This window comes from Streptomyces sp. NPDC002092, from assembly GCF_053593775.1.
The window spans coordinates 57,190-113,010 of sequence record NZ_JBSFDG010000007.1 but is presented as its reverse complement, the minus strand read 5'-3'; the positions used below and the strand labels follow the sequence as shown (position 1 = coordinate 113,010).

The following is a 55,821-nucleotide window of genomic DNA, read 5'->3' as shown; positions in this document are numbered from 1 at the left end:
GGATGGGCCTCGACTACGTCGACATCTTCTACTCGCACCGCCCCGACCCGGAGACTCCCCTGGAGGAGACGATGGGCGCCCTGCACTCGGCGGTCCAGCAGGGCAAGGCGCTCTACGTCGGCATCTCCAACTACTCGGCTGAGCAGACCCGCGAGGCTGCCCGCATCCTCGGTGAGCTGGGCACTCCGCTGCTGATCCACCAGCCGCGCTACTCGATGCTGGACCGCCGGCCCGAGGAGGAGGGCCTCCTGGACGCCCTCGACGAGCTCCAGGTCGGCTCCATCGTCTTCTCCCCGCTGGAGCAGGGCCTGCTCTCCTCCCGCTACCTCGACGGCATCCCGGAGGACTCGCGGGCGGCGAGCGACAGCCCCTTCCTCAACTCGGACGCGGTCACCTCGGACCTGGTCGGCAGGCTTCGCGCCCTCGACGAGATCGCCAAGGGCCGCGGCCAGACCCTCGCCCAGCTGGCCCTGGCCTGGGTGCTGCGCGGCGGCCGGGTGACCTCCGCGCTGGTCGGTGCCAGCAGCGCACAGCAGATGGAGGACAGCGTCGCGGCCACCCGCAATCTGGACTTCGACGGCGAAGAACTGGCCCGCATCGACGCGATCATCCAGTCCTAGGACCCTCGCCGTAGGACGCGGCCGACGTGCTGTCCGCCACGGCTCCGGCAGCGCGTCGGCTGCTCGCCCCGGCGCTGTGCGCCTCGTGCACGGCGACCGGGGCGGCCTGACGCACCCGCTGCGCCGGCGCATGCGGCTGGCAGCCCGCGCCGGCGCCTTCAACAATGCCTTCTTCAGGAGCTGAGCCGCTCCCCAGGCGCACGGTCACCCGGTCGCCGTCGCCCGATGCAGCTCACGCCCCGGCGGGAACCCGGTCCAGGAAACCGAGCACCGAGCGGATACGGCCGTCCTCGTCCAGCGTGATCACGTCGAAGCCGGCCACCGGTGCCGAGCCGTCGGCCTCGCTGACCAGCTCCCAGGAGAAACGCGCCGTGTTGTGGTGGCCGTCCACAGCGCCGGTCAGCCGGAAGGCGAAGCCCGGGAACTGCCCGTGCGCCGCGGTGATCAGGGCCGCGATCTCCTCGTGGCCGCTGACGGCGGCTGGGGGTCCCCCCTCTGGGGGAGGGTCGGTGTAGCTGCCGTCCGTCGCCCAGGCAGCGGCGACCGCCTTCGCCATTGCCTCCGGTTCGCCCGCGTTCCAGGCCTCGAAGCAGCGGGCGACGGCGTTCTCGTGACGGTCGGTGTTCGCGAACATGGGAAATCAGCCCCCATCGAGGTTGTAGCTGCTGGTCGGGACCCGGATTCGCGTTGCGGCGACCCGGTACGACCACCATGCCCGGCCCACGCGGGACCGTCGATTACCCCACGGGTAATGGAGCATTCGCAGGGTTTCGGCCAACTACCCCTGTGAATATGCCAGGAGACTGGCCGGAAAGTCGTGGTGACAGTGGTTCAGTAGTGAACATACTCGACAGTCAAGGGACTTCACGGCGAGCGAAGACGCCATCACGGACAGCACATGAGCCGCACCGAAAGCGAGGCCGGCCGACAGGCGAGCGAGCAGCGGGGGAGCGAACGTGCACGACGAGTTCTTATGCCATGTCACCGCTTACGGGACCTGCGGAGGCGAGCGTATCGGTGTGCCTTTAGGCACGTACCGGGCTCCCACGCTGGCCCTCGCCCTGTGGTGGCTGCGCGACCGGGCCAACTGGATCGCCGACCGTCTCGATCCCCGGCCGGAGGCGGAGCACTTCCCGCCGAGCTCGCTCGTCCCCGTCGCCGACACCGTGCCCGACGTACCGGCCGTACTGCGCTCATGGTGCGCCAATATCGCCCAACAGGAGCTGGTCGCCGACGAGTTGGCCGCGGGGCACCTGGTGCGGATCGCGACCAGTGACGAGACCACCGAGTACGAGTTGCTGGCCGAGTCCGTCGACGCCCTGCGGATGCAGCGAACCATTCCGGCGCTCGTCCTGCCCGTCGGCTGAGCGCCTGCGGTACCTGGCACGCCGGGCGCAGATGTGAACGAATCGGTAGAATTCTCGTCATGGCAGAGCGGCCGATGGCGCCGACTGCGCCCGAACTCGTCCTGGAGACCGAGGCGGGCTCCACGGTGATGAGCCCGGGCCGCGACTACCACGTCGGACGCGACCCGTTGAGCGACATCGTCATCGACGACGCACGGGTCTCCTGGCACCACGCGGTGCTGCGCCCCGACGCCGACCACTGGACGATCGAGGACGAGAACAGCACCAACGGCACCTTCGCCGACGGCCGCCGCATCCACGAGCGGGGCGTGGGCCCCGGCAGCGTCATCCGCTTCGGCAACCCCTCCGACGGCCCGTGCGCCGTTCTCGTCAGCCCCCCGACACCGGTCCCCGAGCGCCCCTCCGCGGTGTCGATGCCCGGCCTGACCGGCACCTTCCGCCGGCCCACCACCGTACGGCCGCTGCCCGCCCGCACTGTTCGCATCGGCCGCGCCGCCGACAACGACCTGGTCGTCGACGACCTCGTGATCTCCCGGCACCACGCCGAACTGCGTGCCCTGCCCGACGGCAGCTACGAGATCGCCGACCTCGGCAGCCACAACGGCACCTTCCTCAACGGCTCGCCCGTGACCACCGCCACCATCGGTCCCGGCGACATCGTCGGCATCGGCCACTCCGCGTTCTGCCTCGTCGGCGACCAACTGCAGGAGTACGTCGACACCGGCGAGATCTCCCTCGACGTGCAGAACCTCACCGTCGCCGTCGACCGCGGCCGCAAGACCCTGCTCGACCATGTGTCGTTCCCGGTGGGGGAGAAGTGCCTGCTCGCGGTCGTCGGCCCGAGCGGCGCCGGCAAGTCCACACTGCTCAACGCCCTCACCGGGCAGCGGCCCGCCGACCACGGCACCGTGCTCTACGACGGGCGCGATCTCTACCGCGACTACGCCGAGCTGCGCCAGCGCATCGGCCTGGTCCCGCAGGACGACATCCTGCACGCGCAGCTCACCGTCCGCAGCGCCCTGTCCTACGCCGCCGAGCTGCGCTTCCCGCAGGACACCGCGAAGGCCGAGCGCCGGGCCCGGGTCGACGAGGTCATCCGCGAACTGGGCCTCGAGCAGCGCGCCGACCAGCCGGTGCACAGCCTCTCGGGCGGGCAGCGCAAGCGGGTCAGCGTGGCCCTGGAGCTGCTGACCAAGCCGTCACTGCTCTTTCTCGACGAACCGACCTCCGGCCTGGACCCCGGAATGGACCGCTCGGTGATGCACATGCTGCGCGGCCTCGCCGACGACGGCCGTACCGTCATCGTCGTCACCCACAGCGTGCTCAGCCTCGACGTGTGCGACCGGCTCCTGGTGCTCGCCCCCGGCGGCAGGATCGCCTACTACGGCCAGCCGGAGGACGCCCTCGCCTTCTTCGGCTTCGAGCAGTGGCCGGAGGCCTTCGAGGCCTTCGAACACGACGACCGTGACTGGGCCGGCGACTACCGCTTCTCGCCCTTCCACCGGCACTACATCACCGAAGCCACCGCCCAGCCCCGAGTACCCCGCTCGGGCCCCGTCGTGATCACCCCGCCCGCCCGGCCCCGCAGCCGCGGCGCCCAGCTCGGCACGCTGGTGCGCCGCTACACCGCCGCGCTCGGCGCCGACCGCACCTTCCTCGCCATCATGATCGCCCTGCCCTTCGTGATGGGCGCCATGGCCCGCGCCCTGGCCGGCAGCAGGCTCACCCAGGCGACCGCGATGAACGCGCTGCTCATCCTGTGTGTCGGCGGAGTCCTCACCGGCGCGGCCAACGCGGTTCGCGAACTCGTCAAAGAACGCACCATCTACCGGCGCGAGCGGGCCGTGGGCCTGTCCAGATCGGCGTACCTGATGTCGAAGGTCGTCGTCCTGGGCACGATCACCGTCCTGCAGGCCGTGGTGCTCACCCTCGTGGCCCTCCTGGGCGTCGACCTCAACGCGCCCGGCGGCGAAGGCGTGTTGATGCCGCCCCTTGTCGAAATCACCATCGCCGTCGCCCTGCTGGCGTTCACGGCGATGACGCTCGGCCTGCTGGTGTCGGCGCTGGTGCGCAAGGAGGAGGTGACGATGCCGCTGCTGGTGCTGCTCGCCATCGTCCAGGTCGTCTTCTGCGGCGCCCTCCTGAAGCTCCATGGAGTGCCGGGCCTGGAGCAGCTGTCCTGGCTGGTCCCCTCCCGGTGGGCGCTCGGCGCGATGGCGGGCACCGTAGGCCTGGCGCGGATCGTGCCCGGCGATCTGACCGGCGACCCGCTGTTCAAGCACTCGGCCGGCGTGTGGCTGCTGAACATCGCCATGCTGGTGGTGCTCTCCGCGGTGTTCTGCTTCGCCGTCTCCCGGCTGCTGCGCCGCCACGAACCCGCCGTGATGCGGAAGTCGTGATGGCGACCCCCGGCTTCCGGCCCACGCACGTCGTCCCCCAGCACGGCATGCCCGCCTGGGAGAACCCCGACCCGGCCCGCCCCACCGTGCCCCTCGACCCGCTGCTGCCGGTCCAGCTCGTCGAGCGGCGCGGCGACTGGGGGCATGTGCTGTGCGCCAACGGCTGGTCCGCCTGGGTCGACGGCCGCTGCCTGGTCGCCGTACCCCAGGACCCGCCCGCCGCCGACGGCCCCCAGGCCCGCACCGCCGACCCGCGCCCGCTGCTCGCCCGTGCCGAACAGAACCTGGCGCGCTACCGCAGCGCGGTCGAGGAACTGGCCCGCGGCGGCCTCGACGGCGAGGCCTTCCGCGGTCGTACGCAGGGGCTGCGCATCGGGATCGTCGTCGACGGCGAGTCCGTGTGGCTGTACGACACCGAGCAGGGGCGGTGGGTGTACGGCGACGGGAAGCACCTGAGCACGTACGCCACCGACGACGGACCCCGCGCCGCCCCGGCCGGCCCCGGCCACGCCCCCACGCAGGTCGTGACCCCCGATGGCCCGTGACACGAGCCTGTTCTCGGGCCGGCCCTCCGAACTGATCGGCCGGCAGGTCGCCGGCTACCGCATCGAGCGCGAGATCGGCCGCGGCGGCATGGCCGTCGTCTACCGCGCCCGCGACCTGCGCCTGGACCGCACGGTCGCCCTCAAACTGCTCGCCCCCGAACTCGCCCGCAACGACACCTTCCGGCTGCGCTTCACCCACGAGTCCCGGGCGGCCGCCGCGATCGACCACCCGCACATCGTGCCGGTCTACGAGGCCGGCGAGACGGACGGCCTCCTGTACATCGCCATGCGCTACGTCGAAGGCAGCGACCTGCGTCATCTCCTCGACCGGCGGGGCCCGCTCGCGCCCGTGCCCGCGCTGCGCATCGCCGCGCAGGTCGCCTCCGCGCTGGATGCCGCCCACGACTACGGTCTTGTGCACCGGGACGTGAAACCCGGGAACATCCTGGTCGCCCGCGGCACCGACAGCGACCACCCCGAGCACGCCTACCTCACCGACTTCGGCCTGACGAAGAAGTCGCTGTCCCTGACCGGTTTCACGACCGTCGGCCAGTTCGTGGGCACCCTCGACTACGTGGCCCCCGAACAGATCTCCGGCCGGCCGGTCGACGGGCGCTGCGACGTCTACGGGTTCGCCTGCGTCGTGTTCGAGTGCCTGGCGGGACGGCCGCCCTTCCGGCGCGAGGACGACATGGCCCTGCTGTGGGCCCACCAGTACGACCAGCCGCCGCCGCTGACGGAGTTCCGCCCCGACCTCACCCCGGCCGTCGACACCGTCTTCGCTACGGCCCTCGCCAAGAGCCCGGACGACCGCCAGGACTCCTGCCTCGCGTTCGTCGCCTCCCTGCGCGGTGCGGTGACCGACACCGCGCGGGGTGCCGGCCATCCGCCGACGGAGGTGGACCTGCGGGTCGTCCGCGCGGAGCATGACGGCCCCGAGCCCCCACCGCGCTGGGCCGAGCCGGTCTTCCGCGGCCGGAGCTAGCCGCTCTGCGAGACGTGCCGCGATTGGCCGTCGATCGCCTGCGGGCCGGTTGTGGCTGGTCGCGCCCACGCGGCGGAGCCGCACATCAATACAGCCCCGCGCCCCTTCGGGGCACGTCGTCAGTTCCCCTGGCCGAGCCCGCCGAGCGGTACACGGCGTGCCACGACCTTGCGCCGGCTGATGCGCCAGCCCGCCTCCACGCGCACCACGACGTCCTCGTACGTCACGGACCCGCACGAGCCGTCCGTCATGATCCCCAGCCCCTTGGAGCGGGCACGGAGCCGGCCGTCGGCCGCCTCCTCGATCACCACGTTGGTCACGTGATGGGCCACCGGGTTCTTCGCGCCCAGCGCCAGCGCGGCCTCCTTGAAGGCAGTGAGGCCTGTGACCTCGCCCTGGCCGAAGTCCGACAGGTCGTAGACGACGTCCGAGGTGAACACCTCGTCACAGCGGTCCAGTTCCCCGCCGTCGACCAGATGGCCGTGCAGGGCGATCAACTCGGTGACGGCCAGACGGTCTTCGAGAGCCAACGCCATGGCGTTCCCTCCCTCTCGGCACCTCGACTGACCGGACACTGCCACGGACGGCATCATGTCTCCCACTCCTTTTCGGCCTTCCCACGCCGTCGCACCGGCCGCGCCAGCAGCGCGCCGAGGAAACCGGTCACCAGCCCCCACAGCACGGCCAGGCCCAGCGCGGTCCACACCTTCGGCTTCAGGAACAGATCCCCGGACAGACCCCCGCCCAGGTCACCGACGCCGAGCAGAGACAGCCCGTAGTGCGCGTCGATCCGGCCCACCAGACAGATCATGAGTACCGTCAGCGCGAGGGCCACGGCCATGTGCAGGGCGTGCTGCCAGGCCCGCATCCGGGCCGGGGAGCGTGCCGCCAGCACGAACGCGGCGGCCAGCAGCAGCACCGCGTCGACGGCCACCAGCCACCACACCCGCCCGTCGTGATCGGCGAGCGTACGGAGGTTGAGCGTGGAGACCTCCTTGGTGCGCAGGACCTCGTCGAGCACATGCGGCATGGGCAGCCCGAACGGCCCCTGCACCCGCCCCGTCCAGGTGGCACCGAGACCGAGCGTGAGCGCCAGCCAGACCAGGTTCGGCAGACCCAGCAGGATCACCGCCAGGCTCTCCGCCCAGTGGCCGCGGGTCACCGCGACGACCAGCGTGACGACGACGCCCAGGACGACATACGCCAGCAGCAGCACGACCATGGCGTACGCGGCCGGGCGCACCGACTCCTGGAAGCGCAGCAACCGCCCCGGCAGCGGCGCGCCGCGCGAGACCAGCAGCGCCAGCACCAGCACACCCGCCAGCCACAGCACACCGAAGAGCAGGGTCAGCGGCACATCCGTCCTGAAGCCCACCTTCGGTGCGAGGCCGAACAGGTCGCCGATGTCGCCGAGGGTCCCGTTGCCGAGGTCGACCGCGAAGGTCTGGCGGGCGCCCAGGGCCAGGCCCAGCAGGGCCAGCAGCCACACCACGGCAATCCGCGCGGCCCACCCCGCCAGCTCCGGGGCGCCGGCGACCGCCCGGTGCCGCAGTGGGCGCAGGAAACCCGCCGCGAGGACGAGCGCCCCGGCCAGCGTCACCGACAGCGGGATCACCGTCAGGCCGGCCGCGGACCGGGCCAGCGCGCCGGCGTTCCCCGACAGTTCGATCGTGCCGCCGACAGCCGTCACCACCGTCGCCGCGACCACCCGGGGGAACGCGCCGTCCGGGAGATCCGCCGCCCCGGCCGCCCACAACCCCAGGCCGGCCACGATGCCCATGACGATCAGCGCGGCCAGCACCCCGGCCACGGCCTGCACCCAGCCATGGCGGGCGACGGCCAGGTCGGAGGGGGTTCGCGGGCTCACCCTCGCCACGCTAAGCAGCGCCCGCCCGCCCCGCCCGCCGGGAGGGCCGTCCGCGTCGGCTTGCGAGCGCCACAGCACCGGAGCACACAATGGAAGCGGCAGGTAAGAAAGCGGCTCAAGTCGGGGCAGGCCGCAGGAAACCGCATCGGGAAGAGGAACTCGTGAGCCTCGAACCGCCGTCCTCCGGACGCCCCACAGGCCCCCCTTCCGGCCCGCTCTCGGGCCCCTCCCAGCCGCCCTCGGGCCCACCCTCGCAGCCACCGGGCAGCGGCGGCGGCACACCTTCACCGCCGCCCCGCCGGCCCTGGTGGAGGTCCGCACCCCGTGTCGCCGTGCTGACCACCGTGGTGGTCGCCGCCGTCGTCCTCGCCGTCGTCTTCAGCCGGTCCGGCGGCGGCTCGGGCAAGGGCGGAGAGGTCTTCCTGCAGGCCGCGGGCAAGACCGGCCCCGAGCCGTTCACGCAGTCGACGGCGACGGACAGCTCCGCCCCGGCCGTCCCCGCCTCTCCGGCCACCGGATCGGCCCCGGCGAACGCGGTACGGGCCGTGGGCGGCGCGGCGCCCGGACTGTACGGCGGCACCCGCAACGTCTCCAGCTGCGACGTGGAGCGCCAGATCAAGGCCCTCCAGGCGGCCCCGCCGAAGAACACCGCGTTCGCCTCGGTCGCCGGCGTCACCCCCTCCCGGGTCCCCGCCTACCTCCGTGCGCTCACGCCCGTACAGCTGCGCATGGACACCCGCGTCACCAACCACGGCTACCGCGACGGCGCCGCCACCAGCTACCAGGCCGTCCTGCAGGCGGGCACGGCCGTCCTCGTCGACGGCCACGGCGTGCCGCGCGTGCGCTGCGCCTGCGGCAACCCGCTGACGCCGCCCGTCGCCCAGCAGACCACCCCGAAGCAGACCGGTGACAGCTGGCCGTCGTACCGCCCCTCGAACGTCGTCGTGGTCACCCCCGCACCGCAGATCATCGACATCTTCGTCATCTACGACCCCGACCACGGTGAATGGATCTCCCGGCACCGGGGCGACACCGGCCACCACGACCACCGGACCCAGCCACCGGCCAAGCCCACCCCGTCGGTGAGCGCGTCCACGCCGACGGCACCCTCGTCGCCGCCGTCCACGTGCGTCTCCATGCCCGGCAAGCCGAGCCCCTGCCCGTCGACGTCGACCTCACCTTCTGTCCCGTCGCCGAGCTCCGAATCACCCTCCACCGAGCCCGGGACCACCGAACCGCCGTCACCTGGGGACACCGGCACGTACAGTGCTCCAGGGCCGAGCACCACATGACCGGCGTTCCACGTGTCAGGGGACACATCAGCCCGGACGGGGACTGCGGGGCGCGGCTCGGGGTAGCAGGACTGATGCAGCAGCGTCCGGCCAGGCCGGCTTCCGAGAGAGACATGCATGATCGAGCACGTGGGCGGGGCAGTGATACCGACTGGTTTCGACGTGCCCGTGGAACCGCTACGGCGGGCGGCGCACTACACCGGCGAACCGGGATGCATCGCTGAGGCCCGGTCCTTCGCCGCGCACTTCGTGGGCCGACTCCGCACCGAGTGGTGCGCCAAGATCGACGCCCGTGTCGAGGACGAGGTGATGCTGGTCGTGAGCGAACTGGTCACCAACGCGGACCGGCACAGCAACGGACCGTACATCCTGGAGCTCGAAGGCACCGACACCTCGATCACGGTGTGCGTCTACGACAGCAGCGCGGCCCTGCCGCGCCGCTTCCCGCGCGATCCCGAGCGCGTCGGCCGGCACGGCCTGGAGATAGTCCATGTCCTGGCGAGGCAGGTCACCGTGGAGCGGGTGCCGGTCGGCAAGCGGGTGTCGGCCGTCGTCAGCCTGACCAGCGCATGAGCCTGACCAGTGCGTGACCGCCGCGGCCGCCGATACCGGCGGCCGCGGCGGTCACGGATGCGACCGGCAGCCCCTCATGCGCAGCCGAGTTCGCCCAGCATTCCTTCGCGCAGCTGCGCGATGATCCGCTTGATCAGTCGGGACACATGCATCTGCGAGCAGCCGAGCCGTTCGCCGATCTCCGCCTGAGTGGCCTCCTCCACGAACCTCATGTGGATGATCTGCCGGTCCCGCTCGCCGAGTTCCGCCATCAGCGGGGCCAGCGACTGGAAGTCCTCGACGAGCCGCAGCCCGTCCTCCTCCACTCCGATGAAGTCGGCGAGCACCGCCTCACCGCCCTCCGGCCCGTCGCCGGTGAGCGCCGCGTCCAGGGAGGAGGAGTTGTAGCCGTTGGCCGCGATCTGCGCCTCGATCACCTCGTTCTCGGGGATGTTCATCAAGGTGGCGAGCTCGGGAACCGTCGGCTCCCGGTCCAGCCGGCTGGCGAGTTCCTCGCGTGCCTTGGCCAGCTCGACACGCAGCTCCTGCAGCCTGCGCGGCACATGCACCGCCCAGGTGGTGTCACGGAAGAAACGCTTGATCTCGCCGACGATGTACGGCAGCGCGAACGAGGTGAACTCGACCTCACGGGACAGCTCGAACCGGTCGATCGCCTTGATCAGGCCGATCATCCCGGTCTGGACGATGTCCTCCATGTCGTCGCCGCGTCCCCGGAACCGCCCGGCTGCGAACCGCACCAGCGAGATGTTCATCTCGATGAGCGTGTTGCGTGCGTACTGGAATTCGTGCGTACCCTCCTCGAGCTCCGCGAGGCGCTGGAAGAACTGACGAGAAAGCTCCCGCGCGTCACGCGGGGCCACGGCGCGCGGCTCCGCGATCCCCGGCAGTGGTCCATCACCCGTGCTGGTCCCGGCGGTCTTCGCGACGACCTGTGCCTCCGACCCTTCCACGGCGGTGTCCATTCCCTCTCCCACGAAGTCACGGTTCGACGTCGTCTACGTCGTGCCCTTCTGGGGGGCGCGTACCCGCTCTGCGCCAGGACATGCCCGTGAGCGGGACCGAATACAGATCGTCACCGCAGACTCCCCTTGGTGATTCCACCCAGAGCGGAACGCCGGTCTCTTCCCATCGAGGCGAGGGAATCTAGTCTGAAGCCGTGAGCAGCCAAGCGCCGAACGAAGCCGATGTCATTCCGCTGCGCCGCCCGCAGGGCGAGCGGCCCGCCACCTCGCCTGCGCCGCCCAGGGAGCCGCTGTGGCGGGACCTCGTCGGCGACGTCCTGCGGCGTGAACGCCTCGCCCAGGAGCGCACCCTGAAGGACGTGGCCGATCAGGCCCGGATCTCCATGCCGTACCTCTCCGAGGTGGAGCGCGGCCGCAAGGAGGCCTCCTCCGAGGTCCTCGCGGCCGCCGCCCACGCCCTCGGACTGGGCCTCGGCGACCTGCTGTCGCGGGCGCAGGGCGAACTCGTCCGGATCGCCGGCCGGCAGCCCGACCGGAGCCGCCGGACGTCCACTTCGCCGTACAACGGACTCTGCCTGGCCGCCTGACGGACGCTTGCGGGCCGGTGCCTCAGACCGTGGCGGGGCGCCGGCTCAGCACCTCGTCGGCCAGCCCGTAGGCCACCGCGTCCTCGGCGGTGAACACCTTGTCGCGGTCCATGTCCGCGCGCAGCGTCGCGATGTCGTGCCCGGTGTGCCGGGCCAGCACCTGCTCCACCTGGGAGCGGATCCGGACCATTTCCTTGGCCTGGAGCGTGAGGTCGGAGATCATGCCCCGGCTGCCACCGGCGGCGGGCTGACCGAGCAGCACCCGCGCGTGCTCCAGCACGATCCGCCGCCCAGGGTCCCCGGCGGCCAGCAGTACGGCCGCCGTGGAAGCCGCCTGGCCGACGCATACCGTCGAGATCGGCGCCTGCACGAAGGTCATCGTGTCGTAGATCGCCATCAGCGAAGTGAACGAGCCGCCGGGCGAGTTGATGTACACCGCGATCTCGTTCTCCGGCGCCGACGACTCCAGATGGAGCAGTTGCGCGATGACGACGTTGGCCACCCCGTCGTCGATCTCGGTGCCGAGGAAGATGATCCGCTCCGACAGCAGCCGGCTGAACACGTCGGAGGAGCGCTCGCCGTGCGCCGTGCGCTCGACGACGTACGGAATCGTGTAGTTGCCCATGTCACAGCCCCATCCGTCGCTTCGAGGCGGCCGGGCGGACATCCGCGAGGGACTCCAGGACCCGGTCCACCATGCCGTACTCCCTGGCCTCCTCGGCCGTGAACCAGCGGTCCCGGTCGCCGTCCCGGGCGATGGTCTCGGCGCTCTGGCCCGTGTTCTCGGCGATGAGCCGTTCCATGGTCCGCTTGGTGTGCTCCAGGTTCTCCGCCTGGATCTCGATGTCGGCGGTGGTGCCGCCGATGCCCGCCGACCCCTGGTGCATCATGATCCGCGCGTTGGGCAGGGCGTACCGCTTGCCGGGTGTGCCGCCGCACAGCAGGAACTGGCCCATGCTGGCCGCGAAGCCCATGGCGAGCGTCGAGACGTCGTTGGGGATCAGCCGCATCGTGTCGTAGATCGCGAGGCCCGCGTGCACGGAGCCGCCCGGGCTGTTGATGTACAGGCTGATGTCGGTGCGCGGGTCCTCCGCGGACAGCAGGAGCAGCTGCGCGCAGACCCGGTTCGCGGAGACCTCGTCGACCTGGGTGCCGAGGAACACGATGCGCTGGCCGAGGAGTTGGGACGCGAGATGGTCGTCGAGCCGGCTGGGCGGGGTGTCGCCCTCCTCGGCGCGAGGCGTGAGCGTGGTGAGTGGAGTCATGGTCTTTGGTTCCTCCCGTCGAGCGGTGATGCCGTCGACTCCACTCTTGGCCCTGCCCCGGCCCCGCATGCGATTTCTCTGCCCGTGGCAGATTCGCCACGGGCAGAGCCCGCTCTCAGCCCTTCTCGCGCAGCTGCCGGAAGAACGCCCGCACGTCCTCGACCAGCAGGTCTGGTTCCTCCATCGCGGCAAAGTGGCCACCCCGGTCGAACTCCGTCCAGCGCACGATGTTCTCCGTGCGCTCCGCCTTGTGGCGCAGCGGGATCTGGAGCTCGGCGGGGAAGAGCGCGAGCGCGGTCGGTGCGGCCGACGGCTCGTCCGGCAGGGCGACACGACCCGTGGCGTGGGCGCGCTCGTAGTAGATGCGGGCGGCGGAACCGGCGGTCCCGGTCAGCCAGTACAGCATCACGTTGGTGAGCATCCGGTCCCGGTCCACGGCCTCCTCGGGCAGCAGCGCCGAGTCCGTCCACTCCCGGAACTTCTCCACGATCCAGGCGAGTTGGCCGACGGGCGAGTCGCTGAGGGCGTACGCCACGGTCTGCGGCCGGGTGGAGTGCAGGACGGCGTAGCCCGTGCCCTCGCGCGACCATTCGCTCCACCGGCGCCAGGACAGCAGCGCACGCTCCTGCTCCTCCGTACCGAGCTCGTCCAGCTCGTCCTGCGTCGGCTCGGTGGCCTGCTGAGCGCCCGGAAGCAGGTTGAGATGCACGCCGATCACCCGGTCGGGGTGTGCGCGCCCCAGCTCGCGGGAGATGGCGGCACCCCAGTCGCCGCCCTGCGCGCCGAACTGCTCGTAGCCGAGCTGTCGCATCAGCTCGGCCCACGCGTCGGCGACCCGGCCCGCCTCCCAGCCGGTGTCGGCGGCAGGCCCGGACAGCCCGAACCCGGGGATGCTCGGTACGACGACGTGGAACGCGTCGGCAGGATCGCCGCCGTGCGCGGCGGGGTCGGCGAGCGGCCCGACCACGTCCAGGAACTCGACGATCGACCCGGGCCAACCATGCGTGATGATCAGCGGTGTGGCGTCCGGCTCGGGGGAGCGGACATGGGCGAAGTGGACGGTCGATCCGTCGATCGTCGTGGTGAACTGCGGCCACTGGTTGAGCTGCGCCTCGGCGGCTCGCCAGTCGTAGGAGGTGCGCCAGTGGTGGTGGAGCTCGCGCAGGTAGTCCGCCGGCACGCCGTAGGCCCACCCGGTGCCGGGCAGCTCGTCCGGCCAGCGGGTGCGGTCCAGACGTGCGTGGAGGTCGTCGAGGTCGCTCTGCGGGATGTCGAGGCGGAAGGGACGGATGCTGTCCGCGGTCTGTGCGGGCGAAGACGTCATGGCCGCGAGCCTAGTTCCGGACACGGATGCGGCCACCCGGATTAACCGGCCGCCCGACCGATGAGTTCCGCGGCGAGGATCAGTCGGTACAGGTGACCGCGTTCCACGCCCCAGGAGGTGCTCATGACCACCGACGGATTCACCACGTGTCTCTGGTTCGACGGCCAGGCGGAGGAGGCCGCGCACTACTACGTGTCGATCTTCAAGAACTCCAGCATCGGCCGGGTCGGCCGCAACGTCGAGGGAGGCGCGGGCCCCGCCGGCTCCGTGCTGGCGGTGGAGTTCACGGCCAACGGCCAGAAGTTCGTCGCGCTCAACGGCGGCCCGCAGTTCAAGTTCAACGAGGCGGTCTCCTTCCAGATCTTCTGCAGGGACCAGGAGGAGATCGACTACTACTGGACCAAGCTCACCGAGGGCGGCGGCGAGCCCGGCCCCTGCGGCTGGCTCAAGGACAGGTACGGCCTGTCCTGGCAGGTCGTGCCCGACGGGCTCATCGACATGATCAGCGATGCCGACCAGGAGAAGGCGTCCCGCACGACCAAGGCGTTCATGGCGATGGGCAAGTTCGACATCGCGGCCCTGGAGAAGGCGTACGCGGGCGAGTGACGGCCGCTTGCGAGTGACGGCCGGCCCGCCCTCCGCGGGGTAGGGGACGGGCCGACCGCACCTGCCCCTGACCTAGGCCTGTGCCAGCGCCGCCACCTCGGTGGCGCTCAGCGTCCTGCCGCACACCCGGAAGTCGTCCACCGCGCCCTTCAGATACGGATCGGCGTACTGGGACCTGCCGACATACCCGGCGCGGATGTGGTTGCCGAAGTGGCGCGGCTCCACGGTGACGCCCGCGTTGCGGCCGGCCTCCGCGCCGTCGACGTACAGGACCGCCGTCCCGCCGCCGTACGTCACCGCCACATGCACCCACCGGCCGACGGGCAGCGGGTCGGCGTCGATGCGCTGCTCGCCGCCCGCGCCGCCGGCGGTGATCGCATAGCGCAGAGTGCCGTCGCCGCTGAGCGGGGTCAGGAACAGGTTGGCGGTGACGCCGGTGCCGACGTCGAAGATCCTGCTCCAGGCACCCGGCTGCCCGTCGAGGCGTACCCAGGTGGCGAGGGAGTAGGCCAAGGCGCCCGCCAACAGGTCCTCGGCGAGGACGACATGGCCGTCCGTGCCGTCCAGGGACACGGCCCCGCCGATCCGTCCCGAGGCCGACCATGAGGCACCGCCCGCCAGTCGGGCCGTCCGGCCGTTGCCGGTCGCGTCGGCCGCGGTCGTGCCCGAGGTCTCGTCGAAGCGGTGCCAGGCGGCGAACGCCGGGGGAGGGGGCGGGGGCGCGCCGGTGAGCCAGTACACCGAGTAGTGCTGGTGGTGGACGCGGGCGATCGGCAGCAGGGTCACCGCCTCGCCGTCGGCGCGGGCGGTGAAGCGCAGCGGGTTCGACGACGTCTGCCGCACGGAGCTCAGGTCGAGGCGGGGCAGCCAGGAGTTCGCCCGGTCGCCGTAGGCTCCCGCCAGGACCACCGGGCCGTGCAGCACCGCCTGCACATCGGGGTCGTCGGGGGTCGCCTCCACGGTCGTACGCATCGGCAGGGACACCTCGACCCGGTCTCCGGTGCGCCAGGCACGGTCCAGGGCGAGCCAGGTGCCGGGCTTCGGGCGGTCGGGCAGTGCACGGCCGTTGAGCGTGGCGCGGGCGCCGTGGGCCCAGGACGGGATGCGGATCTGCAGCCGGTGCGAGGCCTTTCCGGCGGTCACCGTCAAGGTGGTGGCGGAGCTGTCCGGGAAGCCGGTGGTCTGCCGCCAGGTGATGCCCTGCTCGCGCCACAGGACCTGTGACGGGATGAACAGGTTGACCAGCAGGTCACGGTCGCCGTGCGTGTAGATCGTGTCGGCGAACTTGGCGTGCGTCTCCATGCCGGTGCCGTGGTCGCAGGAGAAGTTGTCGTAGTCGGTGGAGTAGGCGTTCGGATCGGTGCCCATGAAGGACGGCTGGCGCTTGAACGAACCGGGCGCGAGACCGGTGTAGTAGATGTTGAAGCCGTGCTCGGAGTCCGGGTCCTGCTCGCCCAGCATCTGGTTGAACAGCGTGCGTTCGTAGTGGTCGAGCAGATCGGTGCGGCCAGGCGTGTGGAAGTGCAGCAGCCGGGTCAGCTTCAGCATGTTGTAGCTGTTGCAGTTCTCGCACGTGTTGTCGGACAACTGCCCGGCGACCACGTCCGGTTCGTGGAAGGCCTCGCCGTTGCTGTTGCCGCCGATGACGTACGAGTGGTGGCCGGTGACGATCTGCCAGAAGTTCGCGGCGATGGTGCGATAGCGGTCGGGGCGGCCCTCCTCCCACAGCCGCAGCGCGCCGACCATCTTCGGGATCTGCGTGTTGGCGTGCAGACCGGCGAGCCGGTCCTCGCCCCTGGCCAGCGGGTCGAAGACCCGGGCGTGCGTGAAGCGCTCGGCGACGTCGAGCCACTTGCCGTCCCCGGTGAGGGCGTGCAGATCGGCGAGGACGTCGTTCATCCCGCCGAACTCGGTCTCCAGCACCCGCTGCATCTGCTCGTACGACAGCTTCGCGGTGCGTGCGTCGACCCACCGCGCCTGCTGGAGCACCACGTCCAGGGCCTGGTCGTTCCCGGCCAGCCGGTACTGCTCGACCAGCCCGGCCATGATTTTGTGGATGGTGTAGTACGGCGCCCATACGCCGGTCCCGGCCTCCAGGCGGTCGAAGAAGCTCTCCGGGAAGGCGGACAGATACCCCCTGGCGAACCCGGCGGCCGGCGAAGCGGCCTGGCACTTGGCGAGCTCGGCGACCAGGGTGCGGCCCTTGTCGCGCAGGGCCGTCTCACCGGTGCCCGCGTAGGCGAGGGCGAGTCCGGAGAGCAGATGGCCGGTGGAGTGGCCGCGCAGCTCGACGCCCGGCCCCTCCCAGCCGCCGCAGGGCTGGGCACCGCTGGAGAGGCCGACGTTGGTACGGAAGGTGTGAAGCAGCCGGTCGAGGTCGACGAAGCGCAGATAGGCCGAGTTGCGGCGCTGGTTGTCCCGGAAGGGGCTGTCCAGCAGGGTCACCGCGGTGAGCGGGAAGGGCCGCACGACGGAAGCGGCGGCCCGGGCGGCTCCGTTCGCGGCGTGCGCGGTCCCTGGGCCGGTGAGGGCGAGGGCCGCCGAGGCGGTGCCGGTGGCCGCGAGGAACTGGCGTCTGCCGAGGGGTGGGGTCATCACCGTTGTCCTTTGCATGTCGGGGAGTCGGGCGGCGGTGTCCCTTCACCGCCCCACTATGGTTCGAAATACCGAATGTTGTGCGACATGCTGTGCGGTGGACACGCTAGGCGCCTGCTGTGTGATGTCAACAGCGCTCAATGGGACATGAGTTGCTGATGCGCAATCACCTGTGTGATCTCTCGGGTGATCCGCAGGATGCCGGGGGAGCGCACCGGGCACGGCTTCGGCGTGGACGTCGTCGGTGCCAGGCAGAAGTGCAGATAGTCCTGGTCGAGGTGGAGGGCGGTGCGGTCGCGGCCCGGCTGGGTGCAGTAGTCGCGGTGTTCGTGTTCGTAGGCCGTGCACGGCAGGTACTGGGACCAGCTGTAGCGGGCGCCGGCGGGGCTGACCGTCGCGCCCGCGTCGGCGACGAGGTCGCCCGAGACGGCCGCCTGCTGCTCGTACATCTGGTTCACGCGCCGCACCCGGTCGGGCGTGATCGGGTCCGGGCCCTGCAGCACCCACACGATCCGCGGACGTCTGCTGCCGCCCGCCGCGGCGATCTGCTCGGTGAGCCGGCGCAGGTCGGCCCGGTAGCGGGTGAAGTACTTCTTCTGCGAGGCGTTGTAGGTGATGCCGTCCATGCACCACGTGAAGCCCCACGCGTTGCCCCAGAACTGCATGACCACATAGTCCGGATGCTGCGCACGGACCAGTGCCGCCGCCTTCTCCGCGTCCGGCACCAGCGACTTCGCCCCGGTGCCCTCCAGGTAGTCACACAGGGTGGTGCCCGAGTACGGAGCACTTGTGTACTTCGCCCTCAGGTCCCGGCGAAGCTCCTGCCCGAGCACGTTCTGGGCCTCCATCGCGAGCGAATCCCCGAGGTAGAGCACGCGCGGCGCCACGGCAGGGGCGCCCGAGGAGGCCGGGGCCTGCTGATGGGTCGTCGATGCCGATGCTCCCGGGACGGAAGGAGAGGGCGGTGCCTCCTCAGGGCCGGACGACGGATCGCCGCACGCGCTGAGCAGCAGCACTCCGGTCAGCAGCATCCCCACGATCCACGGCTTCCGCATACGGCAACTCCAGCCCCGGCAACCGAAAACGGCTCCCCAGGCAAGCACAGGCAGGCCCAAGGCGGAAGACACCGGGGTGAGTTCAGGCGCCGTCCGGGCGTTCCAGACGCTCCAGCAGGTCCATGAGGTCGGTCAGCGGCAGCGGTTTGGCGAGGTGGGCGTCGAATCCGGCCGCCCGCGAGAGGGCACGGTCGCTGCCCTGGCTGAACCCGGACACCGCGATCAGCCGCAGCGTGCCGCCGTCCGGCCGCGCCCGCAGGGCCCGTGCGACCGCGTAGCCGTCGATGTCCGGCAGGCCCAGGTCGCACAGGACGACGTCGAAGGCGTGCGTCTCGGTGGCGGTGAGGGCGCCCTGGCCCGTGTGCACCGCCGTGACCCGGTGGCCCTGGCGTTCCAGCAGGGTGCGGTAGGTGGCGGCCAGGTCCGTGTTGTCCTCGACGATCAGGAGGGACAGCCGGCGGGGGGAGCCATGGACGGCCGGCGGCCGGGACGGGCGAAAGCTCACGGTGTCGGTCGTCGGCAGCAGCACCGTGAACATCGCGCCCTTGTCCGGCCCGTCGCTGTGCGCGGAGATGCGACCGCCGTGCAGTTCCACCACCGTCCGCGCCACCGCCAGCCCGAGCCCCAGGCCCTCGGGGGTGTCAGGGCCGGCCGGAGCGGCCCGCATGAACACCCCGAACAGCTCCTCGGCCTGGGCGGGGGAGAAGCCGATGCCGTCGTCCCGCACGATCAGCCGGGCCTGCCCGCCGGCGGCCGTCAGACCCACCTCGGTGCGGCCGCCCGGCCGGGTGTACTTCAGCGCGTTGGACAGCAGGTTCGTCAGCACCTGGGCCAGCCGCAGCCGGTCGCCGTCCACCATGACCGGCTCGGCCGGCAGCACGACCGTCAGCGTGCGGCCCTCGTGCCCGAACAGGCCTTGGATGTCGGCGCACGCGCCCTGCACGACGGACCGCACGTCGACCGGATCGCACACCAGCTCCAGCCGCCCGGTCACCGCGCGCGTGCCGTCCAGCAGGTCGTTGCTCATCCGCGCCAGCGTGCTCAGCTGCCGCTCCAGGACGGACAGCGCCGGATGGCCCTGCGGCATGTCGAGGGCCGTACTCCTTGGGGCGCAGCATCAGCTGGACACCGTCGACGGACGCCAGGCGGGCGGCGGAGTCGATGCGCAGCGCGCCGACCTGCAGCACGCTCGGCAGCTCAGGCGGCTGCGAGCGGCGCAGCACGGCGTGGATACGGGCCACCAGTTCCCGCTGGGAGAACGGCTTGACCAGGTAGTCGTCCGCCCCGATCTCCAGGCCCGCCACCCGGTCGGCCTCCGCGCCGCGCCCCGTCACGACGATGACCGGCAGCCGGCTCGTGGACCGCAGCGCCCGCAGCAGCTCCAGGCCGCTGCCGTCCGGCAGCCCCAGATCGAGAACGGCGAGATCTACACCGCCCTCGTACAGGGCGGCCTTCCCGGCACGCGCGTCCATGGCCCAGGTGACCGTGAAGCCCGCGCGCTCCAGATAGGAACGGCACATCAGTGCGAAGTCGGGGTCGTCCTCGATCAGAGCGAGGTGCGGTCGCATTCCGCATCACCCGGTCCGTCTGGCGTCCGCCCGTTGTGTCGCTGATGAGCGGGCGTTGATGCCCCGACCATGTGGCGAAGGTAGAACAGTAAATGCCCACGGTCCAGGGGGGAGCCGCTCGGGGGGTTCCGGCACGGGCTCGTGCGATGCGGGGATGCCGCATTGATCGCACCAGCCCGTGCCGGTACGTGCGCCCCGGCGCGTGTCAGCCGCTACGGCGTGACCGAGGGGCTCACACCCGGTCGGCGGCGATCAGCAGATACTGGAAACTGCCGTTCTTGTACGCGGTCAGGAACGTGTCCTCGATGCCCGTGACCAGGTGGTCCGCCTGCCGGCGCAGCTCCCAGTAAGGGATGGTGTCGGCCGTGAGGTCCTGTACGTGGACGGGCACGAGGCGGTGGCGGGCCATCGCCCGGAAGTACTCCGAGCGCGGGTGGATGTCGCAGATGTAGTGGGCGTTGATCTGGGAGACCTCGCGGGAGGCCCGGCCGTAGGTGTCGTTGTAGCAGCCGGTGATCACCACGTAGCGCCCGCCGCGGCGCAGCAGCCGGGAGTGCTCGGCGAACAGCAGTTCCAGCTCGACGTACATGGTCGACTCGTTGTTCCACGACGCCGCGTACGCGCCGGTGGCGAAGCCCGTGTCGAGCATGTTGCGGTGGTGGTAGCGCACCCGGCTGTCGATGCCCCGCTTGCGGGCCTGCTCGTTGGCGAACGCGGCCTGCTTGGCGGAGATCGTCACGCCGTCCGCGTGGCAGCCGTACCGCAGATGCGCCACGACGCTGCCGCCGCCGCGTCCGCAGCCGGCGTCGAAGACGCGGTCGGCGGCGGACAGCGGGCCGAGGTGGCCGGCCAGGAGCTCGGCCTGGGCGTGCTCCAGGCGGTGCAGTTCGGTGGTGATCCGTTCCCGCCGCAGGTCGGGGTCGGGCTCGTCGAGCACGGTCCAGTCGACGTCGCCGACGCCGTAGTGGTGGTGATAGAGATCGTCGATCTTGCCCAGTTCGAGGTTGACCGGGTTCTCCTCGGCGTTCCAGTAGTCCGCGACGCGGTTCTGGTACGTGGACTGGGTCGGCACCGGTGCCGCCTTGGTGTCGGCGTGGGGGGCGATGGTCAACTAGGACTCCTCGTGGTGCGTCTGACGGGTTGTCAGCACAGCGGGCGTTACCAGTAGTCGGGCAGGTGGTAGCGGTGGGTGTTGGTGGCGTGCCACTCGTGGTTGCCGGCCACCCAGTCGGACAGGCCCCGGGCGTAGCGCTCCACGAGGGGCGAGGTGGCGGCGAGGAGGGCGGACTCGTCCTCGAAGGCGGTCATGATCTCGTTGTGGATCTCGACGGCCTTCAGATAGGCGGCCTTCAGCCCGCACCGCTCGTTGGCGGCGAGGACCTGGGGCAGGTTGAGGTGGGTGGGGTCGCTCGCCAGCTCCTTGGTGAAGGAGTAGAGGTCGTTGACGATGGTGGTGGCGTTGCAGGCGAGTGCGGTGATGCGCTGGATCTCCGGGCGGGCGTAGACGGCCTCCGGCAGCTCGTAGCCGTCCACCGCGTCGATGATCGACAGACAGGGGCGGAAGTTGTTGAACTGCCGCATCACCAGGTACTCCCACACCTGCGGCACATACCGGATCTCCGCCCAGGCGGCCTCGGCGAGATAGCCGAGGTGCAGCCGTGCCATGTCGTGCACGAACCGGTCGGTCTGGCTGGGGGTGGCGACGGCGGCGTAGTCCTTCATCGCCCAGTGGTACGAGCGCAGCGGCCCGTCGGCCTGCACTCCGCGCGCCCACTGCTCCTGCAGCGCGGGTGTGCTGTGGAAGGGGTCGAGCGCCGACTGGGCCAGGATCAGCCGGCCGCCGAGACCGCGCCGGGCGCCGCCCCTGCCCTCGTCCTCCTCGCAGTAGCAGCTGTCGACGAGGTTCTCCGCCAGCAGGAACTTGCCGGCGGCGGTGAGGCGTTCCAGGTCGGCCGCCGCCGGATGCTGGAGCACCACGGCCCGGCCGAACTGGAAGCCCGAGAAGTCCCCGGACCAGGCCTTCGGGAACAGGTCGAGGCCGTGGGCCCAGGCCTCCAGCCTGCGGTCGACCTCCTCCACCTTCGCCGGGTCGGCGGGGGCGACCCGCCGGTACTTGAGGCCGGGGATCGCCCCGCCGCGCCGGGTGCGAACGGTGCGGGCCAGATTGGGCGGCCCCGGCAGCGAGGACGAGGCGGCGGACGTGCTCATTGCGTGCTCCACCCTCAGTCGGCCGTCCGGCCGATCTGGACGTTCTCCAGGATCCCGGCCGCATCCGGCACCAGGATGGCCAGCGAGTAGTAGGCGGTCACCAGGTAGCGGATGATCGCGGCCGTGTCGATGCCCATGAAGCGCACGTTCAGGCCCGGCTGGAACTCGTCGGGGATGCCGGTCTGGTAGAGCCCGATCACCCCCTGGTCGGACTCCCCGGTGCGCAGCGCGATGATGCTGCTGGTGTGATCGCGACTGATCGGGATCTTGTTGCAGGGGAAGATCGGAACCCCCCGCCAGGCAGGGATCTCATGCCCCTCGACGCTCGCCGTGCCCGGCACCAGACCGCGCCGGTTGCACTGCCGGAAGAAGGCCGCGATCGCCTTCGGATGGGCGAGGAACACCTTGGTCTTGCGGCGCATGGCCAGCAGCTCGTCCATGTCGTCCGGGGTCGGCGGCCCGGTGAAGGTGCTGACGCGCTGGCCGTAGTCGACGTTGTGCAGCAGCCCGAACTCCCGGTTGTTGACCAGCTCCCACTCCTGGCGCTCGCGGATCTCCTCGACCGTCAGGCGCAGCTGCTGCTCGGTCTGGTTCATCGGGTTGTTGTAGAGGTCGGCGACCCGGGTGTGGACCCGCAGGACGGTCTGGGTGAGCGACAGCTCGTACTCGCGCGGCGCGAGGTCGTAGTTCACGAAGCCGCCGTTGAGCGTCGGCTCGCCGACATGGCCGGCCTGTACGGGAACGTCCGCCTCGCCCTTGCGGTTCATCGGCAGCTTCTGCCGTGCCGCGAACGCCTCCAGATGTGCGGCGAGCGAGGGCACCCGGTCGGTGAACTCCCTCACCACGTCCCAGGGCAGCACCAGCAGTACGCCGGCCGTCTCCGCCCGCACCGAGCTCAGCCACAGCGGGTCGGACTGCCCGATGGCCTCGTCGCCCATCTGGTCGCCGTCGGCGACGACCCCGATGATCTCCTCCTCGCCGTACTTGCCCTCGGTGAACCGGGTGAACTTGCCGTGCACGACGAGATAGGCCTCCGTGACCCGCTGCCCGGCCTCGAACAGCACCTGTCCCGCCCGCACCTCCCGGACCCGGAAGCGGGTGGCGACCTCCTTGAGGACCTCGGTGTCGGAGTAGCCGCGCAGCACCGGCAGTTCGGTGAGGGTCTCGGGGATGACCTTGATGTCGTCGGCGCCGTTCTGCTCGAACTGCACCCGCCCGCGGCCGATCCGCAGTTGCAGACGCCGGTTGACCCGGTAGGTGCCGCCCTTGACGTCCACCCACGGCAGCGTCCGCAGCAGCCAGCGCGAGCTGATGGCCTGCATCTGCGGTTCGGACTTGGTCGTCGTGGCGAGCTGGCGCGCCGCCTGGGTGCTGAGACTGGTCAGCTGCCCCTCGCCGTCGGGTGCGGTGGCGGGTTCCTCGGTGGCGGGTTCGGTGGCGCTTTCGGGGGCGGACACATTCCCTCCCTGGGGACGTACCTGGCGACGTACAGGAGTGAGCGGAGTGGTCGTGGTTGAAGGCGACGCCGCGGTGGACGACAGCTCGGCGTCGCATGTACAAGGCAAACAGCCTCGCGGATGCCCCGGTACGGCGCAAAGGGGGCGGTTTCACCGCCTGGTAACGCAAACCTCGCGAACGAGGCAGCACGCCGAGGCCTCCGCGCTCCCGCGCCCCTCACTCCATCCCGTGCGCCCCCGCCGCCCGCAATGAAAGCTTCGAGGTGAGAGGTGCAGCGGGTGCCGCCGAGTGGGGTGCAGGTCAGCGATCGGTCGATGCGGATGACGTTGATCGCGGTGGCGGCGAAGACGCTGCCGAGGCGGGTCGCCGGCATGGTTGCGGTAGCGCGTGCGGCGAAGGCCGGTGACGCGCGGTCAGGAACAAGGCGGCCGTGGTGCAGCCGGCAGCAACGACATGCACGTCCGGCAGTAACTGCCGTTCCGCGAGCGCATGGTGGACCGGTTCGGTCATCTCCGTCGGCCGCCACGGCGTCGGCGGGGGCCGCGTGCGTGATCACGTGCAGCGTGTCCGAGGCTCACAGGTGTCGGTCAGATGCGCCTTGTAGCCGGTCCAGCCGGAGCCATACTGACCTGCACTCTCCAGCCACCGCCATTAGGGAACTGGCCGACCCGGCGAGCCCGAAAGACCCATCGCCAGGACGGCTGGTCAACGAACGGTGGGCTGCGAAGCCGCCGCGGCGTGCGCGACGGACTGGCTGACCGTGTCCAGCGCCGCTGCCCTTGCCGCGTCGGTCATGCGGGCCGGTCCATGGGTGACCACGGGGTCGAGGACCTGTGGCCGACGAACTCCAACATCCCGCGATGGATGTGGAACAGGAAGTCGTGCATCGAGCCGAAGGAGGGCGGCGCCGCCGGTACGGCCGAGAGATCTGAACCGGTACCGGGAATCAGGCGGCGACGAGCTCCCGCTCGCGGTCCGGCGTCTTGACCTTGGGGTTCTTGTTCGGCAGCGAGAGCCGGAAGACCTTGCGCCACGCGGAGAACACCTGCTTGGGCAGCGGCCCGGTGACGTACTCCAGCTCGTACTTCTCGAACAGCGCGCGCACCTTCACCGCGACCTCGGCGTACCGGTTGCTCGGCAGGTCCGGGAACAGATGGTGCTCGATCTGGTGCGAGAGGTTGCCGGTCATGAAGTGCATGGCCTTGCTGCCGCTGATGTTGGCCGAGCCCATCATCTGGCGCAGGTACCACTGCCCCCGCGTCTCGCCCTTGATCGACCGGCGCTCGAAGACCTGCACGCCCTCAGGGAAGTGCCCGCACATGATCACCGAGTGGGACCAGATGTTGCGGACCAGGTTCGCGGTGAACGTGGCGGCGAGCGTGGGGAGGAACGAAGGACCCGACAGCAGCGGGTGAATCACGTAGTCCTTGAGCACCTGCTTGCGGATCTTGCGGCCCACGGCCTTGGCCCGCGCGCGGAACTCCGGGTTGTTGCGGCGGCGCTTGTGCAGGTTCTTGCCGAGCTCCAGGTCGTACGCCGCGATGCCGTACTCGAAGAAGCAGGCGTTGAGGAAGTTCCACAGCGGCTGGCCGAGGTGGAACGGCTGCCACTTCTGGTCCTCGTCGACGCGCATGATGCCGTAGCCGAGGTCGTTGTCCTTGCCGATCACGTTGGTGTACGTGTGGTGCAGCTCGTTGTGCGAGTGCTTCCACTGGTCGGCCGGCGAGACGTGATCCCACTCCCAGGTGGTGGAGTGGATCTTCGGGTCGCGCATCCAGTCCCACTGGCCGTGCAGGATGTTGTGGCCGATCTCCATGTTGTCCATGATCTTCGCCACGGACAGGCCGGCGGTGCCGAGCAGCCACGCGGGCGGGAAGATCGAGAACAGCAGCACGCCCCTGCTGACCAGTTCGAGCTTGCGCTGCGCGGAGATGACCTTGCGGATGTAGGCGGCGTCGTTCTCGCCGCGGCCGGCGATCACCTCGTCGCGGATCGCGTCCAGCTCGCGGCCGAGCTCCTCGATCTGCTCCGCGGTCAGGTGGGCGGTGGGGTCGATGGCGGTCAAGGTGCTCCTACCGGTCGATGTCACAGGGGCCCGCCGCGGCGGACACACAGGTCTGGATGAGGACGCCCGGCTCGGCTTCAGTGAGCTCGCCGGTGCGCACGTCGCGGACGGCACCAGCCTTGAGCGGCGAGATGCAGCCGAAGCAGATGCCCATGCGGCACCCGGAGGGCATCAGCACGCCGGCCTCCTCGCCGACGTCCAGCAACGGCGTGGCGCCGTCCGCGTCGACGGTCTTGCCGGTGGCGCTGAACGTGACCTCGCCGCCGTCGCCGGCGACGACGATGCTGGGGCGGAAGCGTTCGGTGTGCAGGCGCTCCTGTACGCCGTGCTCGCTCCAGTGCGCTTCGATGGCGTCGAGCAGGCCCGCGGGTCCGCAGGCCCAGGTCTCGCGCTCGGCCCAGTCGGGTACGAGTTCGTCGAGACGGGTGATGTCGAGCGTGCCGTGTGTGTCGGTGTGCACCTCGGTGAGCCGCAACTTCTTGTCGGCGACCAAGTCGTGCAGTTCGTTGCGGAAGATCACATCTTGCGGCCGTGGCGCGCAGTGGACCATGACGACGTCGTCGAACTCGGTGTCGCGCAGCATGCCCATCACGGGTGTGATGCCGCTGCCGGCCGTCAGGTACAGCACCTTGGCGGGCGTGGCCTGCGGCAGCACGAAGTCACCGGTCGGCTGGTCGAGCTGGATCAGCGTGCCCGGCTTCGCCCGGCGGACCAGGTGGTTGCTGACCTTGCCGTCCGGGATCGTCTTCACGGTGATCGTGACGCGGCCGTCCGGGCGGTTTGCCGGCGAGGTGATGGAGTAGGCACGCCACAGGCGCACCCCATCGACGTCGACCCCGATCCGCACGTACTGACCGGCCCTGTGGCCGCGCCAGCCCCGTCCCGGTCTGATCACGATGGTCGCGGCGTCACCCGTCTCGGGGTGCACGGCCTCGATGCGCCCACGCAGGTCGGCGCCCGCACGCAGCGGGCTGACCAGGTCGAGGTAGTCCGACGGCAGCAGCGGCGTCGTGACCATCTCCAGCAGTTTCCACGCCCTGCCGCGGAGGGCCGCACTCATCATGACTCCAGCTTGCTGTGCCTCAAGGCGTAAAGTCCTGACCGCAGGACGTGAATCTGGTCGGTCGAATTGTTCGCAGGGAACAAAAACGTGAGCCATGCCATCCGGAGGGCCAGCGAACTGGCCCTGGACGAGACGACGGTCACCGCACTTCGGGCCGCGCTGAGGACCACCGCCGACGAGGTCGTCCAGGCGATCATCGACGAGGTCCCTTCCTACGCCAACGCCCTTTCGGGCAGCATGGGCGGCACCATCCGCCGAGCCGTGCGCACCGCCCTGGGAAACTACCTGGACCTGGCGAGCGGGAACGCCACGGGTGGTGATGCCGGCGACGCCGCCTACGAGCTGGGCCGCGGCGAGGTGCGCGACGGCCGTTCGATGGACGCCCTGCTCAGCGCCTACCGCGTCGGCGCCCGCGTGGCCTGGCGATGCCTGGCAGCGGGTGCAGTACCCGCAGGTCTGCCCGCCGCCGAGGTCGCCAAGTTCGCCGAACTGACCTTCGCCTACATCGACGAGCTCTCCGCCGCGAGCGCCGCGGGCCACGCCGACGAACTGGCCGCTCGGGGCAGGGCCCAGGAGCGCCACCTGGAACACCTGGCCCGCGACCTCCTCGCCGGCGCGAGCCCGGACGTGCTGCTGGCCTCTGTTCAGCGGGCGGGGTGGCAGCCTCCGGCCTCGCTGACCGCGGTCCTGCTGCCCGCCGACCAGGCCCGGCCTGCCTACCGCGCGCTCGACCCGAGCACCCTCGTCCTCGACGATCTGCCGGACGCCACCGGTGTGCTGCTCGTCCCCGATGCCGACCGACCACATCTCCTGCGGCAGCTGACCGACCGCACCGCCGTGGTCGGCCCGGCCCGGCCATGGACTCGTGCGTCCGCCTCGTACGCACGAGCGCTGCGCGCGCGCTCCCTCTCCGCTGATATTCGCGACACCGAGGACCACCTGCCGGAGCTGGTGCTGAGCGCCGACCTGGACGCGTTCGCAGACCTGCGTGCCCGAGCCCTCGCACCCCTGCGGACCTTGCCCGTCGCGACCGCACAGCGGCTGGAGGAGACGCTGCGCGAGTGGCTGCTGCACCAGGGCAGGCGGGACGAGGTGGCGGCGGCGCTGTTCGTCCACCCCCAGACGGTCCGGTACCGGATGTCGCAGCTGCGGGAGCTGTTTCCGGACCTCGCATCGCCACACCGGGTCCTTGAACTGACGCTGGCGGTCGGTCTTCGGGCCGGCTGACACGTACTTCGACCGGACGAGCGGTGTCGGTGATCCGGTCCGCTATGCCCTGGAAAACAGCTTTCAAATCACCGTGCAGGGCGCTGTGCGGCCCCCCGTGCCTCTCTTCCGGCAGATCAACCGGACGACCGACCGGGCCGACGCGGCACACCGCGCGAGGGATGATGGGGAGGGAATGACGGAACCTTAGGTCAGGAGCTTCCATGGCGAAGCGGGTTCACCGACCCCGTGAGGACGCCGAGTTCAAGTTCATCCTCGGGATGAGCGGAGTTCCGGTCCTCGCCTACTTCACCGGGACATGGCCCAAGGCGATCGAGCCCTGCAGGGTGATGGACCTCGTCATGAGTGGCATCGCCGACGACTACACGAGCCGGCTGACGGTCGTCCGCGCCGACATCACACGTTGTCCGGCCGCAACCGAGCGATACGGGATCACCGGAGCGCCGTCCCACGTCCTGCTGAAGGAGGGAGAGGCGGTGGCGCACGCCACGGGGCCCACGACCATCGCCGACGTACGGAAGTTCCTGGACGACCACCTCTGAGCGGCCGCTGAGGCACGTGGCCGCCACATGCGCCAGGTCTTGTCCACGTCCGAAGCAGCCCGCGGCTGCGATTCAGGGGCGGGGTGGGGTGCTCAGGAACCGGTGGAGGGAGGTCGTCATGCTGGTGACAAATGTGTTGCGGGTCGGGTCGTCGAGGTGGTCCAGGGACAGGTAGGGGTTGAGGTCTTCCAGCTCGACCAGGAGCAGGTCACCCTCCTGGGTGCGGCAGGCGTCCACGCGCTGGATGCCGTGATCGAGGGTGTTCCAAGCAATGAAGCGGCGGGCGAAGTCGAGGTCGGCTTCGGCGGGCTGGTAGGGCTCAAGAACCCAGCGCCGTTCGGGGTCGGGGGCGTGCAGGGCGTACTGGAAGGCATCGTCCACGTAGTAGAACGACACCTCGTAGCGGAAATCGATGCGAGGCTGGACCAGGATGTCGCCGTAGGCGAGGCCGGCCAGCTCCTGCTGAGGCACGAAGCTGAGGCCGATGGAGTCCGCCCCCGCCTTCGGCTTGACCACGTACTGGTCGGTCTCGGGCAGGCGGCCGAGGTCCTGGGGCCGGTCAATGGTCGGGATGACCGGGTATTCGGCTGCGGTCAGGTCCAGCAGGTATTGCTTGCCTGCCATGTCGGCCCGGCCGGACAGCGGGTTGTAGACGCGGGTGCCGCGTGCTACGGCCTGGTTCCGGAAGGCGTCGTATTCCTTCTGGTAGTGGAGCACGGGGCCGCTGTTACGGATCACGACCACGTCAAAGGCGTCCATGAGAGCGGCGGCGTCCAGCGGATGGCACAAAGCGACGTCGAAGTCGTTCCGTAGCCGGGACGACAGGAAAATGTCCTCGTCGCAGTAGCGCCGCCCCCGTGCCTCGTAGGCGAGATCGGTCACGAACAAAACGCTGGGGCGGCCGGGCACGGGGCATCTCCTGGGTCGGTGGCCACCAACCTACCCAGACCGCCGGGCACCGCCCATACCGGGCAGTGTCGACGGTCGGCCAGTCGGAGGTCTTGCGGGTGTTCCTGGTCCCGGGCATGCCCGGGACACTGACCGTCTTGATCGCGAGGTTCAGACGGCGTCTCGCCCAGGTCCCGAGCTTGCCCGCATAAGCACGGTCAGCCGAGAAAACGGTGATCTCGGGATGGGTCAGCGGCAGGCGGAAGGGGAATTCCCCCCGCCGTGGCCCGTGGGCCATGAAGCCCCGGCGGGAAAGCCCGATAGGACAGCTGGTAGCGGGCCGGCTGATGTTCGCCGGGGCAATGGGCCGCAGATGTGCGGTCAGCGGTCGAGGAAGGCGTTCACTTCGGTGCCGAACTTGACGGCGTACTGGTAGAGGAAGCCATGGCCGGCGTCCGGGTAGATGTGCAGCTGGGCGTTGGGGAGGTACTTGGCCAGCAGGTGGGAGTTCTCGGCGGGCATCAGGAGGTCGCTCTCGCCGTCGGCGACCAGGACCGGCTGGAAGAGGGACTTCAGGCGGACCATCTTGGACTTGTCGGTGATGCCCCACTCGGACCACGCGGTGAGCTGGTGGTCGCGGGTGACGAGGCTGGTGGGGGCGTCGTGGTCGGTGGTGCGCTGCCCGAGGCGTTGCAGGAACTGCGTTCCCGCGGCCTGGCTGGTGGGGGTGTGCTTGAAGAACAGGAAGAGGTAGTCCTCGGGGCCGGGGCTGTCCTTCAGGGTCCGCTGCAGGATGTGGGGGTCGGATGCGCGCTGGTCCACTCCGCCCTGGGGGCCGGTGGCGGCCAGGACGACGCGGCGGACCTGCCAGGGGCGGCGCAGGGCGACCTCCTGGGCGACCTCGCCGCCGAGGGAGAAGCCGAGCAGGTCGTAGCGGGGCAGCTTGAGGGCGTCGATGAAGTCGATGGCGTCCAGGGCCATCTGCTGGTCGGTGCTGGGGGTGGTGCCGGTGGAGCCGCCGACGCCGACGTTGTCCACGAGGATGACCTCGCGCTTGGTGGCGATGGTGTCGATGAGCTTGGGGTCCCAGGAGTCGAGGTTGCCGCGGAAGTGCTGGAGGAAGACCAGTGGCACGCTGCCCGCGCCGGGGTGGCCGAAGCGGCGGTACTGGTAGGTGACGCCGTTGGCGGCCTTGATGCGCAGGTTGGGGGCGGTGCTGGCGGTCTCGGTGTTCTGGGTCTGGGCGACCGCCTGCCGCGTGCCGCTGGAGCTGCCGCTCACGGCGTTGGCCATGGTCGGTGCCGTGGCGGTGAGGGCCGCGACGACCGACATGGCGGCCAGCGCCATCGCGGTGCGCCGGGAGATACGGGTACGTCGGTTGGTTGAGGACATGCGCATTCCTTGAGTCGGGCCGGAGGTCTTCCCCGGCGCGTTGAACTTGCCGTGCGCTCCCACGTGCGGATGTTCCGCGGGGCGCAGGGATCGTGGGGCTGTTCCTGACCCGGCGACTCCGTCGACCGGGCCCGCCGCCGTATGGATGTGAACGCCCTGATGGAGCCGGTCACCTCAAAATCGGATCCGGGCCGGAGGTCATGGCCCGCGCGAGTGTGAGGGAGCGGGGTGTGACGGCGCCGGTGAGCCGGGGGCGGAGAAGGAACCCCGCGTGATCGACATGTGCCGAAGGTTCCTGGGCAACCGGCCGTCAGGGCAGTTCCGGGTAGAGCGCGGCGACGCCTCCGGCCAGTCCGGCCTGGACCTGACGGCTGATGTCGTCCGCGACGATCTCGTACGCGTCGGCGGCGATGCCGTCGACGGCGAGTCGGGCGACCTCGGCGGGGGCGGTCTTGGGCCCGGAGGCCTCCCGGATCATGTCGGTGTCCATGGGGCCGAGGTGCAGTCCGGCCACCTGGATGCCCTGCTCGGCGAGCTGTACGCGCAGGGCGTTGGTGAGCGACCACTCCGCGGACTTGGCGGCGCAGCAGGCGCCGGACTGCGGGAAGCTGAACCAGCTCAGGACGGACAGGATGTTCAGGATGGTGCCGCCGCCGTTGGCCGCGATCTGGGGTGCGAAGCCGCGGACCACCGAGAGCGTGCCGTAGTAGTGGGTGTCCATCTCCAAGCGGACGTTGTCGAGGTCGCCCGTGAGCAGGTCGGTGCCGGTGCCTGTCCCGGCGTTGTTGATCAGGACCGTCACGTCACCCGTTGCCTTCGCGGCTGCCGCCACGGAGTCGGGGTCGGTGATGTCGAGGGCGATGGGCTTGGCTCCCGGCAGGTCGACCTTGTCGGGGTTGCGGGCCCCGGCGTAGACGGTGGCGCCGCGGCTGAGCAGTTCGGCGGCGAGTGCGCGACCCAGCCCGCGGTTGGCGCCTGTGACCAGGACGGTGCTGGTGGAGAGGTCCATGAGAAGTCCCTGGTGCGTTGAGTGGGGAGGTCAGGCGGTCGGGCGCTGAGGTCGGTGATGCGGCGGTGGCGAAGGCGGTGCGCCGACCGTTGTGGACGGCGGTGGCTACGCAGCGGAGACGGCCGGTGCCGACGGTGACCCGGCGTGGGAAGGTGAGGTTGACGCCCTGCGTGGTGTAGCCGGTTCCGGCGGGGAGTTGGCTGTGGACGGCGGCGCCAGTGCGTTGTCGGCGAGGGTGGTGAGGATGCCGCCGTCGACGCCGAGTGCGTTGTAGTGCCACTCCGCGGGGGTCATCTCGAACACGGCCCGGCCCGGTTCGACCTCGACGTGCAACAGGCCGAGTGTCAGGGATGCCTTGAAGCCGATGCGGCGGAACACTCGGCCGCAGAGCGCTCATGCCTGTTCGTTGATGAGGCCGGCGTAGTGGCCCAGGTTCCGCTCGATCTCTTCTAGACCGATCTCGGCGATGGCCTTTCCGAGCTTCGGTACGCGGGCCTGGAATCCTGGCCAGTTGACCGATTCCGCGAACTCCGCCCAGGACGCGCGCAGATCGGCCACCGGCGGCAGGGTCGACCGGTTGATCTGTGCCTTGGCGCCCAGGACGGACTGCTTGTCGAACGAGGCGATGCGCGCTGCAACGCCGCTGACCAGGTCGTCGAGTTCGGCGTCGGCGACGGTCCGGGTCACCCATCCGTACCGCTCGGCCGTATCGGCGTCGAAGTCCTGGCTGGTGAGGATCGCTTCGAGCGCCCGGTCCCGCCCCAGGAGCCGGGCCAGACGGTCGCTGCCGCCGCCGCCCGGAACGATGCCGATCGCGACCTCGGGCTGGCAGAAGAACGCCTCCTCGCGGCTGGCATAGCGCAGATCGAAGGCCAGGGTGATCTCGTCCCCGCCGCCCCGGGTGCGTCCGCGGATGGAGGCGATGCTGATGAACGGTGCACTGGTCAGGCTCGTGACCAGGTCGACCCATGTCGGCGTTCCGTCGGCACTGTTCAGAGCCAGGAGTTCGGGCACCTCGCCGAGATCGGCGTGGTTGAAGAAGTATCCGGGTGTGCCGCTGTCGAAGATGACGACCTGCACCTGCTCGTCCCGGCTCAGCTCGTCGACGACGTCGACCAGTTGGCTGATGGTGTCCGCGCCGACGACGTTCACCGGCGGATTCGAGAAGGTGACCTTGCGGATCTTCGGTGCCACTGTCTCGATGCTGAACATGCTGTGCTGCTTCATGGTGTGCTCCAGTACTGAAAGTGCCGAAAGTGCTGAGGGGACGAATGGGCGAAGGAAGAATCAGGAGGTGTTGTCATGGTGTTGGGGCAGGCTGTCGGCGGCGGCCTCTTGATCGGTGGAGACGGCGCGGCCGGACTCGGGGCGGCGAACCGTTGGCCCAGCGGTGTCCAGTGCCAACTCCCGCATGATCGACATGACCCGAACCTAGGTACCGGCTGTGTCGTCGTGCGTCCTCCCGAGCGCCCGACCGGAGTCATCCACCAGGGCGAACGAGTCCGCTCTCGTAGGCCAGGACGACGGCCTGTATGCGGTCGCGGATGTGCAGTTTGGCGAGGATGCGGGCCACGTGGGTCTTGACCGTGGTCTCGCCGAGGAACAACTTCCCGGCGATCTCCGCGTTGTTCAGCCCACGGCCGCCCAGCCCCAGCACCTCCCGCTCACGGTCGGTCAGTACGTCGAGGCGTGCATCGGCAACGGGGGCGACGGCGCCCGTGACATACCGGTCGATCAGCCGTCGCGTCACCGACGGGGCGACCATCGTGTCGCCGCGCAGCACGCCACGTACGGCGACGAGCATCTCTGCGGCCGGCGTGTCCTTGACGAGGAAGCCACTGGCTCCGGCGCGGAGCGCCGCGTAGGCGTACTCGTCGCGGTCGCAGGCGGTGAGGACAAGCACGCGGGTGTCGGGCAGCGCGGCGCGCAATTGCGCGGTGGCCGTGATGCCGTCCAGGCGCGGCAGTCGCGCCTCCATGAGGACGAGGTCCGGGCGCAGCGTGAGTGCCTGTGCCACGGCCGTCTCGCCGTCCCCGGCCTCGCCGACGACCGTGAGGTCCGGCTGGCCGTTCACCACGGTGCGCAGTCCGGCCCGCATCAACTCCTGGGCGTCACAGATCAGTACGCCGATCTCCGCCGTGGCGCCCGCGCCCGACGACCGTGCGCCGGTCAGGCCGTGCCCGGACGGCGTCCGGTCGGCGTCGCGGGCACTGGCGTGGACGGCGGTGCCACGGTTTGACGGCTCAACAGCGAGCGCCCAGCCAAGGCCCCGGTCGGCTCCGGTGACGAGGACGGTACCGGCGGACATGCCCATGAAATCCTCCTGGTGAACGGGTCAACGGAGTCCGGGGTGAAGGAGAAGGGCACGCTGACCTAGGCGAAAGGCCTGCCGATGCTTTCCGTCGACGGGCGGGCCGGCCACAGGCGCGGTAGGTCAGACGTTCCTGTCAGTGACCTGGGGGCCTGACGGGATCGGCCTCGCACGCGCATCACCAGCCGGACGGCGTCCTTCGAACACGGCCAGTGCGACGACGATCGCGGCGGCGACGACCGCCGCCAGGTACGCCGGGGCCCTCAACGTGACTGTGCCTGCGACGACGAGAGCGAACAGCGCGAGCAGCCGTGACGAGAGCAGGTCGTCGAACAGGGTCGCCCCGTGCCACACCTGTGGGACGAGGTAGAGGGCCGGCCCGCCGAAGAGCAGCAGGTTTGTGGTGATGCCTGCGTGGTCGACGGGGTGGACGATGACACGTTCATCGGCCACGGCGGCGGCGATCAACCCGGTGACGGTGGCCATGAGGCTGATGACGCCGCTGCGCCCGGCCCGCATCGGGTCCTCGGTCCGCTGGAAATGGCGCACGACGCGCTCGGAACGGCTGAAGTACAGCCAGAACAACGCGACCGTGCCGGTGAGCGCGACACTGCCGGTGAGCAGGGTCATCGGCTCGTACGGTGCCGCGGTGAGCGCGGTGCCGGTGGTCATGACCGTCTCGCCCAACGCGATGATCACGAACAGGCGCCCGCGTTCCAGCAGGTGCCCGCCGGCGAAGCCGACCCGCCGGGACTCCAGCCTGCGGCCGGGCAACGGATGCGCCGTCGCGGTGCCCGCCAACTCGATCAGCAGCGCCCCGGCCCACCACGCCAGCCGCGCGCCGCCGCCGACCGCCGCGCCGGTCAGCCACAGGGGAGCGGCCGCGATGAACCAGACCAGAACGCGGACGAAATGCTCCTGGTTGACCCGGTCGAGTCCGACGGTGAGCAGCCATACCGTCCGCCCGATGTGGATCAGCAGGAAGGTGGCGGCGAAGAGCCACCCGGCGTCGCTGAAAGCTTGTGGGATCGCGGCGTTCATGAACAGCCCGGCGAGCATGACCGCCAGCAGCATGCGTCGGGTCCGCGGGTCCTCGGCCGGCACGAGGGTGACCGCCCACGTGGTGTAGGCCCACGCCGCGTAGACCGCGAGGTAGAGGACGAGGGTCTGGGCCGCGCCGGTCCACGTCGGGTGGGCCAGCAGCTGATGCGACAGCTGGCCGATCGCGAAGACGTAGACCAGGTCGAAGAACAACTCGAGCGGCGTGACCTCGCGGCGCGCCGGATGGCTGGTCAACTCCACGGTGGGTCTCCTCGTTCGGGGAGGCGTTCCGACTCCCGTGTTGTCGGGCTTCGTTCAGTGGTTCCGCGGATCAGTCGCCGAGGAAGGCCGTCACCTGGGCGGCGAAGTCCTTCGCATGCTGGAAGAGGAAGGCGTGGCCGGCGTCGCTGTAGGCGACGAGGGTGGCGTTGGGCATGTGCTGTACGGCGGTGTAAGCCGCCAGCGCCGGGATCATCACGTCCTGCATGCCGGTCGCGTACAGGACGGGCTGCCGGATGGCCGCCAGGTCCGCTCGCACCTGCTCGAAGGGAATCGCCGCGTCCTTCGCGATCGCGGCGAGCTGGCCCAGGGCCGCCGCCTCGGACACCTCCGGGAGCCCGGTGGCCAGCCGTGTGGCCACCCTGGCGAGGTGCGCGTGCCCGGCGGCACGCCCGGTGTCCGTCTCCGGGAAGAACAGGAACACCAGGTCGTCCCCGGTGACCTCGGGCTTGGTCATGGTGGCCCGCACCTTCGGGTCCGGGTCGGGTGCGCCGGGCACCGTGCCGCCTGGGCCGGCGGCCGCCACGACCAGCCTGCGCACCAGGTCGGGCCGGGTGCGGGTGATGTGCTGGGCGACGGTGCCGCCCAGCGTCCAGCCGAGCAGGTCGACCTGTGTGAGGCCCAGAGCCTGGATGAACTCGACGGCGGCGTCGGCGAGTCCCTCGACGGAGTCGCGGGGGGTGCCGGTGGTGTAGCCGGTGCCGACGGCGTCGAACACGATTACGTCGTGCCCGGTTGCCAGGTGGTCCAGGAGTTCAGGGTCCCACCAGTCGAGGGTGCCCCGGACCCGGTTCAGCAGGACCAGCGGGGTACCGCCGGTCGGGCCGAGGCGCCGGTAGGTGAAGGTCGCGGAGGGACCGTCGACGGTAAGGTCCTCGGCTGTGTCTGCCAGATAGGTGCTCATGGTGGGCTTCGCTTTCTTGTCGCTCCGTTTCCGGGAAGGTCAGGCGGCGGGCAGGCGGTTGAGCTTGCGCAGCTGCTGGTCGAACACGCGGGAGGGGACCATGCGGCGCATCGTGCGAACGCGTCCGGTGATGGCGCCGGCGGTGTAGCGCAGCTTGGGCTTGCCATCGGTCGCGGCGGCGACGATCTCCTTGGCGACGACGGCGGGGTCGTCGCCGTCCTTGACCGCGCCGGCCATGTACTCCTCGAAGACGTGGCGCTGCTTGGCGTAGACGTCAAGGGGCCGGTCGGGACGCACGCTGGCCGCGTCGAACGCGGTGCTGGTCCAGGCGGGTTCGACGAGCAGGACCCGCACGCCGTACTCGCGGACCTCGTGGTCCACGGACTCCGAGTAACCCTCGACGGCGTGCTTGGAGGCCGCGTAGACCGCCATGTAGGGCTGCGGCATGAACCCGACGATGGACGAGATGTTGATGACGCGTCCACTGCGCTGGGCGCGCATGTGCGGCAGGACGGCGTTCGTCATCCGCATGACGCCGAAGACGTTGATGTCGAACAGGCCCTGCGCCTGCACGGCGGAGCTCTCCTCGGCCGCTCCTGCCGAGCCGATGCCGGCGTTGTTGACCAGCACGTCGATCCGTCCGAACTGCTCGATCACCTCACCGACCACAGCGGTCACCGACGCGTCGCCGGTGACGTCGAGATCGAGGAAGGTCACGCCCTTGAGCGGGGTGACGTGCGCGGTGTTGCGGCTGGTGCCGACCACCTCGTAGCCGGCCTCGGCCAGCGCGACGGCGGCTGCCTTTCCGATGCCGGAGGACGCGCCCGTCACGAGGGCTACCGGTCGTGTTGTCGTCATCTTGAACTCCTGGTTCCGGGACCGGGGCAACCCCCGATCGGTTGCATCAATGTATCAGTTCTGGAGTGAATGGCAACATGGAAGCATCAGTTAATCGGTTACCCGTAGCGTTCACGTATCCTCTACGGAGAGCGAAGATGTGAGCCGACGAGACGGGAGACAGACATGGGCCGAGCACTGCGGGCGGATGCCGAGCGCAGTGTGCGCGCGATTCTGGAGGCGGCCGAGAAGGTCCTCGCCCAGGACGCCGGAGCCTCCATGGAGCAGATCGCCGAGGCCGCGGGGTTGACCAGGATCACGGTGCATCGACGATTCGCGAACAGGCAGGCACTCCTGGAAGCCCTCGCCGTCTCCGCGAAGCAGCAGCTCATCGAAGCCATCGAGGAGGCCCGCCCCGACGCCGCTCCCGCACTCGTCACCCTGTACCGGGTGACCGCGAACGTGCTGCGGGTCAAGAGCACCTGGCGCTTCACCCTCAGCCACGCCACGCCTCACACCGAAGCCGCCGCCGCCCTGTGGAGCGAGATCGACGCCCACACCCTGCAACTCCTGGCCCGTGCCCAACGTGAGGGACTCCTCGCCCCGGACACGGATCTGGAATGGACGCGGCAGGTGTACTACGCCCTGCTGAGCGAAGCCCTCAACCGACCCGACGCGGCCCAGGACCCCGCCGCACAGGACCCGGACACGCTGGCCACACTCGTCATCGACACACTCCTGTACGGCGCAGGGCCACACGACTGAGCCCCGGCTGCTCGGCCGGGCGACCCCGACGCCTCCCGACAACGCGGGCAGTACGGGGAAGCGGCCCCCGTGGCGTCGTCACCGGAGAAGCGGACAATGGACGGTTCAAACGGACCTGAATGGGCCCAGGCCGGGGCGTGGTCGGGACGGTTCGACTGCGGGCGGGCAGGGGACGACGATGGCGCCGCTCCGCGGCGTGGCCTTCGAAGGTGAGCCGGCGGATGGTCTCCTCGTACAGGGTGAGGGTCCGGCGCAGCGCGGTGTTCTCGTGCCTTTGCCCCGGCGAAGGTGCTCTTCCTTCGTCTCGTCGGCCTTCTGCCGGTCCGTGCGTCTCGGCTCGGGGCGCGGGGTCCGGGGCCTGAGGTGGGTGTCGGTCACGTCATACCCTGCCTGAGGGCGGCCGGCGGAGCCCCGAAGTTCAGTACGGCCGGGCGGTCTGCCGGTGAGCCGGGGCGAGGCGGGTCGCCTCGGACCTGGGGAAGCTGATCTTCTTCGGGTCTCCGTCCGAGGTGTAACGCCTGACCGTTCCGTCGCGGAGATTGTCCAGCCAGACCGTCGAGGTGAACTGGGCTTCCGGGCCGGTCGCCGCCTGGGAGCGAATGCGCGGGATGGCGCCCGGGTCGAAGGCGGTGGAGAAGGGGGAAGGGGCGGGGCCGGCCCCCACCAGGTAGACACCCTGATGCCGGTAGTGCACACCGTCGGCGGTTCCCTGCAGCGCCAGTTGCCGGGAGTGGGGCATCGAACCGTTGGGAAGTGCCATCGACACCACCGGCAAGCCGGGCACGGCTTGGGTGATCGCCCTCTGGTTGTCGGCGATCGCCTTCTGGGAGGTGTCGTCGTCCACCGTTCCCAGCGCGGTGTGCCGCAGGGTGTGGTTGCCGACCTCGAAATCGTGTTTGACGAGCCAGTCCAACGACTTTCGGCCGCCTGGCTCGCCGAACGGATCGGCGTTGACGAAGAAAGTGGCCACGGGGCGGAATCCGGGGTACTCCCGGGCGACGTCCAGCAGGATGTCCGCCGCGGTGCCGGAGGCGGGCCGGCCATCCGCGTCCAGACGGAATTGCGTGGCCGTCGAGTCGTCGAAGGTCAGCACCACGGGGTGGGTGCCCGCGGGAATGTCAATCTGCCCACTGCTGAATTCCCGTGCGGTCACAGGTACGTATCTCTCCCGTGCCAGCCGTTCCAGCTCGGCGCGGAAATCCTGCGGCGTGCGGTCGTACACACTCCTGGGCTCGGCCACCAGTTGGTGGTACATCAGCACCGGCACCGCACCGAGCTCGTCGGCCTGCACCGCCGCCGGGTCCGCAGCCGTGGCCTGCCCGCCGACCTTGCGCGCCTGTACCGACGGTCCGTCCTGGCGTCCTTGTGGCGGGGACGGGGCTGCCGAGCAGGCGGTGGCCAGCAGGATGACCGATGCGACGACGACCGCGCCGCCGCTTCGGTGGGATGGGCGCATGATGCCTCCGGATGTGAACGAGATGCTCCCCGCCGCTTCCAAGCCTCGGACAACACCGTGACGCACACCCCGGCACGATGGGCCGAATGCATGATTACCCGCTCGAAACATCTCGGGTGGACGGCGTGGCGGCTATGTCATAGCGCAAGGAACCCTCTTTCGAGAACGGCAGAGTGAACATGCGCGGAAAACGACTCCGAACGCGATTCACCGTCATAGCCATTTCCCTGCTGGTCCCGGTCTGCGCGGCGGTAGGGGCCTTCGCGATTCAGGCCTCCTCCAGCCGGCTCCAGGTCGAAGGGCTCAGCAGCAAGGGAGTGTTGGGCCGAGCCGACGTCCGCAATCCGCGCCTTGCCGTCACAGCCGAGGAAGGGGCCGACCTGGCCGGGCTGGAGGTGCGGCTCGACGGCAACCCGGTGCACACCCACCAGGCCGGCGGCCGCCTCATACTCGACATCCCCTCGTTCGCCGAGGGGAAGCACGAACTGACGGCCACCTCACGCAGTGGCCTGCCGTTCCTGGACGACATGTCCCGGACGTTCACCGTGGACACCACCGCCCCGAAACTGAGGCTGTCACCCACCCGAGCCACCGGGCCCGGCGCACCGGTGACGGTACGCGGCCGGGTCGAGGACGCCAGTCAGGTGAAGGTCTCCATAGCCGGTGCGCCCGTGACCGTCGGCGACGACGGCACCTTCTCCCGCCGGTTCGAAAAGCCCCCCGCCCGGATCGAGGTGGCGGCCACGGACGCGGCCGGCAACGTCACCCGCGAGCACGTGAACGCGGTCGTGCCCTATCCCCTCACCCGGGCCGCTCACCTGACCGCCATCGGCTGGTCCGCAACCGAGGTCCGCAACCCGGTTCTCCAACTCGTCAAAGACAAGAAGCTCAACGCCGTCGAGCTCGACATCAAGGACGAGAACGGCGAGGTCGGCTACGACTCCTCCGTTCCGCTGGCCCGCGAGATCGGGGCCGTGAAGAACCGCTACGACGCACACGAGGTGATCGAGACCCTGCACGGCATGGGAGCCCGCGTCATCGGCCGCATCGTCGCCTTCCGGGACCCCATCCTGGCCGAGGCATCCCACCGCCAGGGCAAGGACCACCGCCTGGTCCAGGCCCCTGACGGCAGCCCGTACGACGGCGGCCACTACGGCACGCTCTCGTTCACCAACTTCGCCGATCCCGAGGTCCGCCGGTACAACATCGCCCTGGCCACCGAAGCGGCCGAGCTGGGCTTCGACGACATCCTGTACGACTACGTGCGCCGCCCCGACGGGAAGCTCTCCACCATGCGTTTCCCCGGCCTGGGCGACCGGACCCCCGAACAGTCCATCGCCGATTTCGTCGCCGACACCCAGCGCCGCATCCAGCCCGAAGGCAAGTACCTCGGGGTCTCGGTGTTCGGCATCGCCGCCACCCGGCCCACCGAGATCGCCCAGGACATCCCCGCCCTGGCCCAACACGCCGACTACATCGCTCCCATGGTCTACCCCTCGCACTGGGCCGCCGGTGAGTACGGGGTCGCCCATCCGAACGACAGCCCGTACGAGATCGTCGACCGGTCGCTGGCCGACTTCGCCAAGCAGGTCAAGGGCACCAGGGCCGCGATCGTCCCCTGGCTCCAGGACTTCTCCCTGGGCGTCCACTACGGCCCCACCGAAGTCGCCGACCAGATCAGAGCGGCGGCCGGGGACGGCATGAACTCCTTCCTGCTCTGGAACGCAGGAGCCACGTATCAAGAGGCGGCGCTGACGACCCTGCGATGACAAGAACCTGGATCCCAGCAGTGGGTCACAGGTCGTTGACCAGTACGGCCGCCCCGTCGAAGCGCCCGGCCTTGAGGTCCCGCAGGGCCTCGTCGGCCCGTGTCAGGGGATAGGTGTGGGTGGTGGCGCGAATGCCGTGGCGGGCGGCCAGGGCCAGGAACTCGCGGGCGTCCTCGCGGGTGTTCGAGGTGACGCTACGTATCTGTTTCTCGTAGAACAGATCGGTCTCGTAGTGCAGGGGTGGTGTGTCGCTGAGGTGGATGCCGGCGATCGAGAGGGTGCCGCCGCGGTCCAGGGCCCGCAGCACGACCGGTACCAGGTCGCCGACCGGTGCGAACAGGATCGCGCTGTCCAGTGGCTCGGGCGGCATGGCGTACGCGTCCTGCGCGGAGGTGGCGCCCAGGCCGAGCGCGAGCTGCCGCGCCGCCGCGCCGCGGGTCATCACGTGCACGGTGGCGCCCTCGGCCAGTGCGAGCTGCGCACACAGGTGGGCGCTGCCCCCGAACCCGTACAGCCCCAGCCGTCCGCCCGGCGGCAGCGCCGCCCGCCGCAGCGCGCGGTAGCCGATGATCCCCGCGCACAGCAGCGGCGCGAGCGCCACGTCGTCGACGGCCTCCGGCAGGCGGTGGGCGTACGCGGCAGGCACGGTCGTGTACTCGGCGTAGCCGCCGTCCGCGTCCCAGCCGGTGTACCGCGAGGACGGGCAGAGGTTCTCGGCCCCGCGCGCGCAGTACCCGCAGGTGCCGTCCGTGCGCCGCAGCCACGCCACCCCCACCCGGCCCCCGGTGGTGAAGCCGGTGACCCCCGCCCCGGATCCGGCCACCACGCCCACGACCTCGTGGCCGGGCGTCACGCCCTGCCGGTGCACCGGCAGATCCCCCTCGCTGACATGCACATCGGTGCGGCACACCCCGCAGGCGCGCACCCGCACGAGGAGCTCGTCGTCACCGGGTACCGGTACCGGTTTCTCCACGAGCCGCAGACCCTTCTCCTCGACCGGTCCCGGTGTCACCACCGACCACGCACGCATCGTCCCGTCCGCCATTCCGCACCCCGTCCGCCGCGTCGAATGTGGGCCGAGGCCCTGCCCGTCCAGTCTGAAACGGACCCCGGCGTTCGGCGCGCGCTTCACCGCATGCATGACTAGCGTGAGGAAACGGACCATCCGCCGATTCGGGAGAGAGCCGCAGCCATGGCCGTACAACCTGAGGGAACCCCCTGTTGGGCCGATGCGATGTTCGGCGACGTCGAGGGAGCGAAGAGCTTCTACGGTGACGTCCTCGGCTGGACCTTCGGCGAGGCGTCGTCGGAGTACGGCAACTACACCCAGGCCTATGCGGACGGCAAGGCGGTCGCCGCCGTCGTACCGCCGATGCCCGGCCAGGAGGCCCAGTCGCAGTGGTGCCTCTACTTCGCCTCACCGGACGCCGCCGCCACCGCCGCCAGGATCCGTGAGAACGGCGGCGAGGTGCTGATGGAGCCCATGCAGGTCGGCGAGTTCGGCACCATGTGCATCGCCCGCGAGCCCAGCGGCGCCGTCTTCGGCCTGTGGCAGGGCGGCACCCACGAGGGCTTCGAGGCGACCGCCGTGCCGGGTGCCTACGGCTGGGCCGAGGTCTTCACCCGCGAACCAGAGAAGGCCGACGCGTTCTTCAGCGCGGTCTTCCCGTACACGGCGCAGCAGATCGTCGACGACAATGTCGACTTCCGCATGTTCAACCTCGGCGACAACACGGTCCTCGGCCGGATGAAGATGGGCGAGGAGTTCCCGCCCGAGGTGCCGTCCTACATCAATCTGTACTTCGTCGTCCCCGACTGCGACGACGCGGTCGCCAAGGCCACCAAGCTCGGTGGCGTCCTGCGCTTCGGGCCGATGGACAGCCCCTACGGCCGGTTCGCGGCGATCAGCGACCCGCAGGGCGCGAGCTTCTCGGTGATCGACATCACCAGGACCGAGGGAGAGGTGCCCAAGACGAAGGACGTCTAGGACGTACGAGGGTCTCCCCGGCGGTGGTCGAGGTCCCTGTGCGCCCGTGGCATGATCGAGGCCATGCGTGAACGTGTGGTGGCCGCGTGCGACGGGGCTTCGAAGGGAAATCCGGGACCGGCGGGCTGGGCATGGGTGGTCTCCGACGACTCCGCGACCCCGGCCCGCTGGGAGGCGGGGCCGCTGGGCACGGCAACCAACAACGTCGCCGAACTCACCGCCCTGGAGCGCCTGTTGGCGGCGACCGACCCGGGTGTCCCGCTCGAGGTCCGCATGGACTCCCAGTACGCCATGAAGGCCGTCACCACCTGGCTGCCCGGCTGGAAGCGCAACGGCTGGAAGACCTCCGCCGGCAAGCCGGTCGCCAACCAGGAACTGGTCGTGCGCATCGACGCACTGCTGGACGGTCGCACGGTCGAATTCCGCTACGTGCCCGCCCACCAGGTCGACGGCGATCCGCTCAACGACTTCGCCGACCGCGCCGCCAGCCAGGCCGCCAAGGTCCAGGAGCCCGCCGGCAGCGACCTCGGTTCACCGGCGCCGCCGCCCTCACCGGACACCCCGAAGGCGAGCGCCCCGCGCCGGAAGCCTGCCGCTTCCCGGCAGCGTACGGGCTCGTCGTCCCGCACCATCAAGGCGAAGTTCCCGGGCCGCTGCCTGTGCGGCCGTTCCTACGCGGCTGGTGAGCCCATCGCCAAGAACGGGCAGGGCTGGGGGCACCCGGAGTGCCGTACGGCGGAGGCCGGTTAGGGCCGGGGCCGTACGGCACACCGTTCAAGGCCGGGCGCAGGTCAGGTGACCACGCCGCGCCACTCGCCGGTCTCCTGGCCGCGCGCCTCGATGAACTTCTTGAAGCGTTCCAGGTCCCCCTTGGTCTGCCGCTTCACGAAGCCGAGCTTGTCGCCGACCTGTTCGGTGATGCTGTCCGGATGGAAGTCCATCTGCAGCATGACCTTGGTGTGGTGGTCGTCGAGGCGGTGGAACGTCACCGCCCCGGCCTGCCGGGCCTGACCCGCGACGGTCGTCCAGGCGACCCGCTCGTCCGGGATCTGCTCGGTGATCTCCGCGTCGAACTCGCGGTGCACGCCGTTGACGCTGGTCACCCAGTGCGTGAGCGTGTCGGTGCGCTGTTCGATGCGGTCCACGCCGTTCATGAACTCGGGGAACGTCTCGAACTGAGTCCACTGGTTGTAGGCGGTGTGCACCGGGACGCCGACCTCGATGGATTCCTCGACCTGCGACACGGGTGAACCCCTCCTTCGCTCTACATCGGTTGCGTCCGGCGCGGGTACCCCTGACCTGCGGAGCAAACCGCCGGGCTGGGCCGTCAGTCGGTGTCGAAGGTGTAGTGGGCGGTGTGGTCCAGCAGATCGGCGGGCCGTACGTCGTTCCACGGCTTCATCGTCTCGTCGAGGTCGACCACGTCCGGTGTTTGGGCGGTCGGCAGATAGCCGGAGCCGGGGTGGCGCCGCTGCCACTCGGCCCACAGCTTGTCGATGTAGGCGTGATGGAGCCAGAACACGGGGTCGTTGGGGGAGGCCCCGGTGGCCATGTGCCCGCCGACCCACACATGGACCCGGTTGTGCAGGTTCACGCCGCGCCAGCCCTCCAGGTGGTTGCGGAAGCCGTCCGAGGCGCTGTTCCACGGTGGCATGTCGTATATCTCTGTGGACAGCACCGACTCGACCTCGGTCCGGGTGGGCAACTCCCGTACGTTCGCCCCCAGTTGGCGACGCAGGAACGCACGGCCGTCGACCCGCACGTTGATCGGCCAGTTGCCCGCGGACGCGGCGAACGGGCCGTCCATCACCTGGCCGTCACGGGCGCGCCCGGTGCCGCCGAGGAAGTCCGGTGCCCACAGCGAGGAACGCGGTGAGCGGTCGGTGCTCCAGTCCCAGTAGGGCAGCGCGACCGACGCGTCCACCGACTGCAGTGCGCTCTCGAAGTCCAGCAGGAATCTTCGGTGCCAGGGCAGGAAGGACGGTGAACGGTGGCCGGTGCGTTCGCCGTTGTCGGTGTCGCCGAGAATGAAGGCGTTGTGGGTGGTGACGAAGGCGTCGTAGCGGCCGCTGCGCTTGAGTGCGACGACGGCGGCGACGAAGCGCCGCTTCTCTTCGGCGGTCAGGCTCGCCTGGTTCTTGCGGACGGTCATGCTGAGGGTGCTCCCAAGGTGCTTGCGGGACGGTTCAGTTGGCGGGCATGGGCATGGGCATGGGCATGGGGATGAGCCGGGCGCCCTGCAGCTCGTCGACGGCGGCACGTGCAGCCGCGTGCGGCGTGGGCACGGGGGCGTAGTGGCTGACGACGCTGATCCAGGTGCTGTCGGCGTTCTGCATCACGTGCAGTTCGACCCCGTCGACGAGGACGGTGTAACCCATGCCGTGGTGGTGACCGCCCCCGGAGGCCGGCCGCCCCTGTATCCGGCGGCCCTTGTAGACCTCGTCGAAGGGCTCGGGGGAGCCGGGGTGCTGGTGGTCCGCGGCGGTCGCGGCAGGCGCGGTGGCGGTGTGGGCGGCGGCCGCCGCGGTGAGGGCGGCCGCCGCGGTGAGCGCGCGGCGTCGGGTCAGGGTCGGCATACGGGATCTCCGGGGTGCGTTCGGTTGACGACCGGGAATGCCTATCGGCCCCGCCGAGAGCAGGAGAAATCCGTCGAGCGTGGTTGGCTGCGATCAGGACAATTGCCGACATGTTGTACAGGACTGAACGAAGATGATCTTGCCGTGCGAGGTGCCCCGCGCCACCCGGAAGGGGAAATTCTTCTCGTCGCCCCCGGTGTTCCGGGTGGTCCTTGGCGGGCGAGAGTGCCGTCAGTGGCCTGCCTCACCTCGGGAAGCTGACGCGATCCGGTCGCCCGACCCGCTCACCCGCACCAACGGCACCCTCCGTCGCGGGACCGGCGTCCCTCTTGGGTGAATGGCAATTCACCGGCTAAGGTGAATTGATATTCACCCGTACTTTCGATGCATCGTCGCTGGAGTGCCGATGGACCAGCCAGGCCCGATACCCCGAACCTCCGGAAGAGGAGCCCTGCGTGACCGGCTCACGATTCCGGTGCTGGCGTTCGGCGGCATCCTCATGGCCGTCATGCAGACCGTCGTCGTACCGCTCCTGCCCGATCTGCCGCGGCTGACGGGCTCCTCCGCGGGGACGGTCTCCTGGATGGTCACGGCGACCCTGCTGTCCGGCGCCGTGCTCACTCCGGTGCTCGGCCGGGCCGGCGACATGTACGGCAAGCGCAAGGTGCTGGCCTCGGCCCTCGTCCTGATGACCGTCGGCTCGGTGATGTGCGCCCTGTCGTCCGACATCGTCGTCCTCATCGCGGCCCGCGCCCTGCAGGGCGCCGCCGCCTCCGTGGTGCCGTTGTCGATCAGCATCCTGCGCGACGAGCTGCCGCCGGAGCGTCGTGGCTCCGCGGTGGCGCTGATGAGCTCCACCGTCGGCATCGGCGCCGCTCTGGGCCTGCCGCTGGCCGCGCTGGTCGTGCAGTACGCCGACTGGCACACCATGTTCTGGCTGACCAGCGCACTCGGCGCACTCGGTGTGACGGCGGTGTGGTGGGCGGTCAAGGAGTCGCCCGTGCGGCAGCCCGGCCGCTTCGACATACCGGGCGCACTGGGTCTGGCCGCAGGGCTGGTGTGCCTGCTGCTGGGTGTCTCGCAGGGCGGGCAGTGGGGGTGGGGGAGCGCGCGGGTCGTCGGCCTCTTCCTCGGCGCCGTCGTCGTACTGGCCCTGTGGTGGTGGCAGCAGCTGCGCACCGAACTTCCGCTGGTCGACCTGCGGCTGGTGTCCAGGCCGCGCGTGGGCCTGTCGCACGTGGCCGCGCTGCTCACCGGGTTCGCCTTCTACGCCAACTCCCTGGTGACCGCCCAGCTCGTGCAGGCGCCCAAGGCCACCGGGTACGGACTCGGGCTGTCGATCGTGCAGACCGGCCTGTGTCTGCTGCCCGGCGGCGTCACCATGCTGCTGTTCTCGCCCGTCTCGGCCCGGATCTCCGCGGCCCGCGGCCCCCGTATCACCCTCGCCCTCGGGGCGGCGGTCATCGCCTGCGGCTACGCGGTGCGCATCGCCAACAGCCGCGACCTCTGGATGATCATCCTGGGGGCGACGGTGGTGGCCACCGGCACCACCCTCGCCTACTCGGCCCTGCCCACCCTGATCCTGCGCGCCGTGCCAGCCGAGCAGACCGCCTCCGCCAACGGCGTCAACGTCCTGATGCGCACCATCGGCCAGGCCGTCTCCAGCGCCGCCGTCGCCGCCGTACTGGTCCACCACACCAGCCTGGTCGGCTCAGCCCCCGTGCCCACCCTGCACGGCTATCTGCTCGCCTTCGGCATCGCCGGCGCGGTCGCCCTGACGGCCAGTGCCGCAGCCCTCACCATCCCCGGCGACGCGACGAAGAGCGGGACGCCCCGGGCCCGCGGGCGGACCCGGGATCCCCACGACGAGGCGCTGGAGGGAGCATGAGTGCCGTGAGCACTCCCCCCACCACCTCCGCTCCCGCCCGCCGGGACGCCGAGGCGACCAGGACGGCCATCCTCAAGGCGGCCCGCCACCTGCTGGCCCGCCACGCCCACGCCGACATCACGCTCAAGGCGGTCGCCGAACGGGCCGGTGTCAGCGCGCCGTTGATCCTGAAGTACTTCGGCAACAAGGACGCCCTCTTCGCCCGCGTCATGTCCTTCGAGACCGACGCCGAGGCACTGCTCGACGCGCCGCTGGACGAGCTCGGCCGGCACATGGTCCGCCATGTGCTGGTCAGCCAGTCGCAGCAGGGCGCCGACCCGCTCCTGCGGATCGTGTTCGCGCCCCTGCACGGCGCACAGGGCGACATCCTGCGGACCAACTTCCGCACCCAGGTCACCGACCGCCTCACCGAACGCCTCGACGGCCCCGAAGCGGGCCTGCGCGCCGAGCTGGCCGTCGCGAACCTGCTGGGCCTCGGGGTGATGTACGGCATCGCGCGCGGCACCCATGTGCGGGGCGCCGCGCTGGAGGAGGTCGTGGCCCGCTGCGCACCCGCGCTGCAGGCGCACCTCACACCGGGCGGAGGAACCCCGCGGCCGTAGCCCCCGGCCGCACCACAAGAACGGCACCGCTCAACGCAGCAACCGGTCCAGGAACCCGTTGCCGAACACGCGGTGCGGGTCGAGCCGGTCCAGGATGCCGGCCGCCTGCCCCCAGGACGCCTCGCCCAGCGACGCGGGCACCGTCGTGCCCAGCACCCCCTCGTCGCTCCAGGCGGCCTCGTCCGTGTAGGCCCAGCCCTTGGACCACTCGACCCGGGTGAGCGCGTGCTCCCCGTCGTACGTGCGCAGCAGGAACTGTTCGAGCTCACGCAGGAAGGCCTCCGCGTACGGTGTGCCCGGCAGCGTCAGGACGTCCAGCCACACCGCCGTGTCCCACTCGGGGTGCGTGTCGCTGCGCCGCAGCGCCGACAGCAACGGGGCCCGGGCACCGTCCAGTTCGGCATCGGCCGGGTCGTCCAGGCCGGTCACCCGGATCTCCACCGAACCGTTCACCGGGAAGCGGCCCAGCGCCGCGTACGCGGCGAGCCGCTCCTGGTAGAAGGATGTGAACTCGGCGACCACACGCTGTACTTGGGCCCGCGTGGTGAGCACGGCGTAGCCGTTCGCTGTCACCCGCAGCGTCGTCGGCCTGATGTAGAGCAGGGTGTTCTTCGACGGCCCCCAGATGTCCGCCGACAGCGTCGCCACCAGCCCGAGAGCCGCCACGTCGTACTGCGCGTTGCCCAGCACCGGAGCCAGGTACCAGGCCGCGTCCGAGGTCATCCGCCCGACCAGGTCCGCCACCACGGTCGGGACGTTGTCGGAGAACGGATAGTTGTACGGCGATGTCACATGCCGCGAGGTGAGCGGCCGCGTCGGCGCCACGCTCCACACCTTGAACCAGGGGAACTCGGTGAAGGCGAACCAGATCGCCTCCACCCGCCCCGACGTGTCGAGGTAACTCGCGAGGGTGCGCCCCGCGGAGCCGGGCGCCGCAAAGAGCTCGGCGGCCGGGATGTCCGTACGGCTCACACACCGCAGATTGACGTTCGCGCCCACCCGCAGCACGACCTCCGTCACCAGCGCACGGCCCAGATGGGTGAGCAGCGCGGCACAGTCCGCCTCGTCGCGCTCGTACGTCCGCAGCACATACGCTCCGGAGCTCTCGTCCCACACGACCGCCGTCAGCGACAGCACCAGATTGCTGAGCGAGCCGTACGTGTGCCCGGGCAGCCGCCGCTCGCCCTGCGCCGGTACGGCGGTGCCGTGCGCGTCGACGGCGAGCGCACCGCCCAGGGTGAGATCACCGGGAGCGGGCGCGGCGGTGACCCCCAGACCGTGCGCCTCCAGATAGGTGAGCAGGCCCTCCATCGTGACGCCGGTGCCGGCGCGCACCGCGGTCGCCGAGTGCAGGGACAGGCCGGCGAGATGAGGGGCGGTGTCCACGAGGAGAACGCGCGCGTCCGAGGCGGTGCCCTCGGTGATCGTCAGCGGCGACCAGCCGTGCGCGGAACCCCGGGCGCGCACCCTCCAGCCGTGCCGCCAGGCCCAGTTGACGACCTCGACCACCTGATCCGCGTCGGCCGGAGCACAGGCCCACAGTCCGTCCGCGGTGATCTCACCGACCCAGTTGCGGTACGCCGAGCGGTACAGGGCGACTTCCGCCGGGAAGTCCGGCAGCTCCTGCGCGGCGACCGCCGGATCGGCCGCGATCAGCACGGGGACGGCGGCCAGCGCGGCCGCGCCCGCAAGGAAGCCGCGGCGGCTCAACGACGAGTTCTCCGACGACCCGGACGATAAGTTGCTCGCTGAACAATCAGTCACGGGTTCACGCTAGGGGCCCGTGGACACGTGCAGGATTTCTGTCCAATGCCATCACTCGTCCGAGTGAATGTTTCACAGGTGGCGCTCCGGAGCGGTCGGTTCCGTGCCCGGGCGTGACCAATGACAGACTGACGCCATGGACGAGCGCACATTCGGTAGGTCGGGTCAGCACGCATCCGTCGTCGGTCTGGGCACATGGCAGCTGGGCGCCGACTGGGGAGACGTCGACGACAAGGAAGCCCTGGCGGTGCTGGAGGCTGCGGCCGAGTCGGGGGTGACCTTCTTCGACACCGCCGACGTGTACGGCGACGGGCGCAGCGAGCAGACCGTCGCCGCGTTCCTCAGCGGCAGGCCGGACCTGCATGTGCTGGTCGCCACGAAGATGGGCCGCCGCGTCGAGCAGATCCCCGAGAACTACGTCCTCGAGAACTTCCGTGCCTGGAACGACCGTTCACGGCGCAACCTCGGCGTCGACCGCATCGACCTCGTACAACTGCACTGCCCGCCCACGCCCGTGTACTCCACGGACGAGGTGTTCGACGCCCTGGACACCCTGGTCGAGGAGGAGCGCATCGCGGCCTACGGGGTCAGCGTGGAGACCTGCGCGGAGGCGCTGACCGCGATCGCCCGGCCGAACGTGGCGAGCGTCCAGATCATCCTCAACGCGTTCCGTATGAAGCCGCTGCGCGAGGTCCTCCCGGCCGCGCAGGAGGCCGGCGTCGGCATCATCGCCCGGGTCCCGCTCGCCTCCGGTCTGCTGTCGGGCAAGTACACCAAGGACACCGTCTTCCCCGCCAACGACCACCGCACCTACAACCGGCACGGCGAGTCGTTCGACGTAGGCGAGACCTTCTCCGGCGTCGACTACACCACGGGCGTCGAGGCGGCCGCCGAGTTCTCCGCGCTCGCGCCCGAGGGCTACACCCCGGCCCAGCTCGCGCTGCGCTGGATCGTGCAGCAGCCCGGCGTGACCACCGTGATCCCCGGCGCCCGCTCACCCGAGCAGGCCCGCGCCAACGCGGCCGCCGCCAAGCTCCCGCCGCTCACGGACGAGACACTCACCGCCATCCGCGACCTCTACGACCGCCGGATCAAGGACCAGGTGGAAGCCCGCTGGTAACCGAGGCGATCGGCTCACGGCTCCAGGAGCAGCTGCCACTCCTGCTCCTGGTCGCCGGAGACCGAGCCCTGGTCCTGGGCCGTGAAGGCGTGCGTGAGCGTCTCACGCGCCTGCGCCACCGCCATGGGGGAACCCTGCACGGTGAGCGTCACCGCCCCGGACAGATGGCCGGCGGGACCGGGCTGGGGCGGCCGGCCTGCCGGATCGTGGTCGAACCTCGCCGTGTGGACGGTGACCTCGTCGTCGGCGGGAAGCTCCTCCTTCGGCATTCCGAAGGCGGGCTCCAGGACCCGCACGACCGCGCGTGCGTCCGCGGCGGTGCCGCCGCTGACGGTGACCGTGAGCTCGCTGCCGGACATGGTCGTCGGACTCCTCGGGTGGTCGTCGTACGCCATGCGCTCCGTGTAACCGACTGTTGATCGCCCAAACAGGGTCCGATCGCGCACGGCCCGGTCAATCCCGCGCGAACAGGGAACCCGGGTCAGGTAGACATCCGGGGCGATCGAGCCGGGAGGAACCTTGCCGGCCACAAACAGCAGAGCAGAACTGAACGAGTGGGGGCGGCACGAGACCGAGGAGGAGAGGGCCGACCGGAAGTGGGGTGAGCTGATCCAGGAGGTCAGGGTCGCCCAGACCGGGGTGCAGATCCTGTTCGGTTTCCTGCTCACCGTGGTGTTCCAGCAGAAGTACGACTCGCTGGCACACACCGACAAGACCATCTACATCGTGACCGTGGTGCTGGGCGCCGCCGCGACCGGAGCGCTGATCGGGCCGGTCTCCCTGCACCGCCTGGTGTCCGGGCGGCGGGTCAAGCCGCAGGCAGTGGAATGGGCCTCCCGGATGACCTTCGTCGGTCTGGCGCTCCTGCTCGCCACCATGACCTCCTCGCTGCTGCTGATCCTGCGGGTCGCCACCCACAACGGCGCCGTGACCTGGCTCGTCATGGCAGTGGTCGCGTGGTACGCGCTGTGCTGGTACGCGGTGCCGCTGTGGGCCCGGCGTCGCCATACGGAGTGACACCCAGGTCGTCGAGCTGCCGGTCGTGCAGGCGGGAGAGCACCAGCACGGACACCGTGGCGCCGATGAGCGCGCAGAACACGTCCCACTGCGTGTCCCACACATCGCCCTGCGTGGCCAGGAAGGCGTCCGCGGAATGCCCGCCGGTCACCGCGGCCAGCCACTCCAGCATCTCGAAGACGGCACTGAACGCGAGGCACGCGCACACGGTCAGCGGCGCCAGCCAGCGGCTGCCGCGCAACGGTGAGGTTCGGCTGAGCAACTCCCGTACCAGGACCGCCGGTACGAAGCCCTGCATCAGGTGGCCGAAACGGTCGTACGGGCTGCGGGCAAGGCCGAAGGTGTCCCGAACCCAGTCGCCCAGCGGCACCTGCGCGTAGGTGTAGTGGCCGCCCACCGCCAGGACCAGCGCATGGGCGGCCAACAGGCAACACAGCAGGTTCGTCAGCGGGAAGCGGCGCCAGGTCAGCAACACCAGCGGCAGTCCGGCCAGCACCCACACCGTCTCCAGGAACCAGGTGGTGCGATCGCGCGCACGCCAGGCCGAGGCGGCCAGTCCCACGGCCACGGCGGCGGCCAGCAGGGCGGGCAGCCGCCGTCGCGGGGCGGCGGAGTGCAGGACAGCAGTCATGGGGGCTCCTCCTCATGGAAGCCCCCATGCCGGCCGAGCGGGTGGGCGAGGGCATGAGTACGGCTGCTCAGCCCCGCCCGGGCCCTGATCCTCAGCCCTTGTCGCCGCGCAGCGCACTCAGGCACATCACGATGGCCTGCTGGAGCTCCTCCAGGCGCTGGACCATGTCGTCCTCGACGAAGTCCTGCACATCGTCGAAGGTCAGCTCCTCGAACGCCTTCGTCGCCTTCTGCAGGCTGCTGTAGAACTTCGTCCGCCGCTCCTGCACACGCAGTTCGGGGTCGGCCTCCACGGCCTCGGCGACGAGGGACTTCATCGTGTCGTAGGCCTCGCCGGCCCACTGGCCGGTGTCCTCGTCGTCCTCGAGCTCGTCGATGAGCGACAGGTGCCGCTCGGCCTCCTGACGCAGGTCGACCGGCGCGTCGATGGTCTGCCCCGCGGGGGTTTTGACCTGCCCCGACTCGGCGATCTGACGCACATAGCCGATCCGGTCGGCGGCCCGGCTCTCGGTGGCGACGGCCTTCTTCAGGTCGTCGGTGCGCACCACGTCCCGCGCCAACTCGGCCTGCAGCTCCGGGTCCTCACGGACCCGGTCGAGCAGCGCCTGCCGGGCCGCCCGGGCGGTGGAGGGGTCGGCGAGGATCGCGGCGCGCAGGGCGGTGGGGTTCTCCGCGACCTCCAGCGCCTTCGTCGGCCGGATGCCCTCCGCCTCGGCGGCCTGAGCGATGGCGGTGCCGCGCTCGGAGGTCGCGCTGTTGCGGGAGACGTAGTAGCCCAGCCACACGTCCGCGTCCGGCAACTCCACCTCCTGGCCCGGCGCGAGCGCCTCGAAGTGCGGAACCATGCCGTCGTCGGCGGCCCGGTCCCAGGCCTTGTAGTACCGCATGACGCGCTCGGGGGAGCACCCGGCCAGCTCCGCGAACTCCTTCGCGGACACCTTCGGCGTCTCCTCCGCGCCCTGCCCACCGGGCCGTACACTGCGCGCCACCATCAGGCCGAAGGCCCATCCTCCGGTCCGCGCGTACACGCCGAACTCGCGCGCGTCCCGCGCGACGAGGTCGGACAGCGGGGCGGGGGACGACTCGGACGGGACGATCGCTAGGGTCACGGACGACTCTCCTGTGCAAAGCTGGTCGGACTGCAAAAGTGCAGACCGGCAGCCTATCCGGACCCGTCCGCCGGGCTTTCGCGATCAGCCGAAGGCGTCCCGCAGCGCCGGCAGCAGCGTCTTCTCCGCCCAGTCCAGATACGCCGGCTGGGACTCGCCGCCGATCTGCACCAGCGCGACCTCCCCGAAGCCGGCCTCGGCGTACGGACGTACGGCCTCGACGAAGTCGTCCGGGTTGTCGCCGCAGGGGATCGACGAGGCGACGTCGTCATGGGTGACGAACTGGGTCGCCGACTCGAACGCGTCCGGGTGCGGCAGCTCGGAGTTGACCTTCCAGCCGTTGCCGAACCAGCGGAACTGCGCGTGCGCGCGCTTGACCGCCGTGTCCCGGTCAGGGTCGTAGCAGACGGGCAGCTGGCCCACGCGCGGCTTGCCCGCACCGCCGTGCTCGTCGAACGCCGTCAGCAGGCCCGCCTTGGGCTCGGTGGCGATGACCAGGTCGGCGAGCCTGCCCGCGAGGGTGCAGGACTGCTCGCCGGAGACGGCGATGCCGATGGGCGGCGGTTCGTCCGGCAGGTCCCACAGCCGGGCCGACTCCACGTCGAAGTGCGTGCCGCGGTGGTTGACATGGCCGCCCTTGAAGAGCGCCCGGATGATCTCCACCGCCTCCTCCAGCATCTCGTGGCGCACGTCGACGGACGGCCAACCGCCGCCCACCACATGCTCGTTGAGGTTCTCGCCGGAGCCCAGTCCCAGCCGGAAGCGGCCCTCGGACAGCAACTGCATCGTGGCCGCCTTCTGCGCCACCACCGCCGGGTGGTAGCGGACGCTCGGACATGTCACATACGTCATCAGCGGAATGCGCGAGGTCGCCTGCGCCGCCGCGCCCAGCACGCTCCACGCATACGGCGAGTGGCCCTGCGAGCGCAGCCAGGGGAAGTAGTGGTCCGAGGTCACGGAGAAGTCGTAGCCGGCGCCCTCGGCCCGCACCAGATGGTCGACGAGGTCACGGGGGCCGGCCTGCTCGGTCATCATCGTGTATCCGATTTGCACCATGTCCGCCGAGTCCCCGGTACACGCAGCGGAAAACAGCCCTCGATCTCGCCGCCGCTCAGCGGGGAGGATGCCCTCATGAGCGCTCGCCCGCTGCCCGTCGGCAGCCCCGCCGCCCAAGGTGTCGACGCCGTCGGCGTCCACGCCTTCCTCGACGCCCTCGAAGCCGCTGCGGACATCGAACCGCACAGTCTGATGATCATGCGGCACGGCCGGCTGGTGACCTCCGGCTGGTGGGCGCCGTACACCCGTGAGCGACCGCACCTGCTGTACTCCCTCAGCAAGAGCTTCACGGCGACGGCCGCCGGGATCGCCGCCGGCGCCGGGCTGCTGCGCTTCGACGACCCGGTGATCTCGTACTTTCCCGAGTTCGACGCCGCCATCACCGATCCGCGCAGCCGCGCGATGCTGGTACGGCACGTGGCCTCGATGGCCAGCGGGCACGAGGCGGAGACCCTCGACCGGGCGCTCGCCACCGACCGCGCGGACCTGGTGCGCGGCTTCCTGCTGCTGCCGCCCGAGCGGGAGCCGGGGACCGTCTTCGCTTACAACCAGCCCACCACCTACACCCTCGCCGCGATCGTGCAGCGCGTCACGGGTCAGTCCCTGACCGCGTATCTGCGCCCGCGGCTGCTGGACCCGCTCGGCGTGGGCGAGACGGCCTGGCTGCGCGACCGGGCCGGCCGCGAACTGGGCTTCAGCGGGCTGCACGCCACCACCGACGCCGTCGCCCGGCTGGGCCAGCTGTATCTGCAGGACGGGGTGTGGGAGGGACGGCGCCTGCTGCCCGAGGGGTGGGTGGCCGAGGCCACGCGCCCGCACATCGGCAACGGCGACGGTACGGCTGCGGGGGCGCTGCCGGACTGGCAGCAGGGCTACGGCTTCCAGTTCTGGACCTCCCGGCACGGCTACCGCGGTGACGGCGCGTACGGGCAGTTCTGCCTGGTGCTGCCCGAGCACGACGCCGTGATCGCGACGACGGCGGCGACCGAGCAGATGCAGCAGGTGCTCGATCTTGTCTGGCAGCACCTGCTGCCCGCCTTCGGCCCCGCACCGCTGCCGGGCCGCGCGCACGAGGACACGGCCCTGCGGGAGCGGCTGACGCGGCTCGCGCTGCCCCCGGCCGCAGGAAAGCCCGCACCGCCGGAGCAGCCGCAGGACTGGGCGGGCGCCGAGTTCACCCCGTACGGCGGCCTCTGTCCGGATCAGCCGAAGCTGACCGGGGCCGGGGTGACGAGGAGTGCGGAGGGC

The 55,821-nt window shown here is 70.4% G+C and carries 55 protein-coding genes and 1 pseudogene (2 of these 56 cut by a window edge); 20 read left to right on the top strand and 36 right to left on the bottom strand.

Going from position 1 to position 55,821, the window contains the following annotated elements; all coding sequences use genetic code 11:
* Nucleotides 1-620, top strand: partial view of an L-glyceraldehyde 3-phosphate reductase gene (gene mgrA / locus ACWCRD_RS17720; protein ID WP_450966740.1) — the 3' portion only. It extends 373 nt beyond the left edge of the window; 620 of the gene's 993 nt are visible here — the last part of the coding sequence; the start codon falls outside the window, past its left edge; its stop codon occupies nt 618-620.
* Nucleotides 621-852: 232 nt separating this feature from the next.
* Here mgrA and ACWCRD_RS17715 read toward each other — a convergent pair whose 3' ends face one another.
* Complete coding sequence (locus ACWCRD_RS17715) at nt 853-1,254, bottom strand: nuclear transport factor 2 family protein (protein ID WP_450966739.1); 402 nt, start codon at nt 1,252-1,254, stop codon at nt 853-855.
* 322 nt (nt 1,255-1,576) lie between these two features.
* On the opposite strand from ACWCRD_RS17715, the gene ACWCRD_RS17710 reads away from it, so the two are divergent.
* Genes ACWCRD_RS17710 through ACWCRD_RS17695 form a run of 4 tightly spaced genes read left to right on the top strand, consistent with a single transcriptional unit; the run spans nt 1,577 to nt 5,916 of the window.
* Complete coding sequence (locus ACWCRD_RS17710; RefSeq protein ID WP_450966738.1) at nt 1,577-1,987, top strand: hypothetical protein; 411 nt, start codon at nt 1,577-1,579, stop codon at nt 1,985-1,987.
* Nucleotides 1,988-2,046: 59 nt separating this feature from the next.
* On the top strand, nt 2,047-4,386 hold the full coding sequence (locus tag ACWCRD_RS17705) for an FHA domain-containing protein (RefSeq protein WP_450966737.1): 2,340 nt from the start codon (nt 2,047-2,049) through the stop codon (nt 4,384-4,386).
* Nucleotides 4,386-4,931, top strand: coding sequence for a hypothetical protein (locus tag ACWCRD_RS17700; RefSeq protein WP_450966736.1), 546 nt, complete (start codon nt 4,386-4,388; stop codon nt 4,929-4,931). The genes ACWCRD_RS17705 and ACWCRD_RS17700 overlap by 1 nt, the downstream gene beginning before the upstream one ends.
* Complete coding sequence (locus ACWCRD_RS17695; RefSeq protein ID WP_450966735.1) at nt 4,921-5,916, top strand: serine/threonine-protein kinase; 996 nt, start codon at nt 4,921-4,923, stop codon at nt 5,914-5,916. The genes ACWCRD_RS17700 and ACWCRD_RS17695 overlap by 11 nt, the downstream gene beginning before the upstream one ends.
* A gap of 119 nt (nt 5,917-6,035) precedes the next feature.
* Here ACWCRD_RS17695 and ACWCRD_RS17690 read toward each other — a convergent pair whose 3' ends face one another.
* Complete coding sequence (locus ACWCRD_RS17690) at nt 6,036-6,452, bottom strand: nuclear transport factor 2 family protein (protein WP_450966734.1); 417 nt, start codon at nt 6,450-6,452, stop codon at nt 6,036-6,038.
* A gap of 53 nt (nt 6,453-6,505) precedes the next feature.
* Nucleotides 6,506-7,783, bottom strand: a complete 1,278-nt coding sequence (locus ACWCRD_RS17685) for a streptophobe family protein (protein ID WP_450966733.1) — start codon at nt 7,781-7,783, stop codon at nt 6,506-6,508.
* Nucleotides 7,784-7,944: 161 nt separating this feature from the next.
* On the opposite strand from ACWCRD_RS17685, the gene ACWCRD_RS17680 reads away from it, so the two are divergent.
* Together ACWCRD_RS17680 and ACWCRD_RS17675 are read left to right on the top strand one after the other, a co-directional pair.
* Complete coding sequence (locus ACWCRD_RS17680) at nt 7,945-9,075, top strand: DUF6777 domain-containing protein (protein WP_450966732.1); 1,131 nt, start codon at nt 7,945-7,947, stop codon at nt 9,073-9,075.
* 117 nt (nt 9,076-9,192) lie between these two features.
* A complete protein-coding gene (locus ACWCRD_RS17675; RefSeq protein ID WP_450966731.1) occupies nt 9,193-9,648 on the top strand; it encodes an ATP-binding protein in 456 nt (151 codons plus the stop codon).
* A 74-nt stretch (nt 9,649-9,722) separates the two neighbouring features.
* Here ACWCRD_RS17675 and ACWCRD_RS17670 read toward each other — a convergent pair whose 3' ends face one another.
* A complete protein-coding gene (locus tag ACWCRD_RS17670) occupies nt 9,723-10,610 on the bottom strand; it encodes an RNA polymerase sigma factor SigF (protein WP_450966730.1) in 888 nt (295 codons plus the stop codon).
* 194 nt (nt 10,611-10,804) lie between these two features.
* On the opposite strand from ACWCRD_RS17670, the gene ACWCRD_RS17665 reads away from it, so the two are divergent.
* Nucleotides 10,805-11,197, top strand: a complete 393-nt coding sequence (locus ACWCRD_RS17665; RefSeq protein ID WP_450966729.1) for a helix-turn-helix domain-containing protein — start codon at nt 10,805-10,807, stop codon at nt 11,195-11,197.
* Between the two features lie 22 nt (nt 11,198-11,219).
* Here ACWCRD_RS17665 and ACWCRD_RS17660 read toward each other — a convergent pair whose 3' ends face one another.
* From ACWCRD_RS17660 to ACWCRD_RS17650, 3 genes are all read right to left on the bottom strand, one after another.
* Complete coding sequence (locus tag ACWCRD_RS17660) at nt 11,220-11,822, bottom strand: ClpP family protease (protein WP_450966728.1); 603 nt, start codon at nt 11,820-11,822, stop codon at nt 11,220-11,222.
* A 1-nt stretch (nt 11,823) separates the two neighbouring features.
* Nucleotides 11,824-12,462, bottom strand: a complete 639-nt coding sequence (locus ACWCRD_RS17655; protein ID WP_450966727.1) for a ClpP family protease — start codon at nt 12,460-12,462, stop codon at nt 11,824-11,826.
* A 115-nt stretch (nt 12,463-12,577) separates the two neighbouring features.
* Complete coding sequence (locus ACWCRD_RS17650; protein ID WP_450966726.1) at nt 12,578-13,786, bottom strand: epoxide hydrolase family protein; 1,209 nt, start codon at nt 13,784-13,786, stop codon at nt 12,578-12,580.
* Nucleotides 13,787-13,909: 123 nt separating this feature from the next.
* Here ACWCRD_RS17650 and ACWCRD_RS17645 point away from each other — a divergent pair, with 123 nt between their 5' ends.
* On the top strand, nt 13,910-14,392 hold the full coding sequence (locus ACWCRD_RS17645) for a VOC family protein (protein WP_450966725.1): 483 nt from the start codon (nt 13,910-13,912) through the stop codon (nt 14,390-14,392).
* Nucleotides 14,393-14,464: 72 nt separating this feature from the next.
* Here the strand turns inward: ACWCRD_RS17645 and ACWCRD_RS17640 are convergent, their stop codons facing one another.
* The 9 genes and pseudogenes from ACWCRD_RS17640 to ACWCRD_RS17600 form a co-directional block, all read right to left on the bottom strand.
* Nucleotides 14,465-16,987 carry a beta-L-arabinofuranosidase domain-containing protein gene (locus ACWCRD_RS17640; RefSeq protein ID WP_450966724.1) on the bottom strand — a complete coding sequence of 841 codons (2,523 nt, stop codon included), beginning with the start codon at nt 16,985-16,987 and terminating at the stop codon, nt 14,465-14,467.
* 137 nt (nt 16,988-17,124) lie between these two features.
* A complete protein-coding gene (locus ACWCRD_RS17635; protein WP_450966723.1) occupies nt 17,125-18,042 on the bottom strand; it encodes an SGNH/GDSL hydrolase family protein in 918 nt (305 codons plus the stop codon).
* A gap of 82 nt (nt 18,043-18,124) precedes the next feature.
* On the bottom strand, nt 18,125-19,129 hold the full coding sequence (locus ACWCRD_RS17630; RefSeq protein WP_450966722.1) for a hybrid sensor histidine kinase/response regulator: 1,005 nt from the start codon (nt 19,127-19,129) through the stop codon (nt 18,125-18,127).
* Between the two features lie 154 nt (nt 19,130-19,283).
* Nucleotides 19,284-19,610 (bottom strand): annotated as a pseudogene (locus ACWCRD_RS17625) (response regulator transcription factor); the annotation flags it as partial.
* A 232-nt stretch (nt 19,611-19,842) separates the two neighbouring features.
* Nucleotides 19,843-20,721, bottom strand: a complete 879-nt coding sequence (locus ACWCRD_RS17620) for a geranyl diphosphate 2-C-methyltransferase (protein ID WP_450966721.1) — start codon at nt 20,719-20,721, stop codon at nt 19,843-19,845.
* Nucleotides 20,722-20,768: 47 nt separating this feature from the next.
* Nucleotides 20,769-21,818, bottom strand: a complete 1,050-nt coding sequence (locus tag ACWCRD_RS17615) for a family 2 encapsulin nanocompartment cargo protein terpene cyclase (RefSeq protein WP_450966720.1) — start codon at nt 21,816-21,818, stop codon at nt 20,769-20,771.
* 14 nt (nt 21,819-21,832) lie between these two features.
* Nucleotides 21,833-23,275 carry a family 2B encapsulin nanocompartment shell protein gene (locus tag ACWCRD_RS17610; protein ID WP_450966719.1) on the bottom strand — a complete coding sequence of 481 codons (1,443 nt, stop codon included), beginning with the start codon at nt 23,273-23,275 and terminating at the stop codon, nt 21,833-21,835.
* 947 nt (nt 23,276-24,222) lie between these two features.
* Nucleotides 24,223-25,341 (bottom strand): fatty acid desaturase family protein, encoded by a 1,119-nt coding sequence (locus ACWCRD_RS17605; protein WP_450966718.1) that lies wholly within the window; start codon nt 25,339-25,341, stop codon nt 24,223-24,225.
* 7 nt (nt 25,342-25,348) lie between these two features.
* Complete coding sequence (locus tag ACWCRD_RS17600) at nt 25,349-26,359, bottom strand: ferredoxin reductase (protein ID WP_450967015.1); 1,011 nt, start codon at nt 26,357-26,359, stop codon at nt 25,349-25,351.
* 132 nt (nt 26,360-26,491) lie between these two features.
* Here ACWCRD_RS17600 and ACWCRD_RS17595 point away from each other — a divergent pair, with 132 nt between their 5' ends.
* Nucleotides 26,492-27,631: a PucR family transcriptional regulator gene (locus ACWCRD_RS17595; protein ID WP_450966717.1), complete on the top strand. Its 1,140-nt coding sequence runs from the start codon at nt 26,492-26,494 to the stop codon at nt 27,629-27,631.
* A gap of 203 nt (nt 27,632-27,834) precedes the next feature.
* The gene (locus ACWCRD_RS17590) at nt 27,835-28,173 is read left to right on the top strand and encodes a thioredoxin family protein (protein ID WP_450966716.1); all 339 of its coding nucleotides are present in this window, start codon (nt 27,835-27,837) and stop codon (nt 28,171-28,173) included.
* A gap of 72 nt (nt 28,174-28,245) precedes the next feature.
* On the opposite strand, the gene ACWCRD_RS17585 is transcribed toward ACWCRD_RS17590, so the two are convergent.
* From ACWCRD_RS17585 to ACWCRD_RS17540, 10 genes are all read right to left on the bottom strand, one after another.
* On the bottom strand, nt 28,246-29,082 hold the full coding sequence (locus tag ACWCRD_RS17585; protein ID WP_450966715.1) for a hypothetical protein: 837 nt from the start codon (nt 29,080-29,082) through the stop codon (nt 28,246-28,248).
* A 360-nt stretch (nt 29,083-29,442) separates the two neighbouring features.
* Complete coding sequence (locus tag ACWCRD_RS17580; RefSeq protein WP_450966714.1) at nt 29,443-30,453, bottom strand: alpha/beta fold hydrolase; 1,011 nt, start codon at nt 30,451-30,453, stop codon at nt 29,443-29,445.
* Nucleotides 30,454-30,763: 310 nt separating this feature from the next.
* Nucleotides 30,764-31,462: an SDR family oxidoreductase gene (locus tag ACWCRD_RS17575; protein WP_450966713.1), complete on the bottom strand. Its 699-nt coding sequence runs from the start codon at nt 31,460-31,462 to the stop codon at nt 30,764-30,766.
* 105 nt (nt 31,463-31,567) lie between these two features.
* Nucleotides 31,568-31,840, bottom strand: a complete 273-nt coding sequence (locus ACWCRD_RS17570; protein WP_450966712.1) for a PaaI family thioesterase — start codon at nt 31,838-31,840, stop codon at nt 31,568-31,570.
* A gap of 15 nt (nt 31,841-31,855) precedes the next feature.
* Entirely contained in the window at nt 31,856-32,689 is an 834-nt protein-coding gene (locus tag ACWCRD_RS17565) for an enoyl-CoA hydratase/isomerase family protein (protein ID WP_450966711.1), read from the bottom strand.
* Between the two features lie 60 nt (nt 32,690-32,749).
* Nucleotides 32,750-32,884 carry a hypothetical protein gene (locus tag ACWCRD_RS17560; RefSeq protein WP_450966710.1) on the bottom strand — a complete coding sequence of 45 codons (135 nt, stop codon included), beginning with the start codon at nt 32,882-32,884 and terminating at the stop codon, nt 32,750-32,752.
* A gap of 58 nt (nt 32,885-32,942) precedes the next feature.
* The gene (locus ACWCRD_RS17555) at nt 32,943-33,593 is read right to left on the bottom strand and encodes a response regulator (protein ID WP_450967014.1); all 651 of its coding nucleotides are present in this window, start codon (nt 33,591-33,593) and stop codon (nt 32,943-32,945) included.
* Nucleotides 33,594-33,896: 303 nt separating this feature from the next.
* Nucleotides 33,897-35,075, bottom strand: coding sequence for a low temperature requirement protein A (locus ACWCRD_RS17550; protein WP_450966709.1), 1,179 nt, complete (start codon nt 35,073-35,075; stop codon nt 33,897-33,899).
* A gap of 70 nt (nt 35,076-35,145) precedes the next feature.
* Nucleotides 35,146-35,997 (bottom strand): alpha/beta fold hydrolase, encoded by an 852-nt coding sequence (locus tag ACWCRD_RS17545; protein ID WP_450966708.1) that lies wholly within the window; start codon nt 35,995-35,997, stop codon nt 35,146-35,148.
* A gap of 39 nt (nt 35,998-36,036) precedes the next feature.
* Nucleotides 36,037-36,855 (bottom strand): oxidoreductase, encoded by an 819-nt coding sequence (locus ACWCRD_RS17540; protein WP_450966707.1) that lies wholly within the window; start codon nt 36,853-36,855, stop codon nt 36,037-36,039.
* Between the two features lie 165 nt (nt 36,856-37,020).
* Here ACWCRD_RS17540 and ACWCRD_RS17535 point away from each other — a divergent pair, with 165 nt between their 5' ends.
* On the top strand, nt 37,021-37,599 hold the full coding sequence (locus ACWCRD_RS17535) for a TetR/AcrR family transcriptional regulator (RefSeq protein ID WP_450966706.1): 579 nt from the start codon (nt 37,021-37,023) through the stop codon (nt 37,597-37,599).
* Nucleotides 37,600-38,017: 418 nt separating this feature from the next.
* On the opposite strand, the gene ACWCRD_RS17530 is transcribed toward ACWCRD_RS17535, so the two are convergent.
* Nucleotides 38,018-39,055 (bottom strand): polysaccharide deacetylase family protein, encoded by a 1,038-nt coding sequence (locus ACWCRD_RS17530; RefSeq protein WP_450966705.1) that lies wholly within the window; start codon nt 39,053-39,055, stop codon nt 38,018-38,020.
* Between the two features lie 317 nt (nt 39,056-39,372).
* On the opposite strand from ACWCRD_RS17530, the gene ACWCRD_RS17525 reads away from it, so the two are divergent.
* Nucleotides 39,373-40,824, top strand: coding sequence for a putative glycoside hydrolase (locus ACWCRD_RS17525; protein WP_450967013.1), 1,452 nt, complete (start codon nt 39,373-39,375; stop codon nt 40,822-40,824).
* Nucleotides 40,825-40,849: 25 nt separating this feature from the next.
* Here the strand turns inward: ACWCRD_RS17525 and ACWCRD_RS17520 are convergent, their stop codons facing one another.
* The gene (locus tag ACWCRD_RS17520) at nt 40,850-41,854 is read right to left on the bottom strand and encodes a zinc-binding alcohol dehydrogenase family protein (protein ID WP_450967012.1); all 1,005 of its coding nucleotides are present in this window, start codon (nt 41,852-41,854) and stop codon (nt 40,850-40,852) included.
* 162 nt (nt 41,855-42,016) lie between these two features.
* Between ACWCRD_RS17520 and ACWCRD_RS17515 the strand changes: the two genes are divergently transcribed.
* Together ACWCRD_RS17515 and ACWCRD_RS17510 are read left to right on the top strand one after the other, a co-directional pair.
* Entirely contained in the window at nt 42,017-42,811 is a 795-nt protein-coding gene (locus ACWCRD_RS17515) for a VOC family protein (protein ID WP_450966704.1), read from the top strand.
* 51 nt (nt 42,812-42,862) lie between these two features.
* Nucleotides 42,863-43,561, top strand: a complete 699-nt coding sequence (locus ACWCRD_RS17510; protein ID WP_450966703.1) for a ribonuclease H family protein — start codon at nt 42,863-42,865, stop codon at nt 43,559-43,561.
* 41 nt (nt 43,562-43,602) lie between these two features.
* Here the strand turns inward: ACWCRD_RS17510 and ACWCRD_RS17505 are convergent, their stop codons facing one another.
* From ACWCRD_RS17505 to melC1, 3 genes are all read right to left on the bottom strand, one after another.
* The gene (locus ACWCRD_RS17505) at nt 43,603-44,055 is read right to left on the bottom strand and encodes an SRPBCC family protein (protein WP_450966702.1); all 453 of its coding nucleotides are present in this window, start codon (nt 44,053-44,055) and stop codon (nt 43,603-43,605) included.
* A gap of 83 nt (nt 44,056-44,138) precedes the next feature.
* Nucleotides 44,139-44,963 carry a tyrosinase MelC2 gene (gene melC2 / locus ACWCRD_RS17500; RefSeq protein ID WP_450966701.1) on the bottom strand — a complete coding sequence of 275 codons (825 nt, stop codon included), beginning with the start codon at nt 44,961-44,963 and terminating at the stop codon, nt 44,139-44,141.
* Nucleotides 44,964-44,997: 34 nt separating this feature from the next.
* On the bottom strand, nt 44,998-45,387 hold the full coding sequence (gene melC1 / locus ACWCRD_RS17495) for an apotyrosinase chaperone MelC1 (RefSeq protein ID WP_450966700.1): 390 nt from the start codon (nt 45,385-45,387) through the stop codon (nt 44,998-45,000).
* Nucleotides 45,388-45,793: 406 nt separating this feature from the next.
* Here melC1 and ACWCRD_RS17490 point away from each other — a divergent pair, with 406 nt between their 5' ends.
* Both ACWCRD_RS17490 and ACWCRD_RS17485 read left to right on the top strand, forming a co-directional pair.
* On the top strand, nt 45,794-47,275 hold the full coding sequence (locus ACWCRD_RS17490) for an MDR family MFS transporter (RefSeq protein ID WP_450966699.1): 1,482 nt from the start codon (nt 45,794-45,796) through the stop codon (nt 47,273-47,275).
* Nucleotides 47,272-47,877, top strand: a complete 606-nt coding sequence (locus ACWCRD_RS17485) for a TetR/AcrR family transcriptional regulator (RefSeq protein WP_450966698.1) — start codon at nt 47,272-47,274, stop codon at nt 47,875-47,877. Before ACWCRD_RS17490 ends, ACWCRD_RS17485 begins: the two co-directional genes overlap by 4 nt.
* A 30-nt stretch (nt 47,878-47,907) precedes the next feature.
* Here ACWCRD_RS17485 and ACWCRD_RS17480 read toward each other — a convergent pair whose 3' ends face one another.
* The gene (locus ACWCRD_RS17480; protein ID WP_450966697.1) at nt 47,908-49,641 is read right to left on the bottom strand and encodes a cholesterol oxidase substrate-binding domain-containing protein; all 1,734 of its coding nucleotides are present in this window, start codon (nt 49,639-49,641) and stop codon (nt 47,908-47,910) included.
* Between the two features lie 136 nt (nt 49,642-49,777).
* Here ACWCRD_RS17480 and ACWCRD_RS17475 point away from each other — a divergent pair, with 136 nt between their 5' ends.
* Nucleotides 49,778-50,761 (top strand): aldo/keto reductase, encoded by a 984-nt coding sequence (locus tag ACWCRD_RS17475; protein ID WP_450966696.1) that lies wholly within the window; start codon nt 49,778-49,780, stop codon nt 50,759-50,761.
* Nucleotides 50,762-50,775: 14 nt separating this feature from the next.
* On the opposite strand, the gene ACWCRD_RS17470 is transcribed toward ACWCRD_RS17475, so the two are convergent.
* Nucleotides 50,776-51,120 (bottom strand): hypothetical protein, encoded by a 345-nt coding sequence (locus tag ACWCRD_RS17470; protein WP_450966695.1) that lies wholly within the window; start codon nt 51,118-51,120, stop codon nt 50,776-50,778.
* A 160-nt stretch (nt 51,121-51,280) separates the two neighbouring features.
* Here ACWCRD_RS17470 and ACWCRD_RS17465 point away from each other — a divergent pair, with 160 nt between their 5' ends.
* Complete coding sequence (locus ACWCRD_RS17465; RefSeq protein WP_450966694.1) at nt 51,281-51,778, top strand: DUF6328 family protein; 498 nt, start codon at nt 51,281-51,283, stop codon at nt 51,776-51,778.
* On the opposite strand, the gene ACWCRD_RS17460 is transcribed toward ACWCRD_RS17465, so the two are convergent.
* The 3 genes from ACWCRD_RS17460 to ACWCRD_RS17450 form a co-directional block, all read right to left on the bottom strand.
* A complete protein-coding gene (locus ACWCRD_RS17460; protein WP_450966693.1) occupies nt 51,702-52,409 on the bottom strand; it encodes a DUF2238 domain-containing protein in 708 nt (235 codons plus the stop codon). The genes ACWCRD_RS17465 and ACWCRD_RS17460 overlap by 77 nt on opposite strands.
* Before the next feature lie 91 nt (nt 52,410-52,500).
* Entirely contained in the window at nt 52,501-53,517 is a 1,017-nt protein-coding gene (locus ACWCRD_RS17455; protein WP_450966692.1) for a hypothetical protein, read from the bottom strand.
* Between the two features lie 84 nt (nt 53,518-53,601).
* Nucleotides 53,602-54,573 carry an LLM class F420-dependent oxidoreductase gene (locus ACWCRD_RS17450; protein ID WP_450966691.1) on the bottom strand — a complete coding sequence of 324 codons (972 nt, stop codon included), beginning with the start codon at nt 54,571-54,573 and terminating at the stop codon, nt 53,602-53,604.
* A 75-nt stretch (nt 54,574-54,648) separates the two neighbouring features.
* On the opposite strand from ACWCRD_RS17450, the gene ACWCRD_RS17445 reads away from it, so the two are divergent.
* Nucleotides 54,649-55,821: the 5' portion of a serine hydrolase domain-containing protein gene (locus ACWCRD_RS17445; RefSeq protein WP_450966690.1), read on the top strand. Its footprint extends 273 nt past the window's final position; only the first 1,173 of its 1,446 coding nucleotides appear in the window; it begins with the start codon at nt 54,649-54,651; the stop codon falls past the right edge of the window.

Coding starts and splice junctions, on each gene's coding strand:
- ACWCRD_RS17675 (WP_450966731.1), top strand. CDS start 9,193: ATGATCGAGCACGTGGGCGGGGCAGTGATACCGACTGGTTTCGACGTG.
- ACWCRD_RS17540 (WP_450966707.1), bottom strand. CDS start 36,855: ATGACGACAACACGACCGGTAGCCCTCGTGACGGGCGCGTCCTCCGGC.
- ACWCRD_RS17670 (WP_450966730.1), bottom strand. CDS start 10,610: ATGGACACCGCCGTGGAAGGGTCGGAGGCACAGGTCGTCGCGAAGACC.
- ACWCRD_RS17515 (WP_450966704.1), top strand. CDS start 42,017: ATGGCCGTACAACCTGAGGGAACCCCCTGTTGGGCCGATGCGATGTTC.
- melC2 (WP_450966701.1), bottom strand. CDS start 44,963: ATGACCGTCCGCAAGAACCAGGCGAGCCTGACCGCCGAAGAGAAGCGG.
- ACWCRD_RS17590 (WP_450966716.1), top strand. CDS start 27,835: ATGGCGAAGCGGGTTCACCGACCCCGTGAGGACGCCGAGTTCAAGTTC.
- melC1 (WP_450966700.1), bottom strand. CDS start 45,387: ATGCCGACCCTGACCCGACGCCGCGCGCTCACCGCGGCGGCCGCCCTC.
- ACWCRD_RS17560 (WP_450966710.1), bottom strand. CDS start 32,884: ATGTCGATCATGCGGGAGTTGGCACTGGACACCGCTGGGCCAACGGTT.
- ACWCRD_RS17705 (WP_450966737.1), top strand. CDS start 2,047: ATGGCAGAGCGGCCGATGGCGCCGACTGCGCCCGAACTCGTCCTGGAG.
- ACWCRD_RS17700 (WP_450966736.1), top strand. CDS start 4,386: ATGGCGACCCCCGGCTTCCGGCCCACGCACGTCGTCCCCCAGCACGGC.
- ACWCRD_RS17450 (WP_450966691.1), bottom strand. CDS start 54,573: ATGGTGCAAATCGGATACACGATGATGACCGAGCAGGCCGGCCCCCGT.
- ACWCRD_RS17575 (WP_450966713.1), bottom strand. CDS start 31,462: ATGGACCTCTCCACCAGCACCGTCCTGGTCACAGGCGCCAACCGCGGG.
- ACWCRD_RS17545 (WP_450966708.1), bottom strand. CDS start 35,997: ATGAGCACCTATCTGGCAGACACAGCCGAGGACCTTACCGTCGACGGT.
- ACWCRD_RS17530 (WP_450966705.1), bottom strand. CDS start 39,055: ATGCGCCCATCCCACCGAAGCGGCGGCGCGGTCGTCGTCGCATCGGTC.
- ACWCRD_RS17650 (WP_450966726.1), bottom strand. CDS start 13,786: ATGACGTCTTCGCCCGCACAGACCGCGGACAGCATCCGTCCCTTCCGC.
- ACWCRD_RS17655 (WP_450966727.1), bottom strand. CDS start 12,462: ATGACTCCACTCACCACGCTCACGCCTCGCGCCGAGGAGGGCGACACC.
- ACWCRD_RS17580 (WP_450966714.1), bottom strand. CDS start 30,453: ATGTCCTCAACCAACCGACGTACCCGTATCTCCCGGCGCACCGCGATG.
- ACWCRD_RS17695 (WP_450966735.1), top strand. CDS start 4,921: ATGGCCCGTGACACGAGCCTGTTCTCGGGCCGGCCCTCCGAACTGATC.
- ACWCRD_RS17660 (WP_450966728.1), bottom strand. CDS start 11,822: ATGGGCAACTACACGATTCCGTACGTCGTCGAGCGCACGGCGCACGGC.
- ACWCRD_RS17635 (WP_450966723.1), bottom strand. CDS start 18,042: ATGCGGAAGCCGTGGATCGTGGGGATGCTGCTGACCGGAGTGCTGCTG.
- ACWCRD_RS17460 (WP_450966693.1), bottom strand. CDS start 52,409: ATGACTGCTGTCCTGCACTCCGCCGCCCCGCGACGGCGGCTGCCCGCC.
- ACWCRD_RS17565 (WP_450966711.1), bottom strand. CDS start 32,689: ATGAAGCAGCACAGCATGTTCAGCATCGAGACAGTGGCACCGAAGATC.
- ACWCRD_RS17470 (WP_450966695.1), bottom strand. CDS start 51,120: ATGTCCGGCAGCGAGCTCACGGTCACCGTCAGCGGCGGCACCGCCGCG.
- ACWCRD_RS17715 (WP_450966739.1), bottom strand. CDS start 1,254: ATGTTCGCGAACACCGACCGTCACGAGAACGCCGTCGCCCGCTGCTTC.
- ACWCRD_RS17630 (WP_450966722.1), bottom strand. CDS start 19,129: ATGCCGCAGGGCCATCCGGCGCTGTCCGTCCTGGAGCGGCAGCTGAGC.
- ACWCRD_RS17490 (WP_450966699.1), top strand. CDS start 45,794: ATGGACCAGCCAGGCCCGATACCCCGAACCTCCGGAAGAGGAGCCCTG.
- ACWCRD_RS17640 (WP_450966724.1), bottom strand. CDS start 16,987: ATGACCCCACCCCTCGGCAGACGCCAGTTCCTCGCGGCCACCGGCACC.
- ACWCRD_RS17615 (WP_450966720.1), bottom strand. CDS start 21,818: ATGAGCACGTCCGCCGCCTCGTCCTCGCTGCCGGGGCCGCCCAATCTG.
- ACWCRD_RS17485 (WP_450966698.1), top strand. CDS start 47,272: ATGAGTGCCGTGAGCACTCCCCCCACCACCTCCGCTCCCGCCCGCCGG.
- ACWCRD_RS17645 (WP_450966725.1), top strand. CDS start 13,910: ATGACCACCGACGGATTCACCACGTGTCTCTGGTTCGACGGCCAGGCG.
- ACWCRD_RS17520 (WP_450967012.1), bottom strand. CDS start 41,854: ATGCGTGCGTGGTCGGTGGTGACACCGGGACCGGTCGAGGAGAAGGGT.
- ACWCRD_RS17690 (WP_450966734.1), bottom strand. CDS start 6,452: ATGGCGTTGGCTCTCGAAGACCGTCTGGCCGTCACCGAGTTGATCGCC.
- ACWCRD_RS17475 (WP_450966696.1), top strand. CDS start 49,778: ATGGACGAGCGCACATTCGGTAGGTCGGGTCAGCACGCATCCGTCGTC.
- ACWCRD_RS17600 (WP_450967015.1), bottom strand. CDS start 26,359: ATGGTCACGACGCCGCTGCTGCCGTCGGACTACCTCGACCTGGTCAGC.
- ACWCRD_RS17535 (WP_450966706.1), top strand. CDS start 37,021: ATGGGCCGAGCACTGCGGGCGGATGCCGAGCGCAGTGTGCGCGCGATT.
- ACWCRD_RS17510 (WP_450966703.1), top strand. CDS start 42,863: ATGATCGAGGCCATGCGTGAACGTGTGGTGGCCGCGTGCGACGGGGCT.